The 57,101-nt window shown below is 72.3% G+C and carries 47 protein-coding genes and 1 pseudogene (1 of these 48 only partly in view); 16 read left to right on the plus strand and 32 right to left on the minus strand.

The features are described from left to right. A protein-coding gene (locus AB0G17_RS14085) for an ATP/GTP-binding protein (RefSeq protein WP_344431943.1) crosses the window boundary here: on the plus strand, window positions 1-292 show its 3' portion. 290 nt of this gene lie to the left of the window's left edge; only the last 292 of its 582 coding nucleotides appear in the window; its start codon lies off the left edge, out of view; its stop codon occupies window positions 290-292. 341 nt (window positions 293-633) lie between these two features. Here the strand turns inward: AB0G17_RS14085 and AB0G17_RS14090 are convergent, their stop codons facing one another. The 4 genes from AB0G17_RS14090 to AB0G17_RS14105 form a co-directional block, all read right to left on the minus strand. Next, window positions 634-840 (minus strand): acyl-CoA carboxylase subunit epsilon, encoded by a 207-nt coding sequence (locus AB0G17_RS14090; RefSeq protein ID WP_361380758.1) that lies wholly within the window; start codon window positions 838-840, stop codon window positions 634-636. 12 nt (window positions 841-852) lie between these two features. Then, on the minus strand, window positions 853-2,436 hold the full coding sequence (locus AB0G17_RS14095; protein WP_361380761.1) for an acyl-CoA carboxylase subunit beta: 1,584 nt from the start codon (window positions 2,434-2,436) through the stop codon (window positions 853-855). Between the two features lie 154 nt (window positions 2,437-2,590). Continuing rightward, complete coding sequence (locus AB0G17_RS14100) at window positions 2,591-4,936, minus strand: polysaccharide lyase 8 family protein (protein WP_361381182.1); 2,346 nt, start codon at window positions 4,934-4,936, stop codon at window positions 2,591-2,593. 127 nt (window positions 4,937-5,063) lie between these two features. Next, window positions 5,064-6,398, minus strand: coding sequence for a M64 family metallopeptidase (locus tag AB0G17_RS14105; RefSeq protein WP_361380764.1), 1,335 nt, complete (start codon window positions 6,396-6,398; stop codon window positions 5,064-5,066). 172 nt (window positions 6,399-6,570) lie between these two features. On the opposite strand from AB0G17_RS14105, the gene AB0G17_RS14110 reads away from it, so the two are divergent. Both AB0G17_RS14110 and AB0G17_RS14115 read left to right on the plus strand, forming a co-directional pair. Beyond that, the gene (locus AB0G17_RS14110) at window positions 6,571-7,914 is read left to right on the plus strand and encodes a helix-turn-helix domain-containing protein (protein WP_361380767.1); all 1,344 of its coding nucleotides are present in this window, start codon (window positions 6,571-6,573) and stop codon (window positions 7,912-7,914) included. Between the two features lie 171 nt (window positions 7,915-8,085). Continuing rightward, window positions 8,086-8,694, plus strand: a complete 609-nt coding sequence (locus tag AB0G17_RS14115; protein ID WP_361380770.1) for a YceI family protein — start codon at window positions 8,086-8,088, stop codon at window positions 8,692-8,694. Here AB0G17_RS14115 and AB0G17_RS14120 read toward each other — a convergent pair. Next, a complete protein-coding gene (locus tag AB0G17_RS14120; RefSeq protein WP_361380773.1) occupies window positions 8,681-9,478 on the minus strand; it encodes a helix-turn-helix transcriptional regulator in 798 nt (265 codons plus the stop codon). The genes AB0G17_RS14115 and AB0G17_RS14120 overlap by 14 nt on opposite strands. 87 nt (window positions 9,479-9,565) lie before the next feature. On the opposite strand from AB0G17_RS14120, the gene AB0G17_RS14125 reads away from it, so the two are divergent. Beyond that, window positions 9,566-10,531 carry an LLM class flavin-dependent oxidoreductase gene (locus AB0G17_RS14125; protein ID WP_361380776.1) on the plus strand — a complete coding sequence of 322 codons (966 nt, stop codon included), beginning with the start codon at window positions 9,566-9,568 and terminating at the stop codon, window positions 10,529-10,531. Window positions 10,532-10,749: 218 nt separating this feature from the next. On the opposite strand, the gene AB0G17_RS14130 is transcribed toward AB0G17_RS14125, so the two are convergent. From AB0G17_RS14130 to ureA, 7 genes are all read right to left on the minus strand, one after another. Then, window positions 10,750-12,105: a hypothetical protein gene (locus AB0G17_RS14130; RefSeq protein ID WP_361380779.1), complete on the minus strand. Its 1,356-nt coding sequence runs from the start codon at window positions 12,103-12,105 to the stop codon at window positions 10,750-10,752. A 734-nt stretch (window positions 12,106-12,839) separates the two neighbouring features. Beyond that, a complete protein-coding gene (cimA, locus tag AB0G17_RS14135; protein WP_361380782.1) occupies window positions 12,840-14,468 on the minus strand; it encodes a citramalate synthase in 1,629 nt (542 codons plus the stop codon). 284 nt (window positions 14,469-14,752) lie between these two features. After that, window positions 14,753-16,072, minus strand: a complete 1,320-nt coding sequence (locus tag AB0G17_RS14140) for an MFS transporter (protein ID WP_361380785.1) — start codon at window positions 16,070-16,072, stop codon at window positions 14,753-14,755. Window positions 16,073-16,184: 112 nt separating this feature from the next. After that, window positions 16,185-16,808, minus strand: coding sequence for a TetR/AcrR family transcriptional regulator (locus AB0G17_RS14145; protein ID WP_361380789.1), 624 nt, complete (start codon window positions 16,806-16,808; stop codon window positions 16,185-16,187). 17 nt (window positions 16,809-16,825) lie between these two features. After that, a complete protein-coding gene (locus tag AB0G17_RS14150) occupies window positions 16,826-17,860 on the minus strand; it encodes an agmatine deiminase family protein (protein WP_361380792.1) in 1,035 nt (344 codons plus the stop codon). Window positions 17,861-17,871: 11 nt separating this feature from the next. After that, window positions 17,872-19,605 carry an urease subunit alpha gene (locus AB0G17_RS14155; RefSeq protein ID WP_361380795.1) on the minus strand — a complete coding sequence of 578 codons (1,734 nt, stop codon included), beginning with the start codon at window positions 19,603-19,605 and terminating at the stop codon, window positions 17,872-17,874. Next, entirely contained in the window at window positions 19,602-20,303 is a 702-nt protein-coding gene (ureA, locus tag AB0G17_RS14160) for an urease subunit gamma (protein ID WP_361380797.1), read from the minus strand. The genes AB0G17_RS14155 and ureA overlap by 4 nt, the downstream gene beginning before the upstream one ends. 180 nt (window positions 20,304-20,483) lie before the next feature. Here ureA and AB0G17_RS14165 point away from each other — a divergent pair, with 180 nt between their 5' ends. Next, window positions 20,484-21,914: a cytosine permease gene (locus AB0G17_RS14165; protein WP_361380800.1), complete on the plus strand. Its 1,431-nt coding sequence runs from the start codon at window positions 20,484-20,486 to the stop codon at window positions 21,912-21,914. A 198-nt stretch (window positions 21,915-22,112) separates the two neighbouring features. Here AB0G17_RS14165 and AB0G17_RS14170 read toward each other — a convergent pair whose 3' ends face one another. After that, window positions 22,113-23,198: a branched-chain amino acid aminotransferase gene (locus tag AB0G17_RS14170; protein ID WP_361380803.1), complete on the minus strand. Its 1,086-nt coding sequence runs from the start codon at window positions 23,196-23,198 to the stop codon at window positions 22,113-22,115. Between the two features lie 252 nt (window positions 23,199-23,450). Next, a complete protein-coding gene (locus AB0G17_RS14175) occupies window positions 23,451-24,491 on the minus strand; it encodes a 3-isopropylmalate dehydrogenase (protein ID WP_361380806.1) in 1,041 nt (346 codons plus the stop codon). Window positions 24,492-24,733: 242 nt separating this feature from the next. On the opposite strand from AB0G17_RS14175, the gene AB0G17_RS14180 reads away from it, so the two are divergent. Further along, complete coding sequence (locus AB0G17_RS14180; protein ID WP_361380809.1) at window positions 24,734-26,314, plus strand: metallophosphoesterase family protein; 1,581 nt, start codon at window positions 24,734-24,736, stop codon at window positions 26,312-26,314. Window positions 26,315-26,365: 51 nt separating this feature from the next. On the opposite strand, the gene AB0G17_RS14185 is transcribed toward AB0G17_RS14180, so the two are convergent. After that, the gene (locus tag AB0G17_RS14185; protein WP_361380812.1) at window positions 26,366-26,497 is read right to left on the minus strand and encodes a hypothetical protein; all 132 of its coding nucleotides are present in this window, start codon (window positions 26,495-26,497) and stop codon (window positions 26,366-26,368) included. A 319-nt stretch (window positions 26,498-26,816) separates the two neighbouring features. On the opposite strand from AB0G17_RS14185, the gene AB0G17_RS14190 reads away from it, so the two are divergent. Together AB0G17_RS14190 and AB0G17_RS14195 are read left to right on the plus strand one after the other, a co-directional pair. Continuing rightward, on the plus strand, window positions 26,817-27,167 hold the full coding sequence (locus AB0G17_RS14190) for a PadR family transcriptional regulator (RefSeq protein ID WP_361380815.1): 351 nt from the start codon (window positions 26,817-26,819) through the stop codon (window positions 27,165-27,167). Beyond that, window positions 27,164-27,913, plus strand: coding sequence for a hypothetical protein (locus tag AB0G17_RS14195; RefSeq protein WP_361380817.1), 750 nt, complete (start codon window positions 27,164-27,166; stop codon window positions 27,911-27,913). The genes AB0G17_RS14190 and AB0G17_RS14195 overlap by 4 nt, the downstream gene beginning before the upstream one ends. Window positions 27,914-28,189: 276 nt before the next feature. Here AB0G17_RS14195 and AB0G17_RS14200 read toward each other — a convergent pair whose 3' ends face one another. After that, window positions 28,190-29,023 carry a helix-turn-helix transcriptional regulator gene (locus AB0G17_RS14200; protein WP_361380819.1) on the minus strand — a complete coding sequence of 278 codons (834 nt, stop codon included), beginning with the start codon at window positions 29,021-29,023 and terminating at the stop codon, window positions 28,190-28,192. 123 nt (window positions 29,024-29,146) lie between these two features. On the opposite strand from AB0G17_RS14200, the gene AB0G17_RS14205 reads away from it, so the two are divergent. Then, window positions 29,147-29,995, plus strand: coding sequence for an NAD(P)-dependent oxidoreductase (locus tag AB0G17_RS14205; protein ID WP_361380822.1), 849 nt, complete (start codon window positions 29,147-29,149; stop codon window positions 29,993-29,995). A 13-nt stretch (window positions 29,996-30,008) separates the two neighbouring features. On the opposite strand, the gene AB0G17_RS14210 is transcribed toward AB0G17_RS14205, so the two are convergent. After that, on the minus strand, window positions 30,009-30,551 hold the full coding sequence (locus AB0G17_RS14210; protein ID WP_361380825.1) for a GNAT family N-acetyltransferase: 543 nt from the start codon (window positions 30,549-30,551) through the stop codon (window positions 30,009-30,011). 66 nt (window positions 30,552-30,617) lie between these two features. On the opposite strand from AB0G17_RS14210, the pseudogene AB0G17_RS14215 reads away from it, so the two are divergent. Continuing rightward, a pseudogene (locus tag AB0G17_RS14215) lies at window positions 30,618-31,018 on the plus strand (nitroreductase family protein). Window positions 31,019-31,078: 60 nt separating this feature from the next. Next, window positions 31,079-31,978 carry an alpha/beta hydrolase gene (locus AB0G17_RS14220; protein ID WP_361380828.1) on the plus strand — a complete coding sequence of 300 codons (900 nt, stop codon included), beginning with the start codon at window positions 31,079-31,081 and terminating at the stop codon, window positions 31,976-31,978. A gap of 194 nt (window positions 31,979-32,172) precedes the next feature. On the opposite strand, the gene AB0G17_RS14225 is transcribed toward AB0G17_RS14220, so the two are convergent. Both AB0G17_RS14225 and AB0G17_RS14230 read right to left on the minus strand, forming a co-directional pair. Beyond that, window positions 32,173-32,649 carry a hypothetical protein gene (locus AB0G17_RS14225; protein ID WP_361380831.1) on the minus strand — a complete coding sequence of 159 codons (477 nt, stop codon included), beginning with the start codon at window positions 32,647-32,649 and terminating at the stop codon, window positions 32,173-32,175. Then, window positions 32,646-33,194 (minus strand): sigma-70 family RNA polymerase sigma factor, encoded by a 549-nt coding sequence (locus AB0G17_RS14230; protein ID WP_361380834.1) that lies wholly within the window; start codon window positions 33,192-33,194, stop codon window positions 32,646-32,648. Before AB0G17_RS14230 ends, AB0G17_RS14225 begins: the two co-directional genes overlap by 4 nt. A 135-nt stretch (window positions 33,195-33,329) precedes the next feature. Here AB0G17_RS14230 and AB0G17_RS14235 point away from each other — a divergent pair, with 135 nt between their 5' ends. After that, complete coding sequence (locus AB0G17_RS14235) at window positions 33,330-34,196, plus strand: alpha/beta hydrolase (RefSeq protein WP_361380837.1); 867 nt, start codon at window positions 33,330-33,332, stop codon at window positions 34,194-34,196. A gap of 85 nt (window positions 34,197-34,281) precedes the next feature. Here AB0G17_RS14235 and pruA read toward each other — a convergent pair whose 3' ends face one another. Both pruA and AB0G17_RS14245 read right to left on the minus strand, forming a co-directional pair. After that, entirely contained in the window at window positions 34,282-35,913 is a 1,632-nt protein-coding gene (pruA, locus tag AB0G17_RS14240) for an L-glutamate gamma-semialdehyde dehydrogenase (RefSeq protein WP_361380840.1), read from the minus strand. Between the two features lie 34 nt (window positions 35,914-35,947). Next, window positions 35,948-36,874: a proline dehydrogenase family protein gene (locus tag AB0G17_RS14245; protein WP_361380843.1), complete on the minus strand. Its 927-nt coding sequence runs from the start codon at window positions 36,872-36,874 to the stop codon at window positions 35,948-35,950. A gap of 183 nt (window positions 36,875-37,057) precedes the next feature. On the opposite strand from AB0G17_RS14245, the gene AB0G17_RS14250 reads away from it, so the two are divergent. Then, window positions 37,058-38,233, plus strand: a complete 1,176-nt coding sequence (locus AB0G17_RS14250) for a helix-turn-helix domain-containing protein (RefSeq protein ID WP_361380846.1) — start codon at window positions 37,058-37,060, stop codon at window positions 38,231-38,233. 12 nt (window positions 38,234-38,245) lie between these two features. Here the strand turns inward: AB0G17_RS14250 and AB0G17_RS14255 are convergent, their stop codons facing one another. From AB0G17_RS14255 to AB0G17_RS14285, 7 genes are all read right to left on the minus strand, one after another. Further along, window positions 38,246-38,842, minus strand: coding sequence for a TetR/AcrR family transcriptional regulator (locus tag AB0G17_RS14255; protein WP_361380848.1), 597 nt, complete (start codon window positions 38,840-38,842; stop codon window positions 38,246-38,248). Between the two features lie 210 nt (window positions 38,843-39,052). Then, window positions 39,053-40,645 (minus strand): phosphoglycerate dehydrogenase, encoded by a 1,593-nt coding sequence (gene serA / locus AB0G17_RS14260; RefSeq protein WP_361380850.1) that lies wholly within the window; start codon window positions 40,643-40,645, stop codon window positions 39,053-39,055. A gap of 392 nt (window positions 40,646-41,037) precedes the next feature. Further along, the gene (ilvC, locus tag AB0G17_RS14265) at window positions 41,038-42,039 is read right to left on the minus strand and encodes a ketol-acid reductoisomerase (protein WP_361380853.1); all 1,002 of its coding nucleotides are present in this window, start codon (window positions 42,037-42,039) and stop codon (window positions 41,038-41,040) included. 100 nt (window positions 42,040-42,139) lie between these two features. Further along, window positions 42,140-42,667, minus strand: a complete 528-nt coding sequence (gene ilvN / locus AB0G17_RS14270) for an acetolactate synthase small subunit (RefSeq protein WP_067164603.1) — start codon at window positions 42,665-42,667, stop codon at window positions 42,140-42,142. A 23-nt stretch (window positions 42,668-42,690) separates the two neighbouring features. After that, window positions 42,691-44,550: an acetolactate synthase large subunit gene (locus AB0G17_RS14275; protein WP_361380857.1), complete on the minus strand. Its 1,860-nt coding sequence runs from the start codon at window positions 44,548-44,550 to the stop codon at window positions 42,691-42,693. Between the two features lie 229 nt (window positions 44,551-44,779). Next, window positions 44,780-47,629 (minus strand): EAL domain-containing protein, encoded by a 2,850-nt coding sequence (locus AB0G17_RS14280; protein ID WP_361380860.1) that lies wholly within the window; start codon window positions 47,627-47,629, stop codon window positions 44,780-44,782. Between the two features lie 468 nt (window positions 47,630-48,097). Then, window positions 48,098-49,036: a 2-hydroxyacid dehydrogenase gene (locus AB0G17_RS14285; protein ID WP_361380863.1), complete on the minus strand. Its 939-nt coding sequence runs from the start codon at window positions 49,034-49,036 to the stop codon at window positions 48,098-48,100. An 83-nt stretch (window positions 49,037-49,119) separates the two neighbouring features. On the opposite strand from AB0G17_RS14285, the gene AB0G17_RS14290 reads away from it, so the two are divergent. Continuing rightward, the gene (locus tag AB0G17_RS14290) at window positions 49,120-50,118 is read left to right on the plus strand and encodes an aldo/keto reductase (protein ID WP_361380866.1); all 999 of its coding nucleotides are present in this window, start codon (window positions 49,120-49,122) and stop codon (window positions 50,116-50,118) included. A gap of 139 nt (window positions 50,119-50,257) precedes the next feature. Beyond that, window positions 50,258-51,415, plus strand: coding sequence for a PQQ-dependent sugar dehydrogenase (locus tag AB0G17_RS14295; protein WP_361380869.1), 1,158 nt, complete (start codon window positions 50,258-50,260; stop codon window positions 51,413-51,415). A 94-nt stretch (window positions 51,416-51,509) separates the two neighbouring features. On the opposite strand, the gene AB0G17_RS14300 is transcribed toward AB0G17_RS14295, so the two are convergent. Together AB0G17_RS14300 and AB0G17_RS14305 are read right to left on the minus strand one after the other, a co-directional pair. Next, window positions 51,510-54,569 (minus strand): AAA family ATPase, encoded by a 3,060-nt coding sequence (locus AB0G17_RS14300; protein ID WP_361381185.1) that lies wholly within the window; start codon window positions 54,567-54,569, stop codon window positions 51,510-51,512. 66 nt (window positions 54,570-54,635) lie between these two features. Beyond that, window positions 54,636-54,815, minus strand: a complete 180-nt coding sequence (locus AB0G17_RS14305; protein ID WP_361380872.1) for a hypothetical protein — start codon at window positions 54,813-54,815, stop codon at window positions 54,636-54,638. Window positions 54,816-55,124: 309 nt separating this feature from the next. Here AB0G17_RS14305 and AB0G17_RS14310 point away from each other — a divergent pair, with 309 nt between their 5' ends. Further along, the gene (locus tag AB0G17_RS14310) at window positions 55,125-55,826 is read left to right on the plus strand and encodes an SIMPL domain-containing protein (protein ID WP_361380875.1); all 702 of its coding nucleotides are present in this window, start codon (window positions 55,125-55,127) and stop codon (window positions 55,824-55,826) included. A gap of 9 nt (window positions 55,827-55,835) precedes the next feature. Here AB0G17_RS14310 and AB0G17_RS14315 read toward each other — a convergent pair whose 3' ends face one another. Together AB0G17_RS14315 and AB0G17_RS14320 are read right to left on the minus strand one after the other, a co-directional pair. Then, window positions 55,836-56,480, minus strand: a complete 645-nt coding sequence (locus AB0G17_RS14315; RefSeq protein ID WP_361380878.1) for a hypothetical protein — start codon at window positions 56,478-56,480, stop codon at window positions 55,836-55,838. Window positions 56,481-56,515: 35 nt separating this feature from the next. Next, the gene (locus tag AB0G17_RS14320; RefSeq protein WP_361380881.1) at window positions 56,516-57,085 is read right to left on the minus strand and encodes a GNAT family protein; all 570 of its coding nucleotides are present in this window, start codon (window positions 57,083-57,085) and stop codon (window positions 56,516-56,518) included. Window positions 57,086-57,101 lie beyond the last annotated feature (16 nt).

Genomic DNA, 57,101 nt, shown 5'->3' on the forward strand with positions numbered 1-57,101 from the left:
CATGTGGGACGACCTGGTCCGCGGCGCCATCGGCGCCGTCGTCCTCGTCGACACCCGCCGCCTCGCCGACTGCTTCCCGGCCGTCGACTACTTCGAGAACAGCGGCCTGCCGTTCGTCATCGCGCTGAACGGCTTCGACGGCCACCAGCCGTACACCCCGGAAGAGGTCCGCGAGGCCCTGCAGATCGGCCCGGACACCCCGATCATCACCACCGACGCCCGCCACCGCGCGGACGCGAAGAGCGCGCTGATCACGCTGGTCGAGCACGCGCTGATGGCACGGCTTCGGTAGCCCTGCGCCCGTACGACGCGAAAGGCCCCGCCGCTCCCTCTTGTGGAGCGGCGGGGCCTTCGTCATGTGTCCGTCTGCGGGCCGGCGGGGGCGCCCCGCACGTACACGCGGAAGGCCCCGCCGCTCCACAAGGGAGCGGCGGGGCCTTCTCTCAGGCTCTAGGGCCTGTCGTCACATTCCCGTCGTCGCCCGAAGGGCGGTCCGGCGGCGTCTGGTGCGTGCTCTCGGCGCGCCGGGCGAGAGCCCACGTACTGGACGTACGTGGGCTTTCGCCCGGTGCGGCGAGAGTGCGTGCCAGGCGTCGCAGGACAGACGGGAATGTGACGACAGGCCCTAGGAGCCTAGCCCTGCCAGGAGTGCGGTGCCCGGAAGCCCGGGGTGCGCTCCAGGCGGCGCCAGCCTGCCGTGTCGCGGCCGCGGGACGGGGACGGGGCGGGCTGGGCGGCCGCGCGGGCGAGCAGGACGGCCGTGATGGCCGCCAGCTCCTCCGGCGCCGCTTCGCCCTTCTCCACACGCAGGACTGAGGGGGAAGAAACAGGGGTGTTCACTCGGACTCCTCGTTACTGAGGCGGGTTGCCGTGCTTGCGGGACGGCAGGTCGGCGTGCTTGGTGCGCAGCATCGCGAGGGAGGCGATCAGCACCTCGCGGGTCTCGGCGGGGTCGATGACGTCGTCGACCAGGCCCCGCTCGGCCGCGTAGTACGGGTGCATCAGCTCGGCCTTGTACTCCTTGACCATGCGCACGCGCATCGCCTCGGGGTCCTCGGCCTCCGCGATCTGCTTGCGGAAGATGACGTTGGCGGCACCTTCGGCGCCCATCACCGCGATCTCGTTGGTCGGCCAGGCGTAGGTGAGGTCGGCGCCGATGGACTGGGAGTCCATGACGATGTACGCCCCGCCATAGGCCTTGCGCAGGATCAGCGAGATCCGGGGCACGGTCGCGTTGCAGTACGCGTACAGCAGCTTGGCGCCGTGCCGGATGATTCCACCGTGCTCCTGATCGACACCGGGCAGGAAGCCGGGCACGTCCAGAAGGGTGACGATCGGGATATTGAAAGCATCGCACATCTGAACGAAACGGGCGGCCTTCTCCGACGCCTCGATGTCCAGGACGCCCGCGAGCGACTGCGGCTGGTTGGCCACGATGCCCACGACCTGGCCGTCGAGCCGGGCCAGGGCGCAGATGATGTTGCGGGCCCAGCGTTCGTGGATCTCCAGGTAGTCGCCGTCGTCGACGAGCTCCTCGATCACCTTGTGCATGTCGTACGGGCGGTTGCCGTCGGCGGGCACCAGGTCGAGCAGCACGTCACCGCGCCGGGTGGCCGGGTCCTCGCTGGGGTGCGACGGCGGGTTCTCGCGGTTGTTGGAGGGCAGCATCGACAGCAGGTACCGCACCTCGGCGAGGCAGGTCTCCTCGTCGTCGTACGCGAAGTGCGCCACGCCCGACGTCTCGGCGTGCACGTCCGCGCCGCCGAGGCCGTTCTGGGTGATCTCCTCGCCGGTCACCGCGCGGACGACGTCCGGGCCGGTGATGAACATCTGCGAGGTCTCGCGGACCATGAACACGAAGTCGGTGAGCGCCGGGCTGTAGGCCGCGCCGCCCGCGCACGGGCCGAGCATCACGCTGATCTGCGGGATGACGCCCGAGGCGCGGGTGTTGCGCTGGAAGATGCCGCCGTAGCCCGCGAGGGCGCTGACGCCTTCCTGGATACGGGCGCCGGCGCCGTCGTTCAGGGACACCAGCGGCGCCCCGGCCGCGATGGCCATGTCCATGATCTTGTGGATCTTCGTGGCGTGGGCCTCACCGAGGGCGCCGCCGAAGATGCGGAAGTCGTGGGCGTACACGAAGACCGTACGGCCCTCGACCGTGCCCCAGCCGGTGATGACACCGTCCGTGTACGGCTTCTTGGCCTCCAGGCCGAAGCCGGTCGCCCGGTGCCGCCGCAGCTGCTCGACCTCCTTGAACGAACCCGGGTCGAGGAGCAGGTCGATCCGCTCGCGTGCGGTCAGCTTGCCCTTGGCGTGCTGCGCCTCGGTCGCGCGCTCGCTCGGCCCGCGCCGGGCCTGCTCGCGCAGGGCCAGCAGCTCGGCCACACGGCCACGCGCGTCACTCGGCTCACCCGGGGTTTCGTCCACAACGGTCATGCATCGACCCTACGAACTCGACCAAGAATTTCCCGCCGTCGACTCTGTACAGTCTCCGGACCTTTTTCCTGGTACCCCTGAACAGAACATCGCCGCGATGCAGGCGAAGTGCCAGCTCAGGGTGGTCGGGCTTTGTGGAGGTCCAACAAGGCGGTCAGATGAGAGCCACGTCACAGCGGTGGCTCGCGCATGCCGTGCCGGGGGTGATCCGCAGCCGCAGCGCCTGGCCGGTGGCCAGGACCTCGACCGTGGGATCGGCACTGGTCACCTGTCGTACGGGATGGTTCCAGGCCACCTCGAACGGCCGCCCGGTGCGCGGTGGCTCGGCGATCCGGAGCGTGGCCGTGGCCCCTTTGCTCCGTACGAGGACGCTCGCGGGCGCGGAGGCCGACAGCGGGCCCGCGCTCCCAGCCTGCCAGAAGTTGGCGCACAGGAGGTCCAGGGCGGGCACGGACACGGCCTGGCGGGCGGCCGTGTTGGCGAGGACCGACAGCCAGCCGGTGTCGGCGGCGCGGGCCGCGACCGTCTGCCGCGAGGCGCCCGGCAGCAGCTGGTAGCTGTACGAGGCGTTCGCCGGGTCGACCCCGTGGTCCAGCCACAGCGTCTGATAGGTGCGGGTGCGGCGCTCGGCCGAGCTCGTGGTGTTGATGTCGCTCCACGCCCCGGTCCTGGCTTCGCGCAGGGTGTGCAGGGCGGTGGCGCCGCCGGGGAAGACCCAGCCGCCGTGACCGGCCAGATGCGCCCAGCGGGGCCGGGACCGCCGGTCGAGGGTGAAGGCGGCGGTCCCGGCCTCGCCCAGGTTGCGGTTGTCGACCACCGTCTCGACCCGGACGCCGTCGGTCGCGGTGATCCCGGCCCCGAGGCAGATGACCGTCCCGGCCGTGCAGAACCAGGACTTGCGTGCCTCAAGGGTCGAGCCGAGCCCCTTCAGATGCTGGCCGACGGCCCCGAACTCGCCGTCGCTCACCCCGCCCACCCACGTCACGGCGGGCTTGGCCGCGCCCCACTCGCCGCCCGCCCGGTCCGCGAGCCGCTTGGTGGACACCGTGGTCCCCGGCAGCCGGTACGGGTCCACGGTCGGCCAGAACCAGTCGGTGTACTGGTCGTTGCCCTGCTCGCCCGGCCACCAGTAGAGCATTCCGGCGCCGGTGTGCCAGCCGCGCGGGTTCTCGCCGTTGCCGCACTCGTAGTACGAGATCCGCTCCGAGGCCATCGCGATGTTGGCGGTCCAGGCGGGCCCGCGGTGGACGGCGCGGTCCATGGCGGCGAAGAGGGTGTGCCCGACCGGCTCGGGCGCGGCCGCCACCGGCGCCTCCACGACCGCCTGGAGCCGGGCGAGGTCCGCGACCCCGAACTGGCGGGCGGACAGGACGGGGTGGGTCGGGTCCCGCTCGATCCAGCCCTTGATCAGACTCTGCCACCGCGTCCGCTCGGCCTCGGAGGCGCCGCCCGCGAGGACCGCGACGGCGGCGATGACCGCCTGCCCGTGGAAGTGGTCGCCGCGCATGACGTGCAGATCGTCCACGAGCAGATAACCCCGGCTCACCGCACGCCCGTTGACGCTGTCCATCACCAGGCCGTTGTGGATCAGCGGCGCGTACGCGTGCTCCACGCTGTCGAGGACGATCTGCCGGTTGGGGTCGGTGACGGCCCAGCTCGTCCCGGCGAGCAGCGTGAAGAGCCGCCCCAGCCCGTCGAGCATGACCTGTCCGTACGTACCGGAGTAGGCGATCGACGTGTGCTGGACGAAGGATCCGTCGGCGTAGAGGCCGTCGCCCTTGGTGACGTACGGGAAGACGGGCGAGAGGGCGTCGCGGGCGAGCGCGAGCTTGGCCGGGGTGCGGCCGATCGCCCCGCGCACCGCGACCGAGCGGCACAGGTCGACGCGGTTGGCGCCGGTGGAGGTGCCGGAGTAGTCGGCGAGCGCGGAGTCGGGGACGAAGTGGTCGACGGCAGCGCAGGCGGCCTGGATCCGGCCCTCGTCCAGGTGCTCGTAGAGCGCGTTGACGAGGTCGGTCAGCAGGCGGGGGCTGCCGATCTGCCACTCCCACCAGTTGCCGTAGCGCGTGGTGGACGGGTTGTAGACCTTCGCACCGATGTGGTCGAGACCGGCCACGAGATCACCGAGCAGACCGGCGTCACCGGTGAGGCCGGTGGCGGGCTGGAGGAAGGCCTGCGCCATGGTCCACAGCCGGCTGTAGCTCTGGGTGATCCCGGCGGGCGGATCGAACGGGCAGTCCGGCCAGAGTGAACGCTCGGCCGGGACCATCGAGGCCCGGAAGGCGCGGGCCCGGTCGCCGGTCTCCTTGAGCCGGGAGGCGTACGGCTCGGCGCCCGGGTCGAAGCCGGTGCCGAGCGAGAGGTCGCGCCAGCGCCCGCGCAGCAACGCGAACTCGTCGGCGTCGACCTCTTGGGCGGCGGACGCCTCGGGAACCACGGCCAGGGTGACAGCGCTTGCCCCGATGACGGAGAGGAACGTACGACGGGACCACGCTGGCAGCAAGGACACAGGGAACTCCCGGAGGGGGAAGTGGTGCAGACCGCTGCCGCATGGTGTAGCACGGTGTGCCCGGGACGTTCAATGCCCCGGACACACCGAACAGAAAGCGCTTACTCGCTCACCCGCTTCACCGGCGCACGTTCCACGTCACAGAGTCGCTCAGCCCGGCGGCGATCTGCGGATCCCGCACCGACTTCGTCGGATCCGTCACGGTCACCTTGAGCTGGTGCGTACGCCGGTCCCACGGGGAGATGACGGCCTGCGCCACACCGACCCAGGTGCGCCCCTCGAACCGGCTCAGCTCGCGGCCGTCCAGGTACCAGCGGATCCTCGGCTGCCTGACGTCCGCCCCCACCAGCCGGGGCACCGTCACCCGCGCCCGGTCGTGGGCGCGCAGGGTCTGCGCGGTCGGCACGGCGGCCGTGGCGATCGAGGCGTGCCGGTAGAACCCGGCGATCATCGCCTCGCGTCCGGGCAGGCTGAAGGGCTTGCCAAGGATGCGCATGATCGAGTTGTCCGTCGGCCGGAAGAGACCGGTGACGTAGTAGCCGCCGCCCTCGTACGCGCCCACCGTGCCGCCGTCGGGCGAGGTCTCCCCCAGCCACCGGTACCACTTGGTCCGCCGCGCGGCCATCTCGCCGGCGCTCAGCACCGAGATGTTGGACTGGTCGGCCTCGGGCCCGGAGTAGTGCTCATAGCCGGGCGTGCCCGGATAGAAGTACTCGTCCGCGAGCTTGCCCAGCGAGTGGCCGGTCTCGTGGATGGCGACCTGCCCGGACTTGGCGTTGTCGGCCGACGCCGTGGAGATCCCCTCGTAACCGAGCTTCTGGCTGGGCTCGTTGTAGCCGGCGCCGCCGTACTTGGCGCTGTTGGCCAGCACGATCACCAGGTCGGCCTGCGGGGCCTTGGCGACGTACGAGTCGACCTTGGCCTGGTCGATGCAGAGCAGCCGCTCGATGCCGTCGCACCAGAAGTAGGCGCCGAGCGCGGTGTTCTTCACATCACCCTTGGCGGGGTCGCCGGAGACGCCCGACTGCGCCGAGACGGCGTCGACGGTCCATACGTTGAACAGGTTCTGGTACGTGGTGTACGGCTCGACGCCGGTCACCTCGCCCCACTTCTCCTTGGCGTCGGCGTGGAACTTCGCCAGCTGGTCGACGGTGTACCCGTCGCCGACGATGACGACGTCGAGGCGGTCGGCGCTCGGCCCGTTGTCGACGATCTCGCTGACGTCACCGTCGGCGTCGGCGGCCCGGCCGAAGAGCCGGGCGGCGGGACGGCTCACTCCCGTGGCCGGGACGTGCGTATGCCCCGACCCGGCGACGGCACCCCCCTCGGGCCCGGGTATCTCGACCTCGACGCGCGGCCGGGGAGCCGGGGCGCCGGCGGCCGTGGCGGGTATGGACAGGAGCGCGGCGACGACGGACGCGGCGAGTCCGGTCGCCGCTATGGTTCTGCGCAACGACGGACGCAGTGACGGGCGCAATGACGGACGCAAGGCTGGGCGCAGGGCTGGGCGCATGAATTCCTCCCCCGGTGACGGAAGTTAAGCGATCGGATAAATCTGTTGAACGGCTCGCTTAAGTTAGGGGGCGCACGGGGTGTGCGCAATGCCCTGGGACGAGGGAGACACGATGGACGAACCTGCCGTGATCGGCCGCCGGGTGCAGCGACTGCGCGCCGAACGGGGGCTGACCCAGCGACAGCTGGCCGAGCCCGCCTACACCCCCGCCTATGTGTCGACCCTGGAGTCCGGCAAGGTCAGGCCGTCCGAGGCGGCGCTGCGCCACCTCGCCGAGCGCCTGGGCACCACGTACGAGGAGCTGGCCACCGGCCGCCCCGCGCACCTGGCGACCGAGCTGCGCCTGGGACTCACCGACGCCCAGCAGCTCCTGGCGACCGGTGACGCGGACGAGGCGGCCGTGCGCTTTCGCCGGCTGCTGACCGAGGCCGAGCTGCACGACCTGCCGCCCGAGCAGGCCGAGGCCCTTCTGGGGCTGGGCGACTGCGCCCTGGAGAGCGGCGAGCTGGCCGATGCGATCCGGCACTTCGAGGAGGCCGAGCGCCAGCAGGTGGGCGAGCCGCTGCCGCGCCGGGCGCGCGCGATCCGGGGCCGGGCGATCGCGCACGTCCTGGCGGGCGAGCTCCGCTACGCCTGCTACCTGCTCGAATCGACCATCGACGAGCTGGGCACCAGCGGCCTCAACGACCCGGAGTCGCTGGTCCTGCTCTACTCGGCGATCATCGGCCCGTATCTGGACATGGGTGCCCAGGCGCGCGCCGCCCACGCCGCCGAACTGGCCCTGGCGCTCGCGCCGCAGGTCTCCGACCCGGCGCTGGTGGCGGGGATGCACCGCCAGGTGGCGCGCACCTTCCTGGCCGAGGGCCGCACGGCCGACGCCGACGCCTCCCTCGCCAAGGCCCAGTCGGTCTACCGCCAGCTGCGGCTGCGCACCGACCTGGCGCACTGCCACTGGATGCGCGGATACGTCTACGCACAGGAGGGCGAACTGGCCTCCGCGGAACGCGAGTTGCGCACCGCGCGCGACATGCTGGCCGCCAAGCGGGCCGCGCTCTTCACCTGCCAGGTCGAGGTCGAGCTGGCCGACGTCCTGCGGCGCCTGGGCCGCCACGCGGAGGCGGCCGCCCTGCTCACCCCACTCGTCGACCCGGCGCCGGAGCTGGGCGACCGGCACGGCGCGGTCCACGCGGGCGGCGCGCACCGCCTGCTCGGCCTGATCAGCGAGGAGCGCGGCGACCTCGACGCCGCCGAGGAGCACTACGTCACGGCCCTGGGCCTGCTGGAGCGCAGCGGCGCGACGGGCGACCTGGCGGACCTGTGCCGCCTCCTCGGCGACCTGCTGCGCCGCACGGGACGCACGGAGGCGGCCATGGACGCCTACCGCACGGGCCTGGGCCACCGCGCGGCACCGGGGACCACGACGCTGGGGCCGGCGCCGGAGCCGCCCCGGCACTGACCCCTGGGGGGACCTCCGGGAGGGATTTCGCCCGGACGCGCCGGACGCGCCGGACGCGCCGGACGCGCCGAAAGTAGTTGTTGAAAATTAAACGGAATGGCTCTACAGTCGTTCTTGTTGAACATTCAACCGCTCGGCATCGGGCCGCAGCGCGTCCCCCAAGGAGCAGTCATGGGTCTCTTCGGCCGCAAGAACAGCAGCACCGCCGTCGCCACCGCCGCCCGCGAGGTCGACCCCGCCCTCGCCGCGCTGACCGGCACGTACGCCATCGACCCGGCGCACAGCAGCATCGGCTTCACCGTCCGTCACGCCATGGTCACCAACGTGCGCGGCTCGTTCGCCGAGCACGAGGGCACGCTGACCCTCGACGGCACCGACCCGTCCGCCTCCGCCGCCGTCATCGACGTCAAGATCGCATCCGTCGACACCGGCATCGCCGACCGCGACAACCACCTGCGCGGCGGCGACTTCTTCGACGCCGAGCAGTTCCCGCTGATGACCTTCCGCTCCACCGAGGCCCACCAGCTCGGCGGCGACAAGTACCGGATCGTCGGCGACCTCACCATCAAGGACGTCACCAAGCCGCTCGCCATCGACCTGGAGTTCAACGGCTCCGCCACCGACCCCTACGGCAACCAGCGCGTCGGCTTCGAGGGCAGCGCCGACATCCTGCGCTCCGACTGGGGCCTGACCTGGAACGCGGCCCTGGAGACCGGTGGCGTCGTGGTCAGCGACAAGGTGAAGCTGACCTTCGACATCTCCGCCATCAAGTCCGCGTGACCCCGGCGGCGGCCCGTCCGGCCGCCGCCGCCGCGAGATACTCCGCCGTCGCCCCGTCCACCGGCAGGAACGCCTCCAGTTTCAGCTCGGCCACGGTCACGTCGACGGCGGTGGCGAACGTGGTGACGGTCGTCATCAGCCGCAGCCCCGGCCCGTCCGGCACCGACAGCTCCAGCGGCACCGCGAACCCCAGATGCGCCTCCTCGGGGGCGACCTCGGGCACGTACCCCTCCAGCTCCGCCAGCAGCTCCCGCAGCCGCTCGTCGGGGTTGCGGGAGACCTCCGCGCGCAGGGCCTCGACCACATGGCGGGCCCACGCCGGGAAGTTCCCGATCCGGGGCGCCAGCCCGCGCGGGTGCAGCGCCAGGCGGTACGCGTTCGCCCCCGGCCCGACGAGCTCGGGGTCGGCGCCCTCGGTCAGCAGCGCGAAGTGGTCGTTGACCGCGACCAGCCCGCCGTACCGGTCGACCACCACCGCCGGGCACGGCGCGTGCGCGGCCAGGATCCGGTCGAGCGCCTCGCGGACCGGCGCGAGCTCGGGCGCCTTCAGCGAGGTCTGCGGGTACGCGGGCGCGTAACCGGCCGCGAGCAGCAGGGAGTTGCGCTCGCGCAGCGGCAGCTCCAGGGACTCGGCGAGCCGGACGACCATGGCCCGGCCCGGCTCGGAGCGGCCGGACTCCAGGAAGCTGACATGGCGCTGAGTGGTACCGGCCCGCAGCGCCAGATCGAGCTGGCTGATCCTGCGGCGGGTACGGCGGTCGCGCAGAGCGCTGGGAAAGTCCACGCGCCCCATCCAACCCGGGCACGCCCCCGACCGGCCATTCCCTGCCGGGAATTGAGCGCATTCCGCGCTCCGGGCAGCCTGCTTCCCATGAACTCACCGGTACGGACAGGCGTCCTGCTCCCCATCGGCCGCGCCCAGTGGGGCGAGGGCACCGACCCGCGCGGCCTCGTCGGCTTCGGCGTACGCGCCGAGCGGCTCGGCTACGACTCGCTCTGGGTCAACGACTCGCTGATCGAGCCGCGCATCGAATCGCTCGCCATGCTCTCCGCGCTCACCCCCGTGACCAGCCGGGTCACCCTCGGCACGGCGGCCCTCATGCCCGTCCTGCGCCGCCCGGTGCAGACCGCGCAGGCCCTCGCCTCGCTCGACCTGCTCTCGGGCGGGCGCCTCACGGTCACCGTCGGCGCGGGCTTCCCGGGACGGCTCGGCCGGCCGCTGCACGCGCTGTCCGAGGTGCCGTGGGAGCGGCGGTTCGCCCGGCTCGACGAGACGGTGGCGCTGTGGCGGAAGCTGTGGACCGCCGAGGGCCCGACGTCCTTCCACGGCGAGGTGCTGCGCTTCGACGACATCCCCCGCACCACCCCGGTCTTCCGCCCCGGCGGCCCCGACATCTGGCTCGGCGGCAACACCCCGGCCGCCCGGGCCCGTACCGGACGCCTCTACGACGGCTGGCTCCCCTACCCGCCCGACCCCGCCGACTACGCGACGGGCCTGGCGGAGGTCCGCGAGGCGGCGAAGCAGGCGGGCCGGGACCCGGCCGGGCTCTCCTCCGCGCTGTTCGTGTCGGTGCTCCTGGCCGACACCCCGGCCGAGGGCCGGCGCGGCCTGGAGGCGTACAGCCGGGCCAACTACAAGATGGAACTGGACCAGTTGGAGACGATCCAGGCCCTGACGGCCGGGCCGCCCGAGCACGTCGTCGCGTATCTGCGCCGCTATGTCGACGCGGGCGCGCGCCATCTGGTCATCCGGATCGGGGCGCTGGACCTCGCCACCCAGACCGAACAGCTGGAGCGGCTCGCGGAGCTGCTGCCGCAGTTGCGCGGGTGCGCCTGAGGAGGGCCGGGGCGGGCGTGCCCTCGGCCCGGCGGCGGCGGGCGCTGCCCGGTACGGCCGCGGGTGCGGGGCGGTACGGCCGCAGGTGCGGGTGCGACCGCAGGTGCGGGCGCGGGCGCGGGGCGGTACGGCTGCGGGTGCGGGGCGGTACGGCCGCAGGTGCGGGTACGGCCGCAGGTGCGGGTGCGACCGCAGGTGCGGGCGCGGGCGCGGGGTGTCTACCAGCCCCCGCCGCCGTCGAATCCGCCGCCACCGCCGTCGCCGCCACCGCCGCCCCAGCCGCCGCCGAAGTCGGACGAGTTGAAGTCGGAGCCGGAGACGTCGCCTCCGTCGTAGCTCTGGCCCGCGAAGTCGGCGCCGCCGTAGTCCGCCGCGTACGCCGGGGTGGAGAGCATCGAGCCGAGCATCGTGCCCATGAGCAGGCCGGGGAGCATGCCGCCGCCGAAGTAGCCACCGGCCCACGGGCCGTACGCCGGGCCCGCGTCGTAGTACGGACGGCGGCCCCCGTCCGTATCGACCTGCCGCACCAGCGGGTCCTGGCCGTCCCGCAGCCGCGTCGCGTCCGCCAGGCACACCGGGACCTGGCGCGGGGCGCCGGCCGCCGGGGCCCAGGCGGCGTCCTCGACCGAGGGGCCGTGGCGCGGGTCGAAGAAGCAGGGCGCGCGACGCTCGGGCAGTGGCAGGTGCTCGCGGCGGGCGGCGAGGGTGGCGAGCGAGAACCGCCCGTCCTCCAGGGCCTGGGTGACCCCGCGCACGTCGCCGGGGTGCCGGGCCGCGGCCATCAGGGTCTTCGCCGTCTCGTACGAGTCGAGCGCGCGCTCGTAGTCGGCGCGCATGGCGTCGTCGGCGCCGGCCTCGGCGGGGTGGAAGTCGAGCCGGTCGAGCTCCTCGCCGAACGCGGTGATGTCCTCGTCGACGACCACCTGGAGCCGCTGGAGCGCGGCCCGCTCCTCCTCGGCCTTCTTCCTGCGACTGCGCCGTACGAGGGCGTACGCGCCGGCGCCGCCCGCGACGACGACGGCGCCGGTGACGATGAGGCCGGTGGCGGAGGCACCGCCGCCTCCGGAGCCGGAGCCACCGCCCCAGGAGGCGGGGGCGTGGCCGCGCATCGTGGGCAGGGCCTGGTCGACGAAGGCGTTGAGCTGCGTCGAGGCGTTGCCGGCGGTCCCGGGGGCCCGGACGGCGGTCTTCAGGTTGTCGACGGCCTGCGGGGACATGACCTGGCGGTCGGCGCCGGCGTTGAAGGCGTCGCCGAGGCGGACGGCGTACAGGCCGGTGACGCCGGTGTCGGTACGGAGGTTCCGCAGGAGGGTGTCCTTCGGGAACGCGGCGGTCGCGGGCAGCACGGCCACGAACAGGGGCTTGTCGGCGTCCTTGATCTTCTTGGCCAGCGCGTCGGCCTGGGCGGCCGAGAGCTGCCCGGCGGCGCCGGGGTCGACGTAGACCGGTGCCTTCTTGAGCTCGGCGGCGACCTCTGCGACGCCGGATGCGGCTGGGGTGGCGGCGGTGGGGGCGATGGTGGCCAGCGTGGCCAGTGCGGCGGCGGAGAGTGCGATCAGAACGCGGGACCTCATGACTTCGACGCTACCGGAGTCTCCGGCGAACCGGACAAACCAGGCCTCTCCCCCACCCCGCCCCTTCCCTGAACCCTCCGGGGGTGGGGGAGGGTGAAGCTGGCTTCCCAGGGGCGCGGCCCCCGGGGCCCCCGGGCGGGGCCTGCGGCCCCTGCACCCCGCTCCCGGGGCTCCGCCCCGGACCCCGTGTGGGGGGCGGGCTCCCTCGGGCTTGGCCCCGGACCCCGTGTGGGGGGCTCCTCCGGTTCGCCCCGGACCCCGGGGGCCCCCGGGCTTCGCCCTGGACCCCGTGTGAGGCGGGATCCCCGGGACCCCGCGTGGGGGGAGGCTCCCCATGGGCCTCGCCCCGGACCCCGTGCGGGGGGACTCCCCCGGGCTTGGGCCCGGACCCCCGTCTGGGGGGCAGGCTCCCCCGGACTTCGCCCCGGCCCCCTCGGGCTTGGTCTGCGGCCTGGTGGGGGCTGGTCGCGCAGTTCCCCGCGCCCCTTAGGGGGTTGCGGCCCGTGCCCCGAGCCTGAAACGCCGGAGGCGGTGGATCTTTTAGGGGCGCGGGGAACTGCGCGAGCAACCCAGCACGGTCCGCAGACAAACAGAGGCCCGGGGCGAAGCCCCGGAACGGGGTGCGGGCGAAGCCCCAGAACAGGGGGCGGGCGGAGCCCCGGCGCGGGGGCGGGCGGAGTCCCGGAACCGGGCCGGGGGCCGAGGGCTCCGGCGGAGGGGATGGGGGACCGGCGTTACTCCGGCGGCTCCACCCCCGCCCGCAGCAGCCCATACGTATACGCATCCTCCAGCGCCCCCCAAGACGCCCCGATGATGTTCGTCGCCACTCCCACCGTCGCCCACTCCCCCGCCCCGTCCGTCGTCGTGATCAGGACCCGCGTCGTGGAGTCCGTACCGTGGCGTCCCTCCAGGATGCGGACCTTGTAGTCGACCAGTTCCAGCTTGGCCAGCTGGGGGTAGATCCGCTCAAGGCCGACCCGCAGCGCGCGGTCGAGCGCGTTGACCGGGCCGTTTCCCTCCGCCGTCGCCACGATCCGCTCGCCCTTGGCCCACAGCTTCACCGTCGCCTCGTTGGCGTGCGTGCCGTCGGGGCGGTCCTCGACGATGGCGCGCCAGGACTCGATGCGGAAGTACTTGCGGGCCCGGCCCTCGGCCTCGGCGCGCAGCAGGAGCTCGAAGGACGCGTCCGCCGCCTCGTACGTGTAGCCCTGGAGCTCGCGCTCCTTGACCCGGGCGACGACGCGGCCGACGAGCTCGCGGTCGCCGCCGAGTTCGACGCCGAGCTCCTTGCCCTTGAGCTCGATGGAGGCGCGGCCCGCCATGTCGGAGACCAGCATCCGGATGCGGTTGCCGACGAGGCCCGGGTCGATGTGCTGGTAGAGGTCCGGGTCGACCTTGATCGCCGAGGCATGCAGGCCCGCCTTGTGGGCGAAGGCGGAGACACCCACGTACGGCTGGTGCGTCGACGGAGTCAGGTTCACCACCTCCGCGATCGCGTGCGAGATGCGCGTCATCTCGGCCAGCGCGCCCTGCGGCAGCACCTTCATGCCGTACTTCAGCTCAAGCGCCGCGACCACCGGGAAGAGGTTGGCGTTGCCGACGCGCTCGCCGTACCCGTTGGCCGTGCACTGCACATGCGTGGCGCCCGCGTCCACCGCCGCGAGGGTGTTGGCGACGGCGCAGCCCGTGTCGTCCTGGGCGTGGATGCCGAGCCGGGCGCCGGTGTCGGCGAGGACGGTGGCGACGACCGCCTGGATCTGGGCGGGGAGCATGCCGCCGTTGGTGTCGCAGAGGATGACGACGTCGGCGCCGGAGTCGCTCGCGGCCCGCACGACCGACTTGGCGTACTCGGGGTTGGCCCGGTACCCGTCGAAGAAGTGCTCGCAGTCGACGAAGACGCGGCGGCCCTGTTCCCGCAGGTAGGAGACCGTGTCCCGGACCATCTCCAGGTTCTCGTCCAGCGTGGTGCGCAGGGCGAGCTCGACATGGCGGTCGTGGGACTTGGCGACCAGCGTGATCACCGGCGCACCGGACGCGAGCAGCGCCTTGACCTGCGGGTCGGTGGCCGCGCTGCCACCCGGGCGGCGGGTCGCCCCGAACGCCACCAGCTGGGCGTTCCTGAAGGTGATCTCCTGCTTGGCGCGGGCGAAGAACTCCGTGTCGCGGGGGTTGGCGCCGGGCCAGCCGCCCTCGATGAACCCCACCCCGAAGTCGTCCAGGTGCCGGGCGATCGTCAGCTTGTCCGCGACGGTGAGGTTGATGCCCTCGCGCTGGGCCCCGTCGCGCAGCGTGGTGTCGAAGACGTGGAACGTGTCGTCGACGCGATGGCTCTCTTCGGGTGAGGCTGCCTCGTTGGCCGTCATGCTGGGGTGACTCCTGTCGGGTGAGTGGCTCCGGATTCTCTGGCTCCACTTGCCCCCATCATCGCGTGCGGCTCGCGTCCGGCCGTGGTGGGCCGGGAAACGAAAAGACCCCTCGCGGGTGCGAAGGGTCTGCGCGCGGGTCTGGGGCACGATGTCCGCTGCCGCGGGGGGTTTGCCGCGGGTTCAGCGGTCACTGCGGACCGGCGCGCTGCTGTCCATAATCATCATGAAAGCGAGCACGGTCGGTAGTTTGCCACAGAGGGACCACGGCGTGGCTCGGGGTCTCAGGATGCGGGCACCCCGTCCGCCTGGGGCACCGGCCGTCCGGCAGGGGCGGCGACACGGTTCAGGTCGATCTCGCGCGTCTCCCGCATCGTCAGGTACACCACCAGCGACACCGCCGCGCACCCCGCCACGTACCAGTAGAAGCCGGACTCCATGTCCGCCTTCTTGAACCACAGCGCCACGTACTCCGCCGTACCGCCGAAGAGGGCGTTGGCGATGGCGTACGGGAGGGCCACGCCCAGGGCGCGGATGCCGGTCGGGAAGAGTTCGGCCTTCACGCACGCGTTGATGGACGTGTAGCCGGTCACCACCACCAGGGCGAGCAGCGCCAGGCCGAAGGCCGGCCAGAACGTGCCCGCGTGCTTGAGCATCGTCATGATCGGCACGGTCAGGAACGTCGAGCCGACCGCGAACGTGATCAGCAGCGGACGGCGGCCGATCCGGTCCGAGACCATGCCCGCCAGCGGCTGCAGGCACATGAAGACGAAGAGCGCGCAGAACGACACCAGCGACGCCGTCGGCTTGGGCATCCCCGCGCTCTTGGAGAGGAACTTCGTCAGATAGGTGGTGTATGTGTAGTACGCGACCGTGCCGCCCATCGTCAGGGCCATGACCAGGAACGCCTCCCTGCGGTGGCGCCACAGGGCCTTCAGCGTGCCCCGCTCCTCGTCCCGCGCCGCGCCGGACTCCTCGTACACCTCGGTCTCCAGCATGTTCCGCCGCAGGTAGAAGACGACCGCCGCGCCCAGCGCGCCCACCACGAACGGGATCCGCCAGCCCCAGCTGTGCAGCGCGTCCTCGGACATCGTGCGCTGCATGACGATCAGGAGGCCGAGGCCGACGAGCTGGCCTGCGGTCATCGACACGTACTGGAAGCTGGAGGCGAAGCCGCGGCGGCGGGGGTCGGACGCCTCGGTCAGATAGGTGGCGCTCGCCGCGTACTCACCGCCGACGGAGAGGCCCTGGAGGAGGCGGGCGACGAGGAGCACGCCCACTCCCCCGTACCCGGCCACCCCGTACGTCGGTGCCACCGCGATCAGGATCGCCGAGGCGGACATCAGGGTGACGGTCAGGGTCAGGGCCGCCTTGCGGCCGCGCCGGTCGCCGATGCGGCCGAGCAGCCAGCCGCCCACCGGCCGCATGAAGAAGCCGACGGCGAAGATCCCCATCGTGTTCATGAGGTTCGCGGTCTCGTTCCCCTTCGGGAAGAACGCGTCGGCGAAGTACACCGCGAAGGTGGCGTACACGAACCAGTCGAACCACTCGACCATGTTCCCGGCCGAGCCGACCCAGATCTTCTTCCACTGCTCTCGTCCCATGGACGATCACGGTGGCCCAGGCCGGTGCGGCCGACAAGGGTCGCGGACGCAACGATAAGGCGTACTTGCGTACGTTGTGTTCAGCCCCCGGTCAGCGTCCGGTCGGCGCCGCTCAGCGTCCGGCGGACGGCGCCGTCAGCGACTCGTCGACGAACTCCCTTACGTGGTCGAGGACTTGGGGCCGACCCGTGCCGGGTATGCCGACCGCCACATGGACGCTGAAGCCGTCGAGCAGCGCCCGCAACCGGGCCGCGAAACGGTCCGCGTCGACGGGGCGGAACTCGCCGCGCGAGACGCCCTCCGCGATGATCGCGACCAGGTCGCGGTGCCAGGCCCCCTCGATGGCGGCCTGGCGGGCGCGGGCGACAGCGTCGGTGGCAGCGCTCTGCGAGCGGTTCCAGACCTCCAGCCACAGGATCCAGTGCGGATCGCGGGCGCCGTCCGGAACGTACAGGTCGATGTAGGCGTCCAGGCGCTCGCGGACCGGGCCCGGCCGCGACAGCAGGGCCCGGCGCTCGCCGCCGAGCCGGCCCTCGCTCCACTCCAGGGTCTCCAGGAGCAGCTCGTCCTTGCTGCGGAAGTAGTAGAGGAGGTGGCCGCTGGACATGCCGACCTCGCGGCCGAGCCCGGCCATGGTCAGACCGTCCAGGCCGCGCTCGGCGATCGTGGCCATGGCGGCGGCCAGCACCTCCTCGCGCGGTGGCGCGTTCTTCCGCGCGCGGGCCGGACCGGCCATGTCTCCTGCCTCCTGGATCACACCCTGGGCTGCTGCTGGGTGATGCAGTGGATGCCACCGCCCCCCGCGAAGATCGTACGTGCGTCGACGAGGGTCACGGTCCGCTCGGGGAAGAGACGGCGGAAGATGCCCGCCGCGTTCTCGTCCCTCGGGTCATCGAAGCCGCACAGGACGACGCCGCCGTTGCAGAGGTAGTGGTTGATATACGAGTAGTCGACCCAGCCGTGGTCGTCGGTGAGGACGGTCGGCGCGGGGACCTCCACGACCTCGATGCTCCGGCCCCGGGCGTCGGTCTGGCTGCGCAGCAGCGCCACGTTCTCCTTGCACACCTCGTGGTCGGGGTGGGCCGGGTCCGGCTGGGTGTGGGCGACGATCACTCCGGGGCGGGCGAACGCGGCGACGATGTCGACGTGGCCGAGCGTGCCGTAGCCGTGCGGAGGGTAGTCGGCGGTCAGGCCGCGCGGCAGCCAGATCGCCTTGCGGGTGCCGAGCATCCCGTGGACCTCCGCCTCGACCTGCTCGCGGGTCCAGCCGGGGTTGCGCTCGGGCCCGAGCTGCACGGACTCGGTGAGCAGGACGGTGCCCTCGCCGTCCACGTGGATCGCGCCGCCCTCGTTGACCAGGCGCGAGGTGTACGTCCGCGCCCCGGCCAGGTCCGAGACGTACGCGCCGATCTTGGCGTCGTGCTCCCAGCGGGCCCAGTCCTGGGCGCCCCAGCCGTTGAACGTCCAGTCCACGGCGGCCAGTTCCGTGCCGTTGGTCAGGAACGTGGGGCCGATGTCGCGCATCCAGGCGTCGTCGAGCTCGCGCTCCACCAGGTCGATGTCCGGGCCGAGCAGGGCGGCCGCCTGCGCGCTCTGGCCGGGGCCGCACACGACCGTGACCGGCTCGAAGCGGCGCACGGCGCGGGCGACGGACGCCCAGGCGGCCCGGGACCCGGCGAGCTCCGCCTCGTTGGGGAAGGTGACGTTGGGGCCCGGCCACGCCATCCAGGTGCGCTCGTGCGGGGCCCACTCGGCGGGCATGCGGAAGCCGTCGGCGGCAGCAGACATCGGGGAGGTCCTTAGAGGAAGTAGAGGCGGTTGAGGGAGACGGAGTCGGCGGGCTCCGAGCGCAGCGGGTCGCCGTCGAGGGTGACCAGGCCGGTGCGGCCGTCCACGTCCACGGCTCCGGTACGGGAGTTGAACACCAGGTCGGCGGGGCCGATGCCCCGGGTGCCGCGCACCGCGACCCGGCGCCGGCGGGTGGGCATCAGGTCGCTTCCCTGATCGAGGGCGGCGCGAGCCACGAAGGCGACGGAGAGCTCGGCGGGGGCCGCGCCGTGGGCGCCGAAGAGGGGGCCGAGGACCAGCGGTTCGCAGGTCTCGGTGGCCGCGTTCGGATCGCCCGTGACGCCCCAGGCGGGGAAGCCGGACTTGAGCACCAGCTGGGGCTTGGCGCCGAAGTAGGCGGGCCGCCACAGCACGATGTCGGCCATCTTGCCGACCTCGATGGACCCGATCTCGTGGGCCAGGCCGTGGGCGATGGCCGGGTTGATGGTCAGCTTGGCGATGTAGCGCAGCACGCGCGCGTTGTCGTCGCCCTCGCCGTCCCCCTCCAGCGCTCCGAGCTCGGCCTTCATCTTCCCGGCCATCGCGAACGTACGCCGTACGGTCTCGCCCGCGCGCCCCATGCCCTGGGCGTCGGAGGAGGTGATGCCGATCGCGCCCAGGTCGTGCAGCACGTCCTCGGCGCCCATCGTGCCGGCCCGGATGCGGTCGCGCGCCATGGCGGCATCGCCGGGCAGGTCCGGCTTGAGGCCGTGTACGGAGACGATCATCCCGTAGTGCTCGGCGACGGCGTCCCGGCCGAACGGCAGGGTCGGGTTGGTGGAGGAGCCGATGACGTTGGGCACGCCCGCCATCTTCAGCACGTTCGGTACGTGGCCGCCGCCGCAGCCCTCGATGTGGAAGGCGTGGATCGTCCGGCCGTCGAGGACGCGCAGGGTGTCCTCCACCGACAGGCACTCGTTGAGGCCGTCGCTGTGCAGCGCCACCTGCACGTCGTGCTCCTCGGCTACGCGCAGCGCGGTGTCCAGGGCGCGGGTGTGCGCGCCCATGTCCTCGTGCACCTTGAACCCGCAGGCGCCGCCCTCGGCGAGCGCCTCCACCAGGGGGGCGCCGTCGGAGGACGAACCCCGGCCCAGGAAGCCGATGTTGACCGGCCAGGCGTCGAAGGCGGCGAAGGCGCCCCGCAGCGCCCAGGGCGAGTTGACGCCGACGCCCCACACCGGGCCGAACTCCTGGCCGATGAGCGTGGTGACGCCGGAGGAGAGCGAGGCCTCCATGATGCGCGGCGAGAGCAGGTGGACGTGGGTGTCCACGGCCCCGGCGGTGGCGATGAGCCCCTCGCCGGAGACGATGCTGGTCCCGGTGCCGACGACGACGTCCACGCCGTCGAGGGTGTCCGGGTTCCCGGCCCGCCCGATGGCGTGGATACGGCCCTCACGGATGCCGATGGACACCTTGCGGATGCCCTGCACGGCGTCGATCACCACGACGTTGCTGATCACGACGTCACAGGTCTCGCGGACGGCCGCGGCCTTCAGGTGCAGCCCGTCCCGGGCGGTCTTGCCGAACCCGGCGAGGAACTCGTCGCCCGGGGCCTGGGAGTCGGACTCGACGCGCACGACGAGCCCCGAGTCGCCGAGCCGGATCCGGTCGCCCGCGCGGGGCCCGAAGACGGCCGCGTACTCGTCCGGGTCGATGTGCTGGCTGCCGGGCGCGCAGTGGTCGGTGTGGCGGCTGGGCCTGCTCATGAGGCTGCTCCTTCGTCGCTCGCGCCCAGGTAGCCGCAGGCGGCGGCCCTGCGCAGGGCCTCCTCCCTGGCGCCGGGCGCGTCCAGGGGCCCGTCGACGAGCCCGGCGAAGCCGATGGCGACGCGGGCGCCGCCGATCGGTACGAGCCCGACCTCGCCCTCGCCGCCCGGGTCGAACCGGACCGACGACCCGGCCGGTACGCACAGCCGCATCCCGTACGCGGCGGCGCGGTCGAAGTCGAGGCGCGGGTTGGCCTCGAAGAAGTGGAAGTGCGAGGTCACGCTGACCGGGACGGGCGCGGTGTTGCGCACGGTGAGCCGGACGGCGGGCTCCCGCTCGGGGCCCTCGGGTCCCGGCAGCACAGCGCCGGGCGCGTCCGCGCCGAGCCCGGCGGCGCCCCGGATGGGGGCGGGGACCACGGCGAGCCGCGAGCCGTCGTCGAAGACCGCCTCGACGTGCACCTCGGTGACCACGTCGGCGACGCCCGGCAGGACGTCGTCGGGGCCGAGCACCTCGCGCGCCGCCTCGATCGCCTCCGCGAGCCTGCGGCCGTCCCGGGCCGCCTCGCAGACGGTGTCCGCGATCAGCGCGGTCGCCTCGGGCACGTTGAGCCGCAGCCCTCGGGCCCGGCGGGCCCGCGCGAGCTCGGCGGCGCCGAAGAGCAGCAGCCGGTCGCGTTCCGTGGGGGTCAGTCGCACGCCATACACCTCCTGTTTGAACACCACTCTAACCACACATATCGCGGTGTGTCATGGCCGACTGGCCACAGAGCGCCCATCCAAGGGGGTTCACGGACCTCCGCACCATGGCTCACATTGAGCGTCGCTCAAACGGCAGGAACGACATATTCCAGCCATCCGACATGTCAGGGGCAGCCCATGCCGATAGAACAGCGCGGAGTCGGCACCATCCCGGAGGCGGAGCGCACCAGCGGTCCGCGTGACCTGGTGTCGATCCTGCTCGGCTCCAACCTCTGTCTGGGCGTGATCGTCTTCGGCTGGCTCCCGGTCTCCTTCGGCCTCGGCTGGTGGGCGTCGGTGAGCGCGGTTGTCGCGGGCACGCTGGTGGGCACGGTGCTGACGGCCCCGCTGGCGCTGGTGTCCCTGCGCACGGCGACGAACCTGTCGACGTCCTCGGGCGCGCAGTTCGGGGTACGGGGCCGCCTCGTCGGCTCGGTGGTGGGCCTGCTCCTGTCCCTCGGCTACACGGCGCTCACGGTCTGGATCGGCGGGGACGCGATGACGGGCGTGCTGCACCGGCTCTTCGGGCTGCCCACGGGCGGCGGCTCGTACGCGGTCGTGTACGCGGTACTCGCGGCGGCGACGGTGATCGGCGCGGCGTACGGGTACCGAGTGCTGCTGCGCCTGTCCCGGGTCCTGGCGGTCGGCATGACGGCGCTGCTCACCCTGGGCGTGGCGGCGTACGCCCCGCACTTCACGACGGCCGCGCTGCCCGGTGCCGGCGGCTACCTCCTCGGCTCGTTCTGGCCGACGTGGCTGCTCGCGCTGGTCGCGGCCGGGCTGAGCGGCCCGATCGCGTTCATCACGCTCCTGGGCGACTACACGCGCTACATCTCACCGTCGCGGCACACCCCGCGCCGGGTGCTCCACGCGACCTGGCTGGGCCTGATCGCGGGGCTGCTGGTGCCGCAGCTGTTCGGCACGTTCACGGCGTACGCGGCGCGGGCGGTGGCGGACTACGCGGGCCCGCTGGTGGCGGCGGCGCCGGGCTGGTACCTGGTGCCGCTCCTGCTGGCCGCGTCGGCGGGCTCGGTCGGCAACGCGGGCCTGATGCTGTACTCCATGGGCCTCGACCTGGACGCGATCGTGCCGCGCGCGTCGCGTACACAGGCGACGTTCGCGGTCGCGGGGGTGGCGACGGTGTGCGTCTTCGTGGGCCACTACGCGTGGGACGCGCAGGCCGCGATGACGTCCTTCGTCCTGCTTCTGACGGCGATCGGCACGCCGTGGGCGGTCATCACCCTGATCGGCTTCGCGCGCTGCCGCGGCGTGTACGACGCGGACGCCCTCCAGGTCTTCAACCGCCGCTCGCGGGGCGGGGCGTACTGGTACCGGTCCGGCTGGAACTGGCGGGCCGTGGTGGCGTGGGGGCTGGGGGCGGGGGTGGGTCTGCCGGCGGTGTCGCTGCCGCAGTACGCGGGTCCGCTGCTGAGGTTCACGGGCGGGGTGGACTGCAGCTTCGTGCTGTCGGGGGCGGTGGGCGGCGCGGCGTACGCGGCCCTGACCCGGCGGGGTCTCCCCCACCCCGCCCCTTCCCGAGAGCCCTCAGCCGGGCGGCTGGTCCCTTGACTGCGGACCGTGGGTGGCTGGTCGCCCCGAAGGGGCGCATGTGAGGGGCGCGGGGAACTGCGCGAGCAACCCAGCACGGCCCGCAGACAGAAACAGCGCGGTGCAGGGGCCGCAGGCCCCGCAAAAGGGCCCGGGGGCCCGCCCCCCACCCACCCCCGGAGGGTCTGGGTGAAGGGGCGGGGTGGGGCAAAAAACCGGTCAGCCCAGCGGGTGCATCCAGCCGTGCGTGTCCGGCGTGACCCCCGTCTGAAGGTCCAGGAGCGCCTTGCGCAGCCGCATCGTGACGACACCCGGCTCACCATCCCCCTGCGTCCAGTTCGCCCGCGCGGACTTGACGGACCCCACCGGCGTGATCACCGCGGCCGTACCGCAGGCGAACACCTCGGTCAGCGTCCCCGCCTCCGTGTCCCGCTTCCAGTCCTCCGTGGAGATCCGCCCCTCCTCCGCCGTGTAGCCGAGGTCCCGCGCGATCGTCAGCAGCGAGTCACGGGTGATGCCCGGCAGCAGCGACCCGGTCAGCGACGGGGTGACGATGCGGTCGCCGTACACGAAGTACAGGTTCATCCCGCCCATCTCCTCGATCCACCGGTGCTCCACCGCGTCCAGCCAGACCACCTGGTCGCAGCCGTGCTCGGCCGCCTCGGCCTGGGCGACCAGGGACGCGGCGTAGTTGCCGCCGGTCTTGGCCGCACCCGTACCGCCCTTGACCGCGCGCACGTACTCCTCGGAGAGCCACACCGAGACCGGCTTCACGCCGCCCGGGAAGTACGCCCCGGCGGGGGACGCGATCACGATGAAGAGGTACTCGCTGGCGGGGCGCACACCGAGCCCGACCTCGCTCGCGATCATGAACGGGCGCAGGTAGAGGGAGGCCTCGCCGGAGGACGGGACCCATCCCCGGTCCTGCTGGATCAGCGCGTCGCAGGCGGCGATGAACAGCTCGGTCGGCAGCTCGGGCATCGCCATGCGGCGGGCCGAGGAGCGGAAGCGCTCCGCGTTGGCCTCGGGGCGGAAGGTCGCCACCGTACCGTCGGGCTGGCGGTAGGCCTTCAGGCCCTCGAAGATCGTCTGCGCGTAGTGCAGCGTCATGTTCGCCGGGTCCATCGACAGCGGCGCGTACGGAGTGAGCTCCGCGTCGTGCCACCCGCGGCCCTCGGTCCACTTGACGGTCACCATGTGATCGGTGAAGTGGCGGCCGAATCCGGGGCTTGCCAGGATCGCGTCACGCTCCGCGTCCGACAGCGGGTTCGCGGAGGGCTTGAGCTCGATCGTGGGCGTCGTCATGGTTGCGTGTCCTTCACCGGTTGTGTGGGTCGGACCGCGCTCACGCCGCCTTCGCTTCCGCCAGGAGCTTCTGCCAGGACGTCCGAGCTTCCCGCATGCCGCGGTCCCACGTTCGATTATCGCTCGTGCGGGACCATGGCAGAAACGGTGTGATTGCGGCCCAGGGACTGATGGTGGCACCCCGAGGCCGCACAGGAAAAGCCGCCGGGTGCTGGTGCGACCCGGCGGCTACGTTGAGGAAGAGCGCTCGGGTCAGCCCGATACTCGTACGGCGAGCGCGTCGCCGATCTCGTCGGTGGTACGGGCGGAGCCGTCCCGCGCGGCCAGGTCGGCCTGGACGGCGTCCTCGATCCGGGCCGCCTCGGCCTCGTAACCGAGGTGGCGCAGGAGCAGGGCGACCGAGAGGACCGTGGCGGTCGGGTCGGCCTTGCCCTGGCCCGCGATGTCCGGCGCCGAGCCGTGGACCGGCTCGAACATCGAGGGGAACGCCCCGGTCGGGTTGATGTTCCCGGACGCGGCCAGGCCGATGCCGCCGGTCACGGCCGCGGCGAGGTCGGTGAGGATGTCACCGAAGAGGTTGTCGGTGACGATCACGTCGAACCGCTCGGGCTGGGTGACGAAGAAGATCGTCGCGGCGTCGACGTGCAGATAGTCGGTGGTGACGTCCGGGTACTCCTTCGCCACCGTGTCGAAGGTGTTCTTCCACAGGTGACCGGCGAAGACCAGCACGTTGTTCTTGTGAACCAGCGTCAGCTTCTTGCGCGGCCGCGCCTGAGCGCGGGCGAACGCGTCGCGCACCACGCGCTCCACGCCGTACGCCGTGTTCACGCTGACCTCGGTGGCGACCTCGGCCGGGGTGCCGGTGCGCAGCGAGCCGCCGTTGCCCGTGTAGGGGCCCTCGGTGCCCTCGCGGACCACCACGAAGTCGATCTCGGGGCGGCCGGCAAGCGGGGTCGCGGTGTTCGGGAACAGCTTCGACGGGCGCAGGTTGATGAAGTGGTCGAAGGCGAACCGCAGCTTCAGCAGCAGCCCGCGCTCCAGGACGCCGGAGGGCACGCTCGGGTCGCCGATGGCGCCGAGCAGGATCGCGTCGTGCGTCTTGAGCGCTTCGAGCTCCGCGTCCGGCAGGGTCTCGCCGGTGCGGTGCCAGCGCCGGGCGCCGAGGTCGTACTCCTTGGTCTCCAGCTTCACATCCGCTGGAAGGACGGCATTGAGGACCTTGAGGCCCTGGGCCACCACTTCCTGGCCGATGCCGTCACCGGGGATCACTGCGAGATCGATGCTGCGAGACATGGATGCACCGTACTCCGCGTCCCATGCATTGACATGTCGAGTCCAGCATGCGGACAGGCGCGGACCGGCCGAATCCCCCGGGCGCAGGGAACGGGCCATCCCCGTAGTCCCTCCGGGCGGCGGCCGAATGGCTGGCCGCAGTGATGTGCGGGGGGATTGCGGGGAGTTGCATGGGGAGCTGTACGCGCCCCGTTCACCCAGCGGTGAGATTCGCGTCGACCGAGGAGAGGACGTTTCCGGCCATGGACATCCCTCGTTTCGGTATACCCGAGAAGCTCGCCGGCCGCCTGAGCATGGCCGAGCAGCACGAGTACCTGCGTACGCGGCTGACGCGGCGCGGTGTGCTGCGCACCTCCGTGGCCACGGCCGCGATCGCCGGGGCCGGGGCGGGCACCGGACTCGCCGCGTCGCCGCCCGCCTACGCCGCACCCACCGTGCTCACTTCGCGCGGCTCCGGTACGGAGGTGGACGGTTCGCTGGTGGCCCCGTTCGGGCGCCACCTCGCGTACGGCGCGGACCCCAAGACGCAGATGGCGGTCTCCTGGCAGGTCCCCTTCCCGGTGCGGCGGCCGTACATCCGGATCGGGCTCAAGCCGTGGGCGCTCAGCCACCGGATCGGCGCCGAGGTGCGCCACCTGACCACGCCGGTACTCAACGGCGGGAAGATCGCCGCGGCCGAGCAGTACTACGTGCACGCGGGCCTGGAGCGGCTGCGGCCGGGCACCACGTACTACTACGGCGTCGGCCACGACGGCTTCGACCCGGCCGACCCGCGCAACCTGGGCACCCTCGGCACCTTCACCACCGCGCCCGAGCGCGCCGAGCCGTTCACCTTCACGGCCTTCGGCGACCAGGGCGTCAGCTACCACGCGCTCGGCAACGACCAGCTGATCCTCGGTCAGAACCCGGCGTTCCACCTGCACGCGGGCGACATCTGCTACGCCGACCCGTCCGGCTCGGGCACCTCCGGTGACACCTATGACGCGCGCACCTGGGACCAGTTCCTGGCGCAGACGGAGTCGGTCGCCAAGACCGTGCCGTGGATGGTGACCACCGGCAACCACGACATGGAGGCCTGGTACTCGCCGGACGGCTACGGCGGCCAGTACGCCCGCTGGTCACTGCCGGACAACGGTCCGGACCCGGTCAACCAGCCCGGTGTGTACTCGTTCGTGCACGGCAACGTGGGCGTGGTCGCGCTCGACGCCAACGACGTCTCGTACGAGATCCCCGCCAACTACGGGATCAGCGGCGGCAAGCAGACGCGGTGGCTCGACAAGCGGCTGGCCGAGCTGCGCGCCGACCGCCACGTCGACTTCATCGTGGTCTTCTTCCACCACTGCGCCTTCTCGACGACCAACGCGCACGCCTCCGAGGGCGGGGTGCGCGAGGCCTGGGTGCCGCTCTTCGAGAAGCACCAGGTGGACCTGGTCATCAACGGCCACAACCACGTGTACGAGCGCACGGACGCGATCCTGAAGAACGCGGTCGGGCGCAAGGTGCCGATCGGCGAGCGCACCGACCCGACGCGCGACGGCATCGTGTACGTCACGGCCGGCGGCGCGGGCCGCGCGCTCTACGACTTCCCTGCCCCCGACAGCTACGAGGGCCACGTCAAGGACCAGGAGAGCGTCGCCGGCTACCACTGGATCAAGGGCCGCCAGAAGGCGACCGAGACGGTGGAGTGGTCCCGGGTGCGCTTCACCGGCTACTCGTTCCTGGCGGTGCGGGTGGAGACGGGCCGCCACGCCCGGATGACGGTGACGGCCCTGGCCGAGTCGGGCGCGAGAGTCGACCACTTCGAGATCAGGCGCGGGAGGTAGAAGGCGGAGCTGGGCAGCCCGCCCTCCCCGGCCCGCGGCCGAAAAGCGCGCCTAATGCCCGGTGGCACCACCGTTGTCACGGCGGTCAAGCGCGCGCTGGAGCGCGGCGGCGGCGTTCTTGCGGTCGGCGTCGCTCGTACGGGAAGCGTGACGGACACGGCGGACGGTCGTCGTCTCGGACATGAGGGATCGACTCCTTGAGATCACGGGGATATCAGGGCGCCGGAAGGGGCGGGGAGCGCTGCCGCAGGGGTTGCCTGCCAAGGGGCACCGCGCTCGCGACCGCCATTCGCTGGATCTAGCGAGACGTTCGGCTCCTACAAAGCTAAGGGAGGACTCCGCTTCTGTCTCCACAATTACTCGGACTTCCTACTATCTGAGACGGCGCCCGCCGCCTTCTATCTGAGACGGCGCCCGCCGCCTTCGACTACTCGACACCGCAACCTACCCAAGCACCACCACCTAGTTTGCATTCCTACCTAGCTAGTGCTGAAATACAGGCATGGCCGCAGACCGCAGATCCAGTTGGCTCAAAGGCGTCCTCGACCTCCTCGTCCTCACCTGCCTGACCGGGGGCGAGAGCTACGGCTACGAGATCTCCAAGACCCTGGCCGCGGCCGGGCTCGGAGAGATCAAGGGCGGGACGCTCTACCCCGTCCTGAACCGGCTCGAAGAGGCCGGGCTCGCCGTCGGGGAGTTCCGCGCCGCCGAGCGCGGGCCGGGCCGCCGGTACTACCGGCTGACCGAGGAGGGCCACCGGGCACTCGCCGAACAGGGCGCGTCCTGGCTGGAGTTCCACACCGCCGTACAGACCATGCTGACCAGCGCGATACCAGGGGGACGACCGTCATGAGCGAGCACAGCGACTACTTCGGGGCTCTCGCCGAGAAGCTGCGCGCCGCGGGGATGCCGCGGAGCGAGGTGACGGCGACCGTCGCCGAGCTCACCGGCTATCTGACGGAGTCCGGATCCGCCGACCCGTACGAGGAGTTCGGCGCGCCGGAGGACTTCGCCGCCCGGCTCACGGGGGGCCGGGCCGCCCAGGAGCCGGGGGCGGAGGCGGAGACCTGGAAGTGGACCGCCGACATCTACACCGACCGCAAGCACCTCAACCACTACGGCGACCAGGGCTGGGAGGTCCAGGGCCTGGACCGGCTCGGCCGGTTCGTCTGCCGTCGCGACCCGGCGGCGGCGATGCGGTGGGAGTACCGGCGCGAGAGCGCCAACAACGCGGCCGAGCGCGACGCGGTGTCGGCCGGGCTCGCCCCGGACGGCTGGGAGCCGTGCGGGCACTGGATGTTCTTCATGTACTTCAAGCGCCCGAAGGCTGCGAGCGCCGGACCCGCGGCCGAGCTCGACGACCTGGTGGCACCGCCCGCCAAGCAGCTCTTCCTCGGCACCACCTACCGGGGCAAGCTCAAGCAGATGGTGGGCGCGGCGGTCGTCTCGGGCACCGGGACCGCCTTCGCGATCCACTACGGGGGCGACCCGGTGATCTACCCGGCGCTGATCGGCGCGGCGGTCGCGGCCCCGGCGGCCATGGTCCTCGCCTGGCACCGCGTCAAGCGGGAGGTTGCGCAGGGGGTCGAAGACGCCTGAACCGATGACGGCCGGCTGATGACCGTCAGCGATATCCGTCAGCGGCTGACCGTCAGCTGATATCTGTCAGCTGACGTCCGTCAGCCGATGCCCCTCAGCCGATATCCGTCAGCGGCTGACCGTTAGCTGACATCTGTCAGCCGATGACCGTCAGCTGATATCTGTCAGCCGATGACCGTCAGCCGATATCCGTCAGCGGCTGACCGTCAGCTGACATCTGTCAGCCGATGACCGTCAGCTGATATCTGTCAGCCGATGACCGTCAGCCGATATCCGTCAGCGCCTGACCGTCAGGTCCTGGAGGCCCACCACCCGGAGCAGTTCCAGGCGCTGGTGGGCCTCCGTGCCCGGGCGGGCCGAATGGACCACCAGGAACTGGCTCTCGCCGGAGCTCAACAGCACCTCGCAGTCCAGCTCCAGAAGGCCGACCACGGGATGGACGAAGCGCTTCACCTTGGCGTGCCGCGTCTCCACCTCGTGCTGGTCCCACAGCGCCGCGAACTCCTCGCTCAGCGAGCGCAGTTCGGCCACCAGCCGAGCCGGCTCCGGGTCGTCCGGGCGGGCCGCGAGCACCGCCCGCAGCTGGGCGACATGGCTGCGCGCGTGCTCGGCCTGGTCCTCGGGCGGGAAGAGGCGGCGCAGCGAGGGATCGGTGAAGTAGGCGCGGATGATGTTGCGGCCGGGGCCGGCCTCGCCGACCAGGGCGGCCGCCATCGCGTTCTGGGCGAGCACCTCGCCCCAGTCGCTCATCACCTGCGCGGGCGCGTCGTGCAGCCGGTCGAGGATCAGCATCAGGCCGGGGCGCACATGGACCGAGCCGTGCCGCTCGCGCGGCGGCTCCTCCCCCGCCAGGTGGAAGAGGTGATCGCGCCCGTCCCGGCTGAGCCGCAGCGCCCGCGCCAGCGCGGTCAGCATCTGCCGGGACGGGCGCGAGCCGCGGGCCTGCTCCAGCCGGGTGTAGTAGTCCGCCGACATCCCGGTGAGCTGGGCGACCTCTTCCCTGCGCAGCCCGGCCGTCCGCCGCCGGGGGCCGGCCGAGAGGCCGACGTCCGACGGTTCCAGACGGGCCCGGCAGTGCCGCAGGAAGTCCGCGAGTTCTTCTCTGTCCACGTCCTCAGCATGACGGGGGCCGGGGGCGGTATCCAGGGAGTCCCGCTCCCTGGATGGGGACGTCCCTCCCGCCGTCGGCCACCTCGCGCAAGGCTTGAGCCAGGCAATCGAGAGGAGCGGACGATGCGGATTCTGGTGACGGGGGCGACGGGCGCGGTCGGCCGGAGGTTCGTGCCGAGGCTGGTCCAACGGGCCGACGTGGTGCGGGTCCTGGTGCGCGACGAGGCGCGCGGTGCCGCCCTCGGCGCCCATGAGGTGGCGGTCGGCGACGTGCGCAGCGAGGAGTCCGTGCGCAAGGCGCTGGCCGGGGTGGACGCGGTGGTGAACCTCGCGGTGGCGTACCGCGATGTGCCGGACGAGGAGAACCGCGCGGTCAACCGCGACGCGGCGCTCGCGCTCGGCCGGGCGTCGCTGGAGGCCGGGGTGAGCCGGTTCGTCCAGGTGTCGTCGAACCTCGCGTACGGCCTGGGGCGCGGGCGTCCGCTGACCGAGGACGACGAACCGCTGCCCGGCGGCCCGCTGTGGGGGACGTACGCGGAGTCCAAGGCGGCCGCCGAGGAGGGCTTGTTCGCCCTGCACCGCGAGCACGGTCTGGACGTGCGCGTGGGCGCGCTGGCGTTCGTCTACGGCGAGGGCGACCCGCACCTGGCGTATTCGGTGCACTGGGCGGGTCAGTGGGCCGGGTACCAGCGGCTGCCGATGGTGCACCACGCGGACGTGGCGCAGGGTCTGATGCGGCTGCTGTACGCGCCCGGGGTGGCGGGCCGCAAGTACAACATCGCGGACGACTGCCCGGTGACGGCGGTCGAGCTGCACCAGCTCAACGGGGTCGAGGTGCCCCCGGAGCTGGCGCAGCGCACCGACCCGGACCCGTTCTACACGATCGTGTCGACCCTGCGGATCCGGGACGAGCTGGGCTTCCGCCCGCTGTACCCGTCGGTGTGGACGGCGCGGGACGCGGGCGCCCTGTAGGGCCCGGGCACCCTCACAGCACGTCTCCGTCGCGCCAGTCGAAGACCAGAGGCTGGGCGGGGTCGGGCAGCGGGCGGCCCGCGGCCGGGCGGACGTAGGTGGTGCCCTCCTCCTCGGCGAGCCGCACCACCCCGTCCGGGCTCAGGACCTCGATCCGCCCGGGCCAGACCTGCCAGCCGCGCGCCCGGTAGAGCGCGGCGCCCTCGTCGGACGCGGAGAGCGCGCCGAACGCGTACGCCTGGTCGATCACGTGCTCCAGGGCGGCCATCACCCGCCCGCCGAGGCCCTGGCGGCGCCGGTCCTCGCGCACGGCGACGGCCTCGACGTAGCCGACGCGGTAGGACCGGCCGCCGTGCAGCACCCGGCGCATGATCACGCTGCCGTGCGCGGCGAGCCCCCGCTCGTCGTCCAGGAACGAGTGGACGCCGCCGAGCCCGTGGTCCCAGTCCTCGTCGCTGAAGTCCCCTCCGAAGGCGGTGTCGAGCAGTTCGCGGATTCTCGGCAGGCCGTCCGGGCCGAGCTGCGAGGTGTGCGCGGTGTGCTGAGACTCAGTCATGCGCCCACTGTGGCAGGCCGCTTCGCGCCCTTCCGTGCCGGGCACGGCGCCACCAGACTCGCTTTCATGTCACCGTCGACACAGCAGCAGTGGACGCCCACCCACGGCGAGCCCTACCGCCCGGTCCCCTACCGCCCCGCCCGGATGCCCGCCGCCGAGTCCCTGGCGCGCGCGGCGGCGCTGTGCGACACGATGCGGGAGCGCCGTACGGTACGGCGGTTCTCCCCCGACCCGGTCCCCGAGCAGGCGGTCCGCGATGCCGTGGCCTGCGCGGCGACCGCCCCCTCGGGCGCGCACCAGCAGCCCTGGACCTTCGTCCTGATCCGCGATCCGGAGGTACGGCGGTGCTGGAGCGCCCCGTGAACGAGAAGGCGTTCGCGGTGATCCCGGTCGGCTATCCCGCCGACGACTGCGAAGTCCCCGATCTCGTACGGAAGCCGATGGAGCAGGTGCTGGTGGAGTTCTGAGCGCGGGGAGCTTCGAAAACCGGTGGGAACGTTTGCGGGGCCGGGCGCCTCCTGGCGTGCATGACCATGGAAATCAGCAACGACTCACCGGCCGGCGACCGCCCCATGCCCCAGGTCGACGGCGTCACACACCGCCACGTCACCGTGCGCGGAGCCCGGCTGCACCTGGCCGAGGCGGGCGGGGGCGAGCCCGTCGTGCTGCTGCACGGCTTTCCGCAGCACTGGTACGCCTGGCACCGTCTGATCCCGCTGCTCGCCGCCGACCACCGGCTGATCTGCGTCGATCTGCGCGGCTTCGGCTGGTCGCAGACGACCCGGCGCGGATACGACACGGACGCGCTCGCCGCCGATGTGCTCGGCGTGCTGGACGCGCTGGGCCTGGAGCGGGTGACGCTGGTCGCCCACAACTGGAGTGCGAACGTGGGCTTCCGGCTCTGCCAGGGCCACCCGGAGCGCTTCAGCGCCTTCCTGGCGCTGAACATGGCACACCCCTGGACCCCGCACCGCCAGGCCCTGATCCACCTGTGGCGGATGTGGTTCACGGCGTTCGTCGAGTACCCGGTGCTCGGCCGTCTCGTGCTGCGCCACTGGCCCGCGTTCACCCGCCGCCTGCTGCGCCGCGCGGTGGCCGACCCGGCGGTGTGGAGCGAGGCGGAGCTGGCGGAGTACGTGGCGGCGACCGGGGCGTCGGCGACCGCCGGGCAGGCGCTGTTCTGGCAGTACGTGCTGCACGAGATCCCGGCCGGGCTGCGCGGCACGCACCGCCGCCGTGGACTGACCGTGCCGACGCTGGTCCTCGGCGGCGCGCTCGACCCCGTGATCCCGCCGACGCTGCTCACCGGCGAGCCGTACGCGGACGACCTGAGGGTGCGGATCGTGCCGGGCGCGGGCCACCATCTGCCGCAGGAGCGGCCGGAGGTGGTGGCCGAGGAGGTTCGGAGGCTGGTGGCGCGGGGCTAGTGTCCCGATTTCGAGATTCTGCGTCACCGATCGTGTTATCGGCGGTCCGCTAGCCAGCGGCTTGGTGCTGGACGCACCTCACGTGGTGTCGCGGAAACTCAAGACCGGCTCACTAGGGCCGGTCGGGCGGTGACCGGCCGCGGGCCCCGGTGGGGGCCACTCGCGCCGTTCCCCGCGCCGCCAGGGGGGCCGGCCTACGCCCCGCCCTCCGGCGGGCGCAGCGCGGCCCGGCGTTCGACCTCGCGGAAGAACGCGCGCGCCCGCCGCTCGCCCAGCAGCCGCCGGTAGCCGCGCTGGACGGGCCCGAGTGCGGCGGGCCGCAGCGCGCCGCAGACGGCGAACCGGGTGCCGTCGCCGTCCGGCTCGGCCGCCATGCCCATGGTGACCAGCCGGGACTGCATCAGACACCACCCCGGGGCGAGCCGCACGGCGAAGTCGCCGCGCAGCCCCAGCGCGTCCACCGCCCGGGCGCTCTTGCGCTCACTGTCGCCGGCCGGGACGCGGAACTCCCGTACGAACGGCAGGAGATGGGGCAGCTCGCCCTCCAGGTCGGCGACGACCGCCCACACCTGGTCGAAGGGCAGGCCGAGGCGGCGCTCGGCGTGCAGCGGGGCCCGCATCCCGGCGGCCAAAACGTGCAGCCGGGCGAGGGGGCCAGGGGTCTGGTTCACCGCGTCCACGCCTTCCTGAAGGAGGAACGGGCCCTGCTCAGCCGTGACTTCACGGTGCCCTCGGGTATGTCGAGCAGCTCGGCGACGGCCCGCTCGTCGAGCCCCTCCAGCTCGCGCAGGACGAGAACGGCGCGCTTGTCGACGGGCAGCCGGGCGAGCAGGTCCCGTACGTCGGCGCGGAGTTCACCGCCGACGGCCTCCGCCAGCAGATCCTTCAGCTCCGCCAGCCGGGTGATCTCCTCCGGGGCGGCGGGTGTCTCCCGGGCCCCGCGCCGGGCCACCCGGACCGCCTCCCGCACGGTGACCGCGCGCACCCACCCGTAGAACGCGAGCGGATCCCGCAGCCCGCGCAGCCCCCGGAAGACGGCGAGCAGCGACTCCTGGACGGCGTCGGCGGTGTCGCCCGGGGCGATCGGCGCGCAGAGCCGGGTGACGTACGGCGTGACGGCCCTGAGCAGGTCGTCCATGGCCAGCGCGTCCCCGCCCCGGGCGGCCCGCACCAGCGGCGCGGCCGCCTCCCAGGGCGGTGTGCCGCCGTCATCCATGGTCACGTTCCATCGCCGGACAAGGTAACGCACCCGAACACCTAACTACTCAAGTGCACTTGACTGGTTAGTCGTGGCCGTGGTTCGCTGCACGCACACCATCTCAACCGCCCAAAGCAGCATGAGGGGTTAGACATGAGCGCGGAGCAGATCCACCACCGGACCGTGACCGTCGGCGGCCAGGAGATCTTCTACCGGGAGGCGGGCTCGCCCGACGCCCCCGCCCTGCTGCTCCTGCACGGCTTCCCCACCAGCTCCCACATGTTCCGCGACCTGATCCCCCGGCTGGCCGCGCGCTACCACGTGATCGCCCCCGACCACCTCGGCTTCGGCTACTCCTCGGCGCCGCCGGCCGACGCGTACGCGTACACCTTCGCCAACCTGGCAGCCCTGACCGGGGAGTTCACCGAGCAGCTCGGCCTCACCCGGTTCGCGCTCTACATCCAGGACTACGGCGCCCCCATCGGGCTGCGGCTCGCCCTCGCGCACCCCGAGCGGATCACGGCGATCATCACGCAGAACGGCAACGCGTACACCGAGGGCCTGGGCGAGGCCTGGGCGGCGCCGCTCGCGCTGATCGCCGACCGCACACCCGAGACGGAGGCGCCGGTGCGCGAGATCCGCTCGCTGGAAGGGATCACGTGGCAGTATCTGCACGGCCTTCCGGACCCGTCGCTGGTCAGCCCGGACGCGTACCACCATGACGCGGCGCTGATGGCCCGCGACGGCCAGGACGCCATCCAGCTCGACCTGATGGCCGACTACGGCTCCAACTTCGACCTGTATCCGGCCTTCCAGGAGTACTTCCGCACCAGCGGGGTCCCGCTGCTCGCGGCCTGGGGCGCCCATGACGAGATCTTCGTCCCGGCCGGGGCGCTCGCCTTCCTGCACGACCTGCCCGAGGCCGAGGTCCACCTCCTGCCCACCGGCCACTTCGCCCTGGAGACGCACGCGGCCCAGATCGCCACGCTCATCGACGACTTCCTCGTACGGAAGCTGTGAGCGCCGAGGGGCCGCGACATGGAAACCGCCCCTGTCCTCGGTTGGGGGACCAAGGACAGGGGCGGGGTTCGAAGGTGACTATCCGTCAGCCCATGTGGGGGTACGTGTAGTCGGTCGGCGGGACCAGCGTCTCCTTGATGGCGCGGGTCAGCGTCCAGCGCATCAGGTTCTGCGGGGCGCCCGCCTTGTCGTTGGTGCCCGAGGCGCGGCCGCCGCCGAAGGGCTGCTGGCCGACGACGGCGCCGGTCGACTTGTCGTTGATGTAGAAGTTGCCCGCCGCGTAGCGCAGCTTGTCCATCGTGTACGCGGCCGCCGCGCGGTCGCCCGCGATGACCGAGCCGGTGAGGGCGTAGTCCGAGACCGACTCCATCTGGGTCAGCATCTCGTCGTACTTCTCGTCGTCGTAGACGTGGACGGCCAGGATCGGGCCGAAGTACTCGGTCGTGAAGACCTCGTTCTCCGGGTCCGAGCACTCGATGACGGTCGGGCGGACGAAGTAGCCGACCGAGTCGTCGTAGGTGCCGCCGGCGACGATCGTGCAGGAGGCGTCGGCCTTCGCGCGGTCGATCGCGGCCTTGTTCTTGGCGAAGGAGCGCTCGTCGATGACCGCGCCGATGAAGTTCGACAGGTCGGTGACGTCACCCATGGTGATGCCGTCGACCTCGGCCGCGAACTCCTCCTTGAAGCCGTCGTTCCAGATCGACGCCGGGACGTACGCGCGCGAGGAGGCCGAGCACTTCTGGCCCTGGAACTCGAAGGAGCCACGGGTCAGGGCGGTCTTCAGGACCGCGCGGTCGGCGCTGGGGTGCGCGACGACGAAGTCCTTGCCGCCGGTCTCGCCGACCAGGCGCGGGTAGGTGCGGTACTTCTCGATGTTGGTGCCGACCGTCTTCCACAGGTGCTGGAAGGTCTTGGTGGAACCCGTGAAGTGGATGCCCGCCAGGTCGCGGTGGTTCAGCGCGATCTCGGAGACCGCCAGGCCGTCACCGGTGACCAGGTTGATGACGCCCTTGGGCAGACCGGCCTCCTCCAGGAGCTGCATCAGCAGCACGGCGGCGTGGGTCTGGGTCGGCGACGGCTTCCACACGACCACGTTGCCCATCAGGGCCGGGGCGGTCGGCAGGTTGCCCGCGATGGCCGTGAAGTTGAACGGCGTGATCGCGTAGACGAAACCTTCCAGCGGACGGTGGTCCATGCGGTTCCACACGCCCGGGGAGTTCGCCGGGGGCTGCTCGGCGAGCAGCTGGCGGGCGTAGTGCACGTTGAAGCGCCAGAAGTCGACGAGCTCGCACGGGGTGTCGATCTCGGCCTGCTGGGCGGTCTTCGACTGGCCGAGCATGGTGGACGCGGCCAGCGTCTCGCGCCACGGGCCGGCCAGCAGCTCGGCGGCGCGCAGGATGATCGCGGCGCGGTCGTCGAAGGACATCGCGCGCCACGCCGGGGCGGCGGCCAGGGCGGCGTCGATGGCGTCTTGCGCGTCCTGGGTCGTGGCGTTGGCGAAGGTGCCGATGACGGCCTTGTGGTTGTGCGGCTGCACGACGTCGAAGCGCTCGCCGCCGCCCATCCGCTTCTCGCCGCCGATGGTCATCGGCAGCTCGATCGGGTTCTCGGCCAGCTCCTTGAGCTTGACCTCCAGGCGCGCGCGCTCGGGCGAACCGGGGGCGTAGCCGTGCACCGGCTCGTTGACGGGAGTGGGGACCTGGGTTACAGCGTCCATGAGTCTCTGAACTCCTTGGTGAGGGGTGGTGGGCTCAGCCCTTGGTGAGGATGGAGCGGGCGAAGAAGAGCAGGTTGGCGGGCTTCTCCGCGAGGCGGCGCATGAAGTAGCCGTACCAGTCGGTGCCGTACGCCGTGTAGACGCGCATCCGGTGGCCCTCGGCCGCCAGCCGCACGTGCTCGTCGCTGCGGATGCCGTAGAGCATCTGGAACTCGTACTCATCCAGTTTGCGCCCGGCGCGCCGCGCGAGCTCCTGGGTGATGCTTATCAGGCGCGGGTCGTGCGACCCGATCATCGGGTAGCCCTCGCCGTCCATGAGGATCTTCAGGACGCGGACGTACGCCTTGTCGATCTCGCCCTTGTCCTGGTACGCGACGGAGGCGGGCTCCTTGTAGGCGCCCTTCACGATCCGGACGCGGCTGCCGGCGGCGGCCAGGCGGCGGGCGTCGTCCTCGGTACGGAAGAGGTACGCCTGGATGACGCAGCCGGTCTGCGGGAAGTCCTTCCGCAGCTCCTCGTGGATGGCGAACATCGAGTCGAGGGTGGTGTGGTCCTCGGCGTCCAGGGTGACCGTGGTGCCGATGGCGGCGGCGGCCTCGACCACCGGGCGGACGTTGGCGAGGGCCAGCTCGTGGCCGCCCTCCAGCGCCTGGCCGAACATCGACAGCTTCACCGACATCTCGGCGCGGGTGCCCAGGTCCAGGTCCTTGAGGCGCTCGATCAGCTGGAGGTAGGCGTCGCGCGCGGCGTACGACTGCTCCACGGTGGTGATGTCCTCGCCCACCACGTCCAGGGTGACCTCCAGGCCCCGGCCGGCGGCGTCCTTGACGATCGGCACGACCTGATCGACCGTCTCGCCGGCGATGAACCGGTCGACGACCTGCTTGGTGCCGGGAGCGGCCGAGATGAAGCGGCGCATCTTGTCGCTGCGCGACGCGGCGAGGATCACGGGACCCAGCACGGGGCACCTCCATGGAAAGGGGTAGAGGGGGCCGAAAACCGACGTTCCGGGAACGGCACGGAGAACCACCGTGAAACCTAAGGATCCTTCCGATCCTCTGCCATCGACACCTGTCACGCATCCGTGCCCCGCATCTCAGACAGATGTCTGAAGGCGGCGCCGGTATGCGCGAGAATGGCAGGCGTGAAGGGCGACTACCAGGACCTGGTCGATGAGATCTCGGCGCTGCTCGGCACCCCCGCGACCCTGGAGGACCGGGACTTCGGGCTGATCGCCTTCGGTGCGCACGACTCCGAGGACGACTCGGCGATGGACCCGGTGCGCACCCGCTCGATCCTGACCCGCCGATCGACCCCGGCGGTCCGCGCCTGGTTCGAGGGGTTCGGCATCACCCGCGCCACCGGCCCGGTCCGCATCCCGGCCGCCCCGGAGGCGGGCGTCTTCCGCGACCGCGTCTGCCTGCCGGTCCGCCACCGGGGCGTGGTGCTCGGTTACGTGTGGCTGCTCGACGCCGACCCGGGCCCGGCCGAGGACCGCCTCGCCGCCGCGATGGAGGTGGCCTCCCGCATCGGCGGCCTGCTCGCCGACGAGACACAGGCGGGCGCCGACCTCTCCCGCGAGTTCAAGGCGGCCCTGACCGCCGGGCGGGGCTGGCAGCGCGACATGGCGACGGCGGCCCTGCGCGCGGCGCTCGGGCCGGACGCCGACGGTCTGCACGCGGTGGTCTGCGTCAGCCCCTGGCCCCAGGAGACTCCGTCCGTGCGGACCGTTCCCGGGGCGGCGGTGCTGTGCGCGGTGCCGTGGGGGGACACCGGCGAGGAGGAGGGCGGGGAGTCCGCGAGCGGCCCGCCCGCCCAGGCGCTCGGCGCGCTCGTCCGGCTCCGCTCGGCCGACGCGCTCGCGCCCGCGCTGACCGCCGCCGAGCGGCTGCGCGCCACGGCGGGGCCGGCCGCCGCCGCCGGGGTCGCCCCGGCCCGCCGGGGCCTCGGGGAGCTGCCCGCCTCCTGGCACGAGGCGGTCTCGGCGGCCCGGGCGGCACTGGCCGAACCCGGGCTCGGCCCGGTCGCCCAGTGGGCGGGGATCGGCCCGTACCGGCTGCTGACCGCGCTCCCGGACGGCGCACCCCACGACGTGGCGGTCCGCGCCCTGCTCACCCCCGCCCACACCGAACTGGCCCGCACCGCCGAGGTGTTCCTCGACTGCGCGGGCCAGGCGGGCCGTACGGCGGCGGCGCTCGGCATCCACCGCCAGACCCTCTACTACCGGCTCTCCCGGGTCGAGCAGCTCACCGGCCTCGACCTGGACGCGGGCGAGGACCGGCTGCTGCTCCACATGGCGCTGAAGGCGTCCCGCCTGTGACGGCCGTCCCGGTCAGGCCGGTGACGGCTTGCGGGGTCCGGCCGCCGCGATGAGCCGCCGGAGCCCCTCGGTCAGCTCGGCGCCGCTGGCCGCCGTCCCCGGGTCGAAGGTCCACTGGGCGATGAGCCCCATCATGAGCGTCATGTAGAACTTGCCGAGCGTGTCGACCTCGTCGTCGCCGACCTCGGCCTCCACGCCCCCCATGAACATGGGGATGATGCCGCGCGCGCCCTCGCGCTGGGCCTTCGCCAGATGGTCGCGTACGCCGGGCAGCTGGTCGCCCATGGCGATGATCTCCATGCTGAGGTGCCACATCGAGCCGGGCTGCTCCATGGTGGCGATGATGTTCGACCAGACCTCCTGGAAGCGCTCCAGGGATCCGGGTTCGGTGGCCGCCGTCCCGCCGGGGGCGTCGAAGGCGTCCGAGACGCCTTCCACCAGGGCGATGTACGCCTGCGCGAGCAGTGCGTCCTTGGATCCGTAGTGGTAGCCGATGGACGCCAGATTCGTCCCCGACTCCTTGACGATGTCCCGCGCGGTCGTGCGCGCGAAGCCCTTCTCCAGCAGGCAGCGCTTGGCGCCTTCGAGCAGATCCTCACGGTGTCCCATGCGGGGAGCCTACCGGGTTTTATACGTTCGTGTAATACACGCGTATGACGAGATGGGCGTCATACACCAAGAGTGTTCTTTCGGCTGCGGACCGTGCACAGCTGGTCGCGCCCACGCGGTGGAGCCGCAAATGTCACAGCCCCGCGTCCCTGACTACCCAGGGGCGCGGGGAACTGCGCGAGCAACGCACCACGGTCCGCAGCCGAACAGCTAGTCCACCAGGTTCACCGAACGCGCCGACGTCGCGCCGATCGCCTCCGCGAGCTCGGTGAGCACCGGCTGCGGGACGGTGTCGTCGACGGTCAGGACGGCCAGCGCCTCGCCGCCCTCCTCGGCGCGAGCGACCTGCATGCCCGCGATGTTCAGACCAGCCTCGCCGAGGATCCGGCCGACCGTGCCGACGACGCCCGGGCGGTCCTCGTAGCGCAGGACGACCATGTGGTCGGCGAGCGCCAGGTCCACGTCGAACTCACCGATCGCCACGATCTTCTGGAGGTGCTTGGGGCCCGCCAGCGTGCCGGAGACCGCGACCTCCTCGCCGTCCGAGAGCGTGCCGCGCACGGTGACCACGTTGCGGTGGTCCGGCGACTCCGAGCTGGTGGTGAGGCGGACCTCGACACCGCGCTCCTGCGCGAACAGCGGCGCGTTGACGTAGGAGACGGTCTCGTCCACCACGTCCTCGAACACGCCCTTGAGCGCGCTGAGTTCGAGCACCTTCACATCGTGCTGGGTGATCTCGCCGTACACCTCGACGTCGAGGCGGACCGCCACCTCGCCCGCGAGCGCGGTGAAGATCCGGCCCAGGCGTTCCGCGAGCGGCAGCCCCGGCTTGACGTCCTCGGCGATGACGCCGCCCTGGACGTTGACCGCGTCCGGCACCAGTTCACCGGCGAGGGCCAGGCGCACCGAGCGGGCGACCGCGATGCCCGCCTTCTCCTGGGCCTCGTCGGTGGAGGCGCCCAGGTGCGGGGTGCAGACGACCTGGTCGAGCTCGAAGAGCGGGGAGTCCGTGCAGGGCTCCTTGGCGTACACGTCCAGGCCCGCGCCCGCGACGCGGCCCTCCTTGAGCGCCGAGTACAGCGCGGCCTCGTCGACGATGCCGCCGCGCGCCGCGTTCACGATGCGGACGTGCGGCTGGACCTTGTGGAGCGCCTCGTCGCCGATGAGGCCGAGGGTCTCGGGGGTCTTGGGCAGGTGCACGGTGATGAAGTCCGCGACCTGGAGCAGCTCGTCGAGGGTGAGGAGCTTGACGCCCATCTGCGCGGCGCGCGCGGGCTGCACATAGGGGTCGTACGCGACGATCTTCATGCCGAAGGCCGACATGCGCTGGGCGACCAGGACGCCGATGCGGCCGAGGCCGACGACGCCGAGGGTCTTCTCGCTCAGCTCGACACCGGTGTACTTGTTCCGCTTCCACTCGCCGTTCTTCAGCGCGGTGTTGGCCTGCGGGATGTTGCGCGCGGTGGCGACGAGCAGGCCGCAGGCGAGCTCGGCGGCGGTGACGATGTTCGAGGTCGGGGCGTTGACGACCATCACGCCGGCCTTGGTGGCGGCGGAGACGTCGACGTTGTCGAGGCCCACGCCCGCGCGGGCGACGACCCTCAGCTTCTTCGCGGCGGCGACGGCCTCGGCGTCGACCTTGGTCGCGGAGCGGATCAGGATCGCGTCCACGTCGGCGATGGCGGGCAGCAGTTCGGCGCGGTCCGCTCCGTTGCAGTGCCGGATCTCGAAGTCCGGACCGAGGGCGTCGACGGTGGCGGGCGACAGCTCTTCAGCGATGAGTACGACAGGTTTCGAGCTCACGTGAGTCCTCACAGTTCCAGTGCTGCGGACTGCCGTCCCGACGGCCGCAGGCGGTGGAGGGGGGAGCGGCGCCGGAGAGAGGTGGGTGCGTTCCCGCGTCGTTCGGTGCGTGCTCTCGGCGTGCCGGGTGAAGGTCCTCGTAGCGGAGCTACTTGGGCCTTCGGCTGGCGCGGCGAGAGTGCGTGCCGGGCGGCGCGGGGACGTGCCTGCCTCTCTCCGGGGTCGCTTAGCCGCGTGGAAGCGCACGACGCTGTGGGCCTGACGCGATGTATTGAGCAGCAGTCTAGTGGTGCTCAGGGGGGTCTTCTCCGCCGTGGCGGAATGTCACCCGTCCGGGTGTGGACGGGATGGACAAGAGGCCGCGGCGCACCGCCGCGGCCTCTCGCGAAGGCTTACGCCTCCTCGTTGTCCACCCAGCTCATGAGCTTGCGCAGCTCCTTGCCGGTGGTCTCCAGGAGGTGGTTCTCGTCCTGGGTCTTGTACTCGTTGTACTTCTTCAGACCGCCGTGGTACTCGTCCATCCAGTTCTTGGCGAACGTGCCGTCCTGGATCTCCGCGAGGACCTTCTTCATCTCGGCCTTGGTGTCGGCGGTGATGATGCGGGGGCCGGTGACGTAGTCGCCCCACTCAGCGGTCTCGGAGACCGACCAGCGCATCTTCTCCAGGCCGCCCTCGTACATCAGGTCGACGATGAGCTTCAGCTCGTGCAGGCACTCGAAGTAGGCGATCTCCGGCTGGTAGCCCGCCTCGACGAGGGTCTCGAAGCCCGCCTTGACCAGCGCGGAGGTGCCACCGCAGAGCACGGCCTGCTCACCGAACAGGTCGGTCTCGGTCTCCTCGGTGAAGGTCGTCTTGATGACGCCGGCCCGGGTGCCGCCGATGCCCTTGGCGTACGAGAGCGCGAGCGCGAAGCCGTTGCCGGTCGCGTCCTGCTCGACGGCCGCGATGCACGGGACGCCGCGGCCCTCCTCGTACTGGCGGCGGACCAGGTGGCCCGGGCCCTTGGGGGCGACCATACAGACGTCGACGCCCGCGGGGGCCTTGATGAAGCCGAAGCGGATGTTGAGGCCGTGGCCGAAGAACAGCGCGTCGCCGTCCTTCAGGTTGTCCTTGATGGACTCCTCGTAGACCTGGGCCTGGATCGGGTCCGGGACCAGGATCATGATGACGTCGGCCTCGGCGGCGGCCTCGGCGGGCGTGACCACGCGCAGGCCCTGCTCCTCGGCCTTGGCCTTGGACTTGGAGCCCTCGTGCAGACCGACGCGGACGTCGACACCCGAGTCACGGAGCGACAGCGCGTGGGCGTGGCCCTGGCTGCCGTAACCGATCACCGCGACCTTGCGGCCCTGGATGATGGACAGGTCGGCGTCGTCGTCGTAGAACAGCTCGGCCACTGGGATATCTCCTTGGTGTGCTGGTGTTGCGTCCCACCGTACGGCGGGGATGCGTCGGGAAGTTTTGAGTCTCGCGATACGAACACCGCGAGGTACGGGTTCAGGCCGTGCGGTCCAGGGCCCGCAGGCTGCGGTCGGTGATGGACCGCGAGCCGCGCCCTATGGCGATCGTCCCGGACTGGACGAGCTCCTTGATGCCGAACTGCTCCAGCATCTTGAGCATCGCCTCCAGCTTGTCGGCGCCGCCGGTGGCTTCGATGGTCACGGCCTCGGGCGAGACGTCGACGGTCTTGGCGCGGAACAGCTGGACGATCTCGACGATCTGGGAGCGCGTTTCGTTGTCGGCCCGCACTTTCACCAGAACGAGTTCACGCTGGATCGCAGCGCTGGGCTCGAGTTCGACGATCTTCAGGACGTTGACCAGCTTGTTGAGCTGTTTCGTCACCTGCTCCAGGGGCAGGTCCTCGACATTGACCACAATGGTGATGCGGGAGATGTCGGGGTGTTCGGTGACACCGACGGCGAGCGAGTCGATGTTGAAGCCGCGACGGGAGAAGAGCGCGGCGATCCGGGCGAGGATGCCGGGGGTGTTCTCCACCAGGACGGAGAGCGTGTGCTTGGTCGACATGGTGACGGTCTCTCTCTGCTCTCTCAGTCGTCTTCGTTGTCGCCGAAGTCGGGACGGACGCCCCGGGCGGCCATGACCTCGTCGTTGGAGGTGCCGGCGGCGACCATCGGCCACACCTGGGCGTCCTCGTGGACGATGAAGTCGATGACGACCGGACGGTCGTTGATCGAGTTGGCCTCCTCGATCACCTTGTCCAGGTCCTCCGGGCGCTCGCAGCGGATCGCGTAACAGCCCATGGCCTCCGACAGCTTCACGAAGTCCGGGACGCGGGTGCCGGCGCTCGGCTCCAGGCCGGTGGCCTCCGGACCGCTGTGCAGCACGGTGTTGGAGTAGCGCTGGTTGTAGAAGAGGGTCTGCCACTGGCGGACCATCCCGAGGGCGCCGTTGTTGATGATGGCGACCTTGATCGGGATGTTGTTGAGCGCACACGTGGTGAGCTCCTGATTGGTCATCTGGAAGCAGCCGTCGCCGTCGATCGCCCAGACCGGGCGGTCCGGCATGCCGGCCTTGGCGCCCATGGCCGCCGGAACCGCGTACCCCATCGTTCCGGCGCCGCCGGAGTTCAGCCAGGTGGCCGGGCGCTCGTAGTTGATGAAGTGGGCGGCCCACATCTGGTGCTGGCCGACGCCGGCCGCGTAGATGGTGTCGGCGGGGGCGAGCTCGCCGATGCGCTGGATGACCTGCTGGGGCGAGAGGCTGCCGTCGTCCGGCTGGTCGTAGCCGAGCGGGTAGGTCTCGCGCCACCGGTTGAGGTCGTTCCACCAGGCGGTGTAGTCGCCCGTGTGCCCCTCGGTGTGCTCGGCCTGGACGGCCTGCACCAGATCGGCGATGACCTCGCGGGCGTCGCCCACGATCGGCACGTCGACCTCGCGGTTCTTGCCGATCTCGGCCGGGTCGATGTCCGCGTGGATGATCTTCGCGTACGGGGCGAAGCTGTCCAGCTTGCCGGTGACCCGGTCGTCGAAGCGGGTGCCGAGCGCGATCAGCAGGTCGGACTTCTGCAGCGCGGTGACGGCGGTGACCGCACCGTGCATGCCGGGCATCCCCACGTGCAGCGGGTGGCTGTCGGGGAAGGCGCCGAGCGCCATCAGGGTGGTGGTGACGGGCGCTCCGGTGAGCTCCGCGAGGACCTTCAGCTCGGCGGTGGCGCCGGCCTTCAGGACGCCGCCGCCGACGTACAGGACCGGGCGCTTGGCCTGGACGATCAGCTTGGCGGCCTCGCGGATCTGCTTGGCGTGCGGCTTGGTGACCGGGCGGTATCCGGGCAGGTCCATGTGCGGCGGCCAGGAGAAGGTGGTGCGCGCCTGGAGGGCGTCCTTGGCGATGTCGACCAGGACCGGTCCCGGGCGGCCGGTGGAGGCGATGTGGAAGGCCTCCGCGATGGTGCGCGGGATGTCCTCGGCCTTGGTGACCAGGAAGTTGTGCTTGGTGATCGGCATGGTGATGCCGACGATGTCCGCCTCCTGGAAGGCGTCGGTGCCGATCGCCTTGGAGGAGACCTGGCCGGTGATCGCGACCAGCGGGACGGAGTCCATGTGGGCGTCCGCGATCGGCGTGACCAGGTTGGTGGCACCCGGGCCGGAGGTGGCCATGCAGACGCCGACCTTGCCGGTGGCCTGCGCGTAGCCGGTGGCGGCGTGACCGGCGCCCTGCTCGTGGCGGACCAGGACGTGACGGACCCGGGTGGAGTCCATCATCGGGTCGTACGCCGGGAGGATGGCGCCGCCCGGAATGCCGAAGACGGTCTCGGCCCCGACTTCCTCAAGAGAGCGGATGAGGGACTGCGCGCCCGTGACGTGCTCAACGGTGGCGGCGTGGTGTCCGCCGTTACGGGCCCGCGGCTGCGGATGGTGGGCCCCGGTGGCCTGCTCGGTCATCGGCATTCTCTTCTCGAAGCTGAGGGTTTTTGCAGGGGTTTGGTCGAGATCGCTGTCGTGCTTCAGGGGTGCCAGTGCAACAAAAAACCCCTCGTGCCGTGAGGCAAGCGAGGGGAGCGCGTCGGGGTGTGGTCCACTGGGCCCGCGTGGGGGCCCGGCTTCAGCCGACGCGCTTTCCAAGTACGAGAATTCGGGTGCGCATGGCAATGACCCTCCCCCCGGCGCCCCGGTAGTGTCAAGTGGGTGGGACGGGTGTCTCACTATTTGAGTGATTGACCCGGACGGAGGGCAGCGACCGGCCACTGAGCACGGGCAACGCGGCCCCGCCCGGCACCGGGAAAGTGCCCCGCACCAGGGACCGGCGCAGCCGGTACTCGTCGAGCGGCCCGGAGAAGGCCATGCCCTGCCCGTGGGTGCACCCCATGGCCCGCAGCGCGAGCACCTGCTCCGGCACGTCCACGCCGTCGGCCACGGACTGCATCCCGAGGTCGCAGGCGATCCGCAGCAGCCCGCTGGTGATCTTGTGCAGCCGGGCGGACTCGACCACGCCCTCGACCAGGCCCCTGTCCAGTTTCAGTACGTCGATGGGGAGCCGGCGCAGGGCGTTGATCGCCGCGTATCCGCTGCCGAACCCGTCCAGGGCGATCCGCACGCCGAGCCGGCGCAGGGCCACCAGACGGCGCTCCAGCTCGTCGAAGGAGATCCTGGGGTCGCTCTCGGACAGCTCGATCACCAGGGCTCCGGACGGCAGCCCGTGCCTGGTCAGCAGGGCTTCCACCGATCCGAGCGGCATCGACTTGTCCAGCAGCCGGCGGGCCGGGAGGCGGATCGCGACCGGGGTGTGGTGCCCGGCCCGGCGCCGCTCGGCGGCCTGCTCGACGGCCTCTTCGAGGAGCCAGCGGCCCAGCTCGGCCGTGCGCTCGCCGTCGTCGGCGACCCGTAGGAATTCGGCCGGGGTGAACAGGATCCCCTGGGCCGATCTCCAGCGCGCCTGCGCGGCCACGGCGGCCACCCGCCCGGTGGTCAGGTTGACCACCGGCTGGTGCAGCAGCGCGAACTCGCCCTCGTGCAGCGCGGTGCGCAGGCGGGCGGCCACCTCGGTCTTGCGGACGACCTCGGCCTGCATCGTCGGCGCGTACATCTCGACGCGGTTCTTGCCGCCGGACTTGGCCCGGTACATCGCGAGGTCGGCGTTGCGCATCAGCTCGCGGGCGCTGACGTCGCGCTCGGCGAAGGCGACGCCGATGGAGGCCGCGACCCGTACCTCGTTGCCGTCGATCTGGTACGGCTGCGAGAGCGTCAGGCGCAGCCGGTCGGCGATCTCGTACACCTGGCGCTGGCGGGCCGCCCGGTCGCGGCCGCCGTCGCCGAGGATCAGGGCGGCGAACTCGTCGCCGCCGAGGCGGGCCGCGGTGTCGCCCGCGCGCACCGAGTCCTGGAGGCGGCGGGCCGCCTGGATCAGCAGCTCGTCGCCGGCCTGGTGGCCGATGGTGTCGTTGACCTGCTTGAAGCCGTCGAGGTCGATGAAGAGCACCGCCGTGCCGGGGTCGGAGGCGCGGCGGCCGCTCAGCGCCTGGCGCACCCGCTCGGTGAACAGGGCGCGGTTGGGCAGGTCGGTGAGCGGGTCGTGCTCGGCGTTGTGCTGCAACTGGGCCTGCAGGCGCACCCGTTCGGTGACGTCCCGGCTGTTGAGGATGAGGCCGCCCTGGTGGCGGTTGATGGTCGACTCCACGTTCAGCCACTCGCCGGTGCCGGACTTGAAGCGGCACTCGATCCTGCTGGTCGGCTCCTCCGCCGGAGGCGTGGCCAGGAAGCGCCGCACCTCGTGCACGACCCGGCCCAGGTCCTCCGGGTGGATCAGGGAGGCCAGCTCGGAGCCGATCAGGTCCTCCGCGTCCCGCCCGTAGACGCCCGCGGCGGCGGGGCTGACGTAGCGCAGTATGCCGGTGGGCGCGGCGATCATGATGACGTCGCTGGAGCCCTGCACCAGGGAGCGGAAGTGGTTCTCCTTCTGGGCCAGTTCGTGGGTGAGCGCGATGTTGTCCACGAGCATGATCCCCTGGCGCACCACGAGCGCCAGCACCACCGTGCACCCGGTGAAGACCACCACGCGGTCGACCCGGCGGCCCTCGATGACGTTGTAGAGGATCCCCAGGGTGCACACGGTGGCCGCGAGGTACGGCGTGAGCGCGCCCAGCGAGCCCGCGATCGGCCTGCTGGCCGGGAGCGCGCCGGGCCGCCGGGGCGGCGGCGGTGGCGCGAACGGCAGGCTCGGGGCGATCCTGCGGGCGCCCCACGGCGCGTAGGCGAGCAGCAGCGAGGCGGCGAACCAGCCCGCGTCCAGGAGCTGGCCGGAGCGGTAGTGCTCGCGCAGCAGCGGCGAGGTGTACAGCGCGTCGCACAGCACGGTCAGGGCGAGCGCGGCGATGGCCGTGTTGATCGCCGACCGGTTGGCGGTGGAGCGCCGGAAGTGCAGCGCGAGCACCATGCTCACGAGCACGATGTCGAGCAGTGGGTACGCGAGCGCCAGCGCGGCCCGCGCGACGCTCTCGCCCTCGAAGTGCGCGGTGTGCGCGAGGGCCAGGCTCCACGAGAGGGTCAGCAGCGAGCCGCCGATCAGCCAGGAGTCGAGGGCCAGGCAGACCCAGCCCGCCCGGGTGACCGGACGCTTGGCCAGCACAAGGAGCCCCACGATCGCGGGCGGCGCGAAGAGCAGGAAGAACAGGTCGGCCACGCAGGGCGAGGGGACCGGGTGCTCGAGCACCACTTGGTACCACCCCCAGACTCCGTTGCCGCTCGCCGCCATGGCGGAGGAGAACGAGAAGAGGAGCCACGCGGGCCGAAAGCGGTTCTCCCCCTCCCCGGCGCCTCCGCGCGCGTAGAGGAAGCAGGAGACCGAGGCCGCCATCGCCGCGGCGCTGAGCCCGAAGTCCCCCATCACGTCGGCGACTTCCGAGGATCCCCAGCCGAACGCCGCCCCTGTCGCGTACGCCGCGCAGATCACCGCGAGGACGAGCTGGGAGACCAGGCTCGTCCCGCCGTCGGGGACGGGCCGGCGGGGCAGCACCGCTCCCGGGGCGCTCACCGGGCCCCTCCGGGTCCGGACGCGGTACGGGTGCGGGACACCCCGGGGCCGCTCGCCCGGCCCGGCGGGTGGGCCCTCGCGGCCGCCGGGCGGGCGGCCGGGGAGGGCGGGCGGGCCGTCCTCGCCGGCGGGCGGCTCCTGGCCGGCATCCGGGTGCGGGCCCGGCTGCGGATCCTGAGCCGGGTGCGGCCCCTCGGGAGCCCCGCCCTTACGCCTCGGGGTAGCCGTCGGCGGCTCCGCCGCGTCGGATCGTTGGTCCATTGGCCGTGCATCGCCCGTCGCCCCCCTCGCTGTGACATGCGCTCCCCCGCGCCGCCAGACGCGCGGCGCAGCCCCCGGTCGGGACGATACACCAGTCTCGTCACTCAGGGACATAGTTCCTCTACGCTCCGTGACCGCCAAGGGGGTTGTGGGCACGGATCGCACTCGGACCGGTGCGCAGAGTTGCCAATCGAAGGCGGGGCGGCCCTACTCGATCGTCAGGACCACGTTGTCCAGCGGCACCCCGGCCGCGTACTTCGTCAGCTGGCGGGCGAGCAGCGCCTGCGCGCGCGGCAGGAACGCCGAAGTGGAGCCCCCGACATGAGGGCTGATCAGAACGTTCGGCGCATGCCACAGCGGGTGTCCGGCGGGCAGCGGCTCGGGGTCGGTGACGTCGAGGGCGGCGCGGATGCGGCCGCTCTCCAGCTCGGCGAGGAGCGCATGGGTGTCCACGACCGCGCCCCGGGCCACGTTCACCAGGAGCGCGCCGTCCTTCATGCGGCCCAGGAACTCTGCGCCCGCCAGGCCCTTCGTCTGCTCGGTGAGCGGCGTGGAGAGGACCACCACGTCGGCTTCGGGGAGGAGTGCGGGCAGTTCGGTGAGGGGATGCACTGGGCCGCGCGCAGTCGTGCGCCAGGAGCGCGCCACGCGCGCCACCCGGGCGCACTCGAACGGCGCGAGCCGGTCCTCGATGGCCGCGCCGATCGATCCGTACCCGACGATCAGCACCGACTTGTCGGCGAGGGCCGGATAGAAGCCGGACCGCCACTCCTCCTTCTCCTGTCCCGCGACGAACGAGGGAATCCCCCGTAGCGAGGCCAGGATCAGCGCGAGGGTGAGCTCGGCGGTGGACGCCTCGTGCACACCGCGCGCGTTGCAGAGCCGTACGCCCTGCGGCAGCGAGCCCAGACCCGGCTGTACGTGGTCGATGCCCGCCGACAGGGTCTGTACGACCCGTACCCCGCTCATCGCGGCGAGCGGCCGCACCGCGGTCTCGCTGCCCTTCATGTACGGGACCACGTAGAAGGCGCACGCGGCGGGGTCGGCGGGATAGTCCGGACCGCCGTCCCAGAAGCGGTAGGTGAGGCCGTCGGGAAGCCCTGGGATCTCGTCGGCCTGGAAGGGGAGCCACACGTCTGCAGTCATGCCCGGAGGCTATGTCAGGACCCGTGGCGGCCAGAGGTTAGTTTGGGGGTCACACCCAGGGCGGTACGGAGGGGTACGGGGAGTTGGAGCGCAGGACTATCGGTGCGGCGGCCCTGGAGGTGGGCGCGATCGGCCTCGGCTGTATGCCGATGAGCTGGGGTTACACCACGTCGCAGCAGCGCGGGGACCACTCGCTGCGCGCCGTGCACGCCGCGCTCGACGCCGGGTCCAGCCTGCTCGACACGGCGGACATGTACGGCCCGTTCACCAATGAGCTCCTGGTGGGCCGGGCCCTGAAGGAGCGCCGGGCCGACGCCTTCGTCGCCACCAAGTGCGGACTGCTGGTGGGCGGGGACGCGCATGTGGTGGCCAACGGCCGCCCCGGCTATGTGAAGCGCGCCTGCGACGCCTCGCTGCGGCGGCTCCAGACGGACGTGATCGACCTCTACCAGCTGCACCGGGCGGACCCGGAGGTGCCGGTCGAGGAGACCTGGGGCGCGATGGCGGAGCTGGTGACGGCGGGCAAGGTGCGGGCGCTCGGGGTGTGCGCGACGGGCGCGCGGGTGTCCCGCCGGTCGGGCCCTCCTCATGAAGTGACGATTCGTCAACTGGAGCGCGTACAGCAGGTGTTCCCGGTCAGCGCCGTCCAGGCGGAGCTGTCGGTGTGGTCGCGCGAGGCGCTGGACGCGCTGCTGCCGTGGTGCGCGGCGCGGGGCGTGGGCTTCCTGGCCGCGATGCCGCTCGGCAACGGCTTCCTCACCGGCACGCTCACCCCGGGCCAGGGCTTCGAGCCGGACGACGTACGGGCCCGGCACCCCCGCTTCACCGCCGAGATGATGGCGGCCAACCAGCCCGTGGTGGCGGGGCTGCGCCGGGTCGCGGCGCGCCACGGGGACGGGGTGACCCCGGCCCAGGTCGCCCTGGCCTGGCTGCTCGGCCGGGGCCCGCACGTGGTCCCGGTGCCGGGCACCAAGCGCGAGGAGTGGGCCCGCGAGAACGCCGCGGCGGCCGGGCTGGTCCTGACGGCCCGGGACGAGGCGGAGATCGAGCGGCTGCCGGGGGCCCGGGGGTCGTGGGACTGAGGGACGAGGGCGATGGGGCGCGGCTGGTTTCGGTGGAAGCCCGCGCTCGGCCGGAGCGCCGCGAACACGATCGGGAACCTGAGAGGCTCGGGCGGTGTAAGTACCGTAGGGACCGCAGCCGCCCGAAAGGAAGCGAACCGTGCAACGTCCTGCTCTGACGGCCCTGTTGGCCGCTGCCGCGCTGGCGCTGGTGGCCGGGTGCTCGTCCGGGACCACCCCGCGCCCTGACGACGGCGCCCGCTCGTCGCCCGCGACCACCTCCCCGAAGTCCTCCGCCCCCGCCTCCACCGCCGAGCTCCCCCCGCCCAAGGGCTCGGTCAAGGTCACCAGAACCGTGGCCCAGGGCCTGAAGTCGCCCTGGGGCGTGGCCCCGCTGCCCGACGGGGGCCTGCTGGTCGCCTCGCGCGACGAGGGCACGGTCAGCCGGGTCGACGCGGCCGGCAAGCAGACCGTGATCGGCAGCGTGCCGGGGGTGCAGCCGGGCGGCGAGGGCGGCCTCCTCGGCCTGGCGCTGTCCCCCGCGTTCGCCTCGGACCACCAGGTGTACGCGTACTTCACCACCGAGTCCGACAACCGCATCGCCCGCATGATCTACGACGAGAAGCGCCCGGCGGGCGAACAGCTGGGGGCGCCCGACACCATCCTGCGGGGCATCCCCAAGGGCACCATCCACAACGGCGGCCGGATCGCCTTCGGCCCGGACAAGATGCTGTACGCGGGCACCGGCGAGACGGGCGACCGGGGCCTGGCCCAGGACAAGAAGTCGCTGGGCGGCAAGATCCTGCGGATGACCCCGGACGGGCAGCCGGTGCACGGCAACCCCGAGGCGGACTCGGTGGTGTACTCGTCCGGCCACCGCAATGTGCAGGGCTTGGCCTGGGACGGCGCGAACCGGCTGTGGGCCTCGGAGTTCGGCCAGGACACCTGGGACGAGCTGAACGTGATCGGGCCGGGTGACAACGACGGCTGGCCGCTGGTCGAGGGCAAGGGAAGGAAACCGGGGTTCGTGGACCCGGTGGAGCAGTGGAAGACCGCGGACGCCTCACCGAGCGGTGTCGCGTACGCGGCGGGGAGTATCTGGATGGCGTCCCTGCGCGGCGAGCGGCTGTGGCGCATCCCGCTGGACGGCACCAAACCGCTCGCGCCGCCCCAGGCGTTCCTGACGTCCACGTACGGACGGCTGCGCACGGTGATCGCGACGGGGCCGCACACCCTGCTCCTGGTCACCAGCGCGACCGACGGCCGGGGCACCCCGAAGCCGGGCGACGACAAGATCCTGGAACTGGAGGTGACGTAAGGGGCTGGAACTGGAGGTGGCGTAAGGGGACGGGGCGCCGCCCCCGCACACCCCGCCCCGGCCCCCGGCCGCCCTCTTCGCCCTCTCCGTGACGTCAGGCCACCTTCTCCGTGAAGAGGCTGAGCCGGTGGGCCAGGGCGGCGGCCTCGCCCCGGCCCGAGACGCCCAGCTTGGCCAGGATGTTGGAGACGTGCACGCTGGCCGTCTTCGGGGAGATGTACAGCTCCTCGGCGATCTGGCGGTTGCTGTGTCCCGCGGCGACCAGGCGCAGCACGTCCTGCTCCCGGCTGGTCAGCCCGAGCGCCCCGGCCGGGTCGGCGGGCTCATCCGGGACGGCGGGCTCCGGCGCGGTCAGCGGCAGCCGGGCCCGGCGGGCCAGCAGCTCCAGCTCCTCCACGAGCGGCCGGGCCCCGAGGCGTACGGCGGCGGAGTGCGACTGCCGCAGCAGCGTGCCGACCCTCTCGCGCTGGTTGCCCTCCGCGAGCAGCGCGGCGGCCCACCGGTGGCAGACCCGGGCGAGTTCGTAGGGGCGCTCCAGGGGCTGGAGCGCGGTGGCGGCCGCCTCCCAGCGGGCGGCGCTGTCCCGGCCGTCGGCGCGGGCCAGCTCCGCCTCGACGCACAGGGCGTACGCCTTGGCGAGCGGGCTGGGGGTGGCCATCGTCCGGGCCGCCGAGCGGATCAGGTCCAGGGACTCGGCCCGGCCGGGCCCGGCGGCGGGCAGCCCGCGCAGATCGGCCTCCACGGCGGCCGCGGTGATCAGCAGCGGCCAGCCGTACCGCTGGGTGCCGGGCGGGAAGCCGCCCTCGACGGCACGGGCGAGCACGGCGCGCGCGTCGGCGAACCGGCCCTGGCCGGCCGCGACGGCGAGCTCGGCGCGGGCCACCTGCAACGCGTTCTGCGGGAGCGGGTCGCGGGCGCCGAAGTAGCCCACGGCGTCGGCGAGACGGGCTTCGGCGAGCTCCAGCTCGCCGCGGAGCAAGGACAGCTGGGCAAGGCGGAGCGCGGCGTAGCCCCGGGGCTTGCCGCCCACCCCGGAGCGCTGGACCCACTCGACGCGCTCGGCGGCCTCGTCCCAGCGGCCGAGGCTGAGCAGGGCGTCGGACTCGTTGGTCGCGGCCCAGGCCTCGTTGTCGAGGAGGCCGAACTTGCGCGAGACCCGTACGCCCTGGGCCGCGGTCCGCGCGGACTCCTGGGAACGGCCGACCGATTCGAGACTGGAGGAGAGGTTCACATGGCCACGGCCCGCCTCGGCGACGAGGCCGATCTCCAGCGAGCGGTCGATGACGCCGCGCATCAGGGCGAGGCCGCCCTCGATGTCGCCCGCGTCGACCATCAGGCCGCCCAGGGTGAGCCGGGCGTTGAGCTCGGTCTCCTCGGCGTCGACCAGCTTGGCGTACTCCACGGCCCGTTCGGCGGCGGCGAGCGACTCGGGGCCGGGCCGGTGCAGCATGCCCCAGCCCGCGGCGGTGGCCAGGACCGCCGCGTGCACGGCGGACGGCGGCAGTCCGCGCACCAGCTCCTGGGCGGTGGCGAGCTCGTCCCAGCCGTCGCCGCGCCCGAGGTTCTGCACCAGCTTGGAGAGCTCGGTCCAGAACCAGGCGGCCCGCAGCGGGTCGCTGTGGGGGGCGCCGGGCGGGGCGTCCGTCTCCTCGGCCTCGATGATCCGCAGGGCGCGCTTGGCGATCTTCACGGCGCGTTCGCGCTCACCGCAGAAGCGGGCCGCGACGGCGGCCTCGGCGAGCAGGTCGAGATAGCCGAGCGGGGTGGTGGCGGGGTCGCAGGTGTCGCAGGAGGGGTAGGCGCCCGCGTAGTCCAACGGGCGCAGGTCGGCGCGGACTTCGGCGGGGACCGAGTCCCACAGCTCCATGCCGCGTTCGAGCAGGCGCAGCTGCTCGGAGTAGGCGTGCCGCTTGCGGGCCTCGACGGCCGCGCGCAGCACCACGGGCAGCGCCTTGGCGGCGTCGTGCGCGGAGTACCAGTAGCTGGCCAGACGGGTGGCGCGCTCGTCGGCGCGGACGAGGGAGGGGTCGGCCTCCAGGGCCTGGGCGTAACGGCGGTTGAGGCGGGAGCGCTCGCCGGGCAGCAGGTCGTCGCTGACGGCCTCGCGGACCAGCGAGTGGCGGAACCGGTAGCCGTCGCCGTCCTCCGTCGGCAGCAGGATGTTGGCGCCGACGGCCGCGCGCAGGGCCGCGTTGAGGTCGTCCTCGGCGAGCCGGCAGACCGCGGCGAGCAGCGGGTGCTCCACGGTGGAGCCGCCCTCGGCGAGGATGCGGACGACGAGCTGGGCGTCCTCGGAGAGCGCCTCGACCCGTACGAGCAGCAGGTCGCGCAGGGACTCGCTGAGGCCGCCGCCGGGGACGCAGCCCGACTCGTGGCACACGCTCAGCTCCTCCACGAAGAAGGCGTTGCCGTCGGAGCGCGCGAAGATCTCGTCCACCAGCGCCTGTTCGGGTTCGACGGCGAGGATCCCGGTGAGCTGGCGGTGGACCTCGCCCCGGTTGAAGCGGGACAGCTCGATGCGCCGGACCGTGCGCAGGCGGTCGAGTTCGGCGAGCAGGGGGCGCAGGGGATGGCGGCGGTGGATGTCGTCGGCGCGGTAGGTGGCGACCACGACCAGCCGGCCGCGCCGCAGGGTGCGCAGGAGATAGGCGAGCAGATGGCGGGTGGAGGCGTCCGCCCAGTGCAGGTCTTCGAGGACCAGGACGACCGTGCGGTCGGCGGCGGTCCGCTCAAGGAGCCGTACGGTGAGCTCGAAGAGGCGGGCGGTGCCGTCCTCGCCGCTCTCCCGGCTGGCCTCGCCGAGTTCCGGCAGCAGCCGGGCCAGCTCCTCCTCCTGGCCTTCGGCGGCCGCGGCGAGCTCGTCGGGCAGCCGGCGGCGCAGGGTGCGCAGGGCGGTGGAGAACGGGGCGAAGGGCAGGCCGTCGGCGCCGATCTCGACGCAGCCGCCGACCGCGACCACGGCGCCCGCGTCGCAGGCGGCGTTGGTGAACTCCTCGATGAGCCGGGTCTTGCCCACCCCGGCCTCACCGCCCACCAGCAACGCCTGCGGCTCGCCCGCGGTGGCGCGGGCGAGCGCTTCGGTCAAGGCGGTCAGTTCACCGGCGCGGCCGACGAACACGGGGCTGAAAGACCTGGTCTCCACGGAGCCGAGCATCGCACAGCGGTCCGGTTCCGCGGCACCCGTGGGGACGGTCAAGGTCATCGCGGTTCTCGCGGGTGCTCAGGCGGCGTGCGCGAAGCGGTCGCGCAGGTCGCGCAGTTGGCTCACCCGACCTTCGCCTTCGTGCTCCGCGTTCCGCCGGGCCCGGCGGGCGACGCGGGCCTGGTGGACCAGCCGCTGGGCGGCGGCCTCGCGGAGCAGCTCGGCCTGGTTCACCTTGTACATCGTGTGCTCGAACATCTTCGGCTCCCTGGTGCCCCGGGTGGGGCTCGAGTTGGTGGTTCATCGCTTCCTGCGATGCCTCAACTCTCGCCTCCCAGGGGGTCCTGGCACATCGGGAGAGTGCCGCATCCACGCGGCGGCGGGGCCTTAGATCCGCCCGGGGCGGCCGGGCGGGATGCTTAGGCGTCCGGCGGGATGCTTAGGCATCCGGCAGGCGGCTCAGGCGTCCGGCAGGGGGCTCGGACGTCAGCTGGAAGACCGGGTGGGTGCCTTACGGGGCGGGCCGGTGCGAGAGTGGGCCGCACCCAGCCGACCCATGGAGCCGAGATGACCGACCCGTCCCCGCACCTGCCCTACGGCACCCCCGACGCCCCCCGGATCGCGGTCCGGGGCCAGGCCGTGCTCGACGTCGACCCGGAGATCGCCCGGCTCGGCGTGACGGTCACCGCGCGCGGCACCGACCGCCGTACCGCGCTGGAGGACCTCACCCGCCGCAACGCGGCCGTCCTCGACCTCGTCAAGTCGTACGGGGAGGCGGTGGAGCAGCTGGAGACGGGCTCGTTCTCGGTCAGCCCCGAACTGGGCAGGCACGGCCGGGGCGAGCGGGTGCGCGCGTACCACGGGCAGGTGCGGGTGACGGTGGAGCTCGGTGACTTCACCGCGCTCGGCGAACTCGTCTCGCGGCTGGCCTCCCTCGAACTGACCCGGGTGGACGGCCCCTGGTGGGGCCTGCGCCCGGCCTCGCCCGCGTACGGGAAGGCCCGCCGCCGGGCCGTCGAGCAGGCGGTGGAGCGCGCCCGCGAGTACGCCACCGCGCTCGGCAGCGAGCTGGTGGCGCTGCTCGAACTGGCCGACGAGGGCGCCGAGGACGCACGCCCCCATCCGGTGGCGGCGCCGGGGATGATGCGCGCGGCGGGGTACGGCGGCGGCGCGCCGGAGAGCGTCCCGGAGCTCGATCTGGAGCCTCAGCGCCAGACCGTGAGCGCCGCCGTCCTGGCCCGCTTCACGATGGCGCCCCCGGCGCTCTGAGGAGCGGCGTCAGGAGCCGGAGCCGGTCGAGGGCAGGGTCGCGAACAGGTCGAAGTACATCCCGACCGAGAGCAGCAGGCCGATCGCGCCGAGGACGAGACCGCCGAGCGCGACCGCCCGCACCCAGACGGGCTGCGGGTGGGCGTCGGGGGCGCCGAACGCGGGGCGGGCCAGGACGAACGCGCCGACGAGCAGGGCGAGCAGCGCGAAGCCGCCGTTGATGGCGGCGGTGGTGTGCCAGGAGTCGGCGTAGATCTCGTGGATCTGCGCCGAGGCGGTGCCGCCCTGGGCGGTCTTGATCTGGCCGAGCAGGGTCTCGCGCTCGGAGAGGACCTTGCCCATCCAGGTGCCGGTGAGCGAGGCGAGGCCGAGCGCCCCGGAGACGACGGCGGCGGCGCCGGCGCCGATCCCGGTGCGGAGGGGCCCGGCGGGCGGAGTGTCGTCGCCGAGGCCGTCCTCGTCGCCGTCCCGGTCGTTCTCGGCCTCGTCGGTGAGCACGTCGTCCGAGGATGCCTTCTCGGAGGAGTCCCGCGAGGCCTCAGGGGCGGCAGGGGCCTCAGGGGCGTCCGAGGCCTGCGCGGCGGTGTCGGCAGCCGTCGCCTCGGCGTCGGCTTCGTTGTCGGTCTTGGTGAGGGGGGTGGGGGTGGCAGTCATGCCGGGGACGGTAGGCGGCCTTTCTGAGAGGCGCCTTAACGGGCGGCGCGCGCCTGCCGGGCCGCCCGCCACTCGGGAGCCAGCACCGCCCAGACCTCGGTGTCCTGGCGGACGCCCCGGTACGGGTAGTTCTCCCGCAGCACCCCGTCCCGCGTCATCCCGAGCCGCTTGGCCACGTTGATGCTGGCGGTGTTGGCGGAGGCGGCCAGCCACTCCACGCGGTGGATCCCGCGCTCCACGACGGCCCAGTCGATCAGCACCCGGACCGCGCGCGTGACGAGCCCGCGCCCGACCGCCGACTCCTCCAGCCAGCAGCCGGCCTCGGCGGTGCCGAGCCGGGCGTCGAACGTACGGAAGAGGACGCCGCCGACGAGCGTGCCCTCGGACCAGATGCCGTAGAGACGCCCGGTGTCGGCGGCCGCCTTGTCCGCGTACCCCTGGAGGAACGCCCGCGACGATTCGAGGTCCTTGCTCACCTCGGCGAGCATGACGAACTGCCCGATGAAATCCCGCCCCCGGTCGATGTGCGCGAGGTACTCCTCGGCGTGGTGCGGCTCCAGTGGCCGCAGCTCGGCGCCGTCGTCCCCCAGCGATATCGCGAACATCCCGCAGCTCCCTCGT

Origin of the sequence: Streptomyces sp. NPDC023838 (genome assembly GCF_040639555.1) — a bacterium.
GTDB lineage: Bacteria > Actinomycetota > Actinomycetes > Streptomycetales > Streptomycetaceae > Streptomyces.

Coding starts and splice junctions, on each gene's coding strand:
- AB0G17_RS14185 (WP_361380812.1), bottom strand. CDS start 26,497: ATGTCCGAGACGACGACCGTCCGCCGTGTCCGTCACGCTTCCCGTACG.
- AB0G17_RS14285 (WP_361380863.1), bottom strand. CDS start 49,036: ATGACTGCAGACGTGTGGCTCCCCTTCCAGGCCGACGAGATCCCAGGG.
- AB0G17_RS14170 (WP_361380803.1), bottom strand. CDS start 23,198: ATGACGACGCCCACGATCGAGCTCAAGCCCTCCGCGAACCCGCTGTCG.
- AB0G17_RS14140 (WP_361380785.1), bottom strand. CDS start 16,072: ATGGGACGAGAGCAGTGGAAGAAGATCTGGGTCGGCTCGGCCGGGAAC.
- AB0G17_RS14145 (WP_361380789.1), bottom strand. CDS start 16,808: ATGGCCGGTCCGGCCCGCGCGCGGAAGAACGCGCCACCGCGCGAGGAG.
- ilvN (WP_067164603.1), bottom strand. CDS start 42,667: ATGTCGACCAAGCACACGCTCTCCGTCCTGGTGGAGAACACCCCCGGC.
- AB0G17_RS14155 (WP_361380795.1), bottom strand. CDS start 19,605: ATGAGCAGGCCCAGCCGCCACACCGACCACTGCGCGCCCGGCAGCCAG.
- AB0G17_RS14130 (WP_361380779.1), bottom strand. CDS start 12,105: ATGAGGTCCCGCGTTCTGATCGCACTCTCCGCCGCCGCACTGGCCACG.
- AB0G17_RS14095 (WP_361380761.1), bottom strand. CDS start 2,436: ATGACCGTTGTGGACGAAACCCCGGGTGAGCCGAGTGACGCGCGTGGC.
- AB0G17_RS14195 (WP_361380817.1), top strand. CDS start 27,164: ATGAGCGAGCACAGCGACTACTTCGGGGCTCTCGCCGAGAAGCTGCGC.
- AB0G17_RS14220 (WP_361380828.1), top strand. CDS start 31,079: ATGACCATGGAAATCAGCAACGACTCACCGGCCGGCGACCGCCCCATG.
- cimA (WP_361380782.1), bottom strand. CDS start 14,468: ATGACGGCCAACGAGGCAGCCTCACCCGAAGAGAGCCATCGCGTCGAC.
- AB0G17_RS14115 (WP_361380770.1), top strand. CDS start 8,086: ATGGGTCTCTTCGGCCGCAAGAACAGCAGCACCGCCGTCGCCACCGCC.
- AB0G17_RS14190 (WP_361380815.1), top strand. CDS start 26,817: ATGGCCGCAGACCGCAGATCCAGTTGGCTCAAAGGCGTCCTCGACCTC.
- AB0G17_RS14175 (WP_361380806.1), bottom strand. CDS start 24,491: ATGTCTCGCAGCATCGATCTCGCAGTGATCCCCGGTGACGGCATCGGC.
- AB0G17_RS14315 (WP_361380878.1), bottom strand. CDS start 56,480: ATGACTGCCACCCCCACCCCCCTCACCAAGACCGACAACGAAGCCGAC.
- AB0G17_RS14180 (WP_361380809.1), top strand. CDS start 24,734: ATGGACATCCCTCGTTTCGGTATACCCGAGAAGCTCGCCGGCCGCCTG.
- AB0G17_RS14300 (WP_361381185.1), bottom strand. CDS start 54,569: ATGCTCGGCTCCGTGGAGACCAGGTCTTTCAGCCCCGTGTTCGTCGGC.
- AB0G17_RS14150 (WP_361380792.1), bottom strand. CDS start 17,860: ATGTCTGCTGCCGCCGACGGCTTCCGCATGCCCGCCGAGTGGGCCCCG.
- AB0G17_RS14320 (WP_361380881.1), bottom strand. CDS start 57,085: ATGTTCGCGATATCGCTGGGGGACGACGGCGCCGAGCTGCGGCCACTG.
- AB0G17_RS14205 (WP_361380822.1), top strand. CDS start 29,147: ATGCGGATTCTGGTGACGGGGGCGACGGGCGCGGTCGGCCGGAGGTTC.
- AB0G17_RS14255 (WP_361380848.1), bottom strand. CDS start 38,842: ATGGGACACCGTGAGGATCTGCTCGAAGGCGCCAAGCGCTGCCTGCTG.
- pruA (WP_361380840.1), bottom strand. CDS start 35,913: ATGGACGCTGTAACCCAGGTCCCCACTCCCGTCAACGAGCCGGTGCAC.
- AB0G17_RS14230 (WP_361380834.1), bottom strand. CDS start 33,194: ATGGATGACGGCGGCACACCGCCCTGGGAGGCGGCCGCGCCGCTGGTG.
- AB0G17_RS14310 (WP_361380875.1), top strand. CDS start 55,125: ATGACCGACCCGTCCCCGCACCTGCCCTACGGCACCCCCGACGCCCCC.
- AB0G17_RS14275 (WP_361380857.1), bottom strand. CDS start 44,550: ATGCCGATGACCGAGCAGGCCACCGGGGCCCACCATCCGCAGCCGCGG.
- AB0G17_RS14125 (WP_361380776.1), top strand. CDS start 9,566: ATGAACTCACCGGTACGGACAGGCGTCCTGCTCCCCATCGGCCGCGCC.
- AB0G17_RS14110 (WP_361380767.1), top strand. CDS start 6,571: ATGGACGAACCTGCCGTGATCGGCCGCCGGGTGCAGCGACTGCGCGCC.
- AB0G17_RS14235 (WP_361380837.1), top strand. CDS start 33,330: ATGAGCGCGGAGCAGATCCACCACCGGACCGTGACCGTCGGCGGCCAG.
- AB0G17_RS14305 (WP_361380872.1), bottom strand. CDS start 54,815: ATGTTCGAGCACACGATGTACAAGGTGAACCAGGCCGAGCTGCTCCGC.
- AB0G17_RS14210 (WP_361380825.1), bottom strand. CDS start 30,551: ATGACTGAGTCTCAGCACACCGCGCACACCTCGCAGCTCGGCCCGGAC.
- AB0G17_RS14165 (WP_361380800.1), top strand. CDS start 20,484: ATGCCGATAGAACAGCGCGGAGTCGGCACCATCCCGGAGGCGGAGCGC.